Source organism: Micromonospora sp. WMMD1155 (genome assembly GCF_029581275.1).
Taxonomy (GTDB): Bacteria; Actinomycetota; Actinomycetes; order Mycobacteriales; family Micromonosporaceae; genus Micromonospora.
In genome coordinates this window covers 7,074,372-7,132,042 of the sequence record NZ_CP120742.1, presented here as the reverse complement: position 1 = coordinate 7,132,042, position 57,671 = coordinate 7,074,372, and the positions used below count along the sequence as shown (strand labels likewise).

38 protein-coding genes and 1 pseudogene (2 of these 39 cut by a window edge) are annotated in these 57,671 nt (G+C 72.8%); 16 read left to right on the top strand and 23 right to left on the bottom strand.

The window, feature by feature from the left end:
- The 4 genes from O7617_RS32555 to O7617_RS32540 form a co-directional block, all read right to left on the bottom strand.
- Positions 1-3,576 carry the 5' end (the start) of a non-ribosomal peptide synthetase/type I polyketide synthase gene (locus O7617_RS32555; protein ID WP_282260435.1) on the bottom strand. It extends 3,930 nt beyond the left edge of the window, so only the first 3,576 of its 7,506 coding nucleotides appear in the window; the start codon lies at positions 3,574-3,576; its stop codon lies beyond the left edge, outside the window.
- Entirely contained in the window at positions 3,573-9,017 is a 5,445-nt protein-coding gene (locus O7617_RS32550) for a non-ribosomal peptide synthetase (protein ID WP_282260434.1), read from the bottom strand. The genes O7617_RS32555 and O7617_RS32550 overlap by 4 nt, the downstream gene beginning before the upstream one ends.
- Positions 9,018-9,237: 220 nt before the next feature.
- Positions 9,238-10,077 carry an ABC transporter permease gene (locus tag O7617_RS32545; protein WP_282260433.1) on the bottom strand — a complete coding sequence of 280 codons (840 nt, stop codon included), beginning with the start codon at positions 10,075-10,077 and terminating at the stop codon, positions 9,238-9,240.
- Positions 10,074-11,102, bottom strand: coding sequence for an ATP-binding cassette domain-containing protein (locus tag O7617_RS32540; protein ID WP_348774161.1), 1,029 nt, complete (start codon positions 11,100-11,102; stop codon positions 10,074-10,076). The genes O7617_RS32545 and O7617_RS32540 overlap by 4 nt, the downstream gene beginning before the upstream one ends.
- Positions 11,103-11,174: 72 nt before the next feature.
- Here O7617_RS32540 and O7617_RS32535 point away from each other — a divergent pair, with 72 nt between their 5' ends.
- Entirely contained in the window at positions 11,175-11,858 is a 684-nt protein-coding gene (locus O7617_RS32535; protein ID WP_282260432.1) for a TetR/AcrR family transcriptional regulator, read from the top strand.
- Between the two features lie 54 nt (positions 11,859-11,912).
- Here the strand turns inward: O7617_RS32535 and O7617_RS32530 are convergent, their stop codons facing one another.
- From O7617_RS32530 to O7617_RS32480, 11 genes are all read right to left on the bottom strand, one after another.
- Entirely contained in the window at positions 11,913-12,620 is a 708-nt protein-coding gene (locus O7617_RS32530) for a response regulator transcription factor (RefSeq protein ID WP_282260431.1), read from the bottom strand.
- Between the two features lie 177 nt (positions 12,621-12,797).
- Entirely contained in the window at positions 12,798-13,178 is a 381-nt protein-coding gene (locus tag O7617_RS32525; protein WP_282260430.1) for a hypothetical protein, read from the bottom strand.
- Between the two features lie 62 nt (positions 13,179-13,240).
- Entirely contained in the window at positions 13,241-13,471 is a 231-nt protein-coding gene (locus tag O7617_RS32520; RefSeq protein ID WP_282260429.1) for an MbtH family protein, read from the bottom strand.
- A gap of 2 nt (positions 13,472-13,473) precedes the next feature.
- Positions 13,474-23,796: a non-ribosomal peptide synthetase gene (locus tag O7617_RS32515; RefSeq protein WP_282260427.1), complete on the bottom strand. Its 10,323-nt coding sequence runs from the start codon at positions 23,794-23,796 to the stop codon at positions 13,474-13,476.
- A 12-nt stretch (positions 23,797-23,808) separates the two neighbouring features.
- Positions 23,809-24,678, bottom strand: coding sequence for a 3-hydroxyacyl-CoA dehydrogenase family protein (locus O7617_RS32510; RefSeq protein WP_282260425.1), 870 nt, complete (start codon positions 24,676-24,678; stop codon positions 23,809-23,811).
- Positions 24,675-29,630 (bottom strand): condensation domain-containing protein, encoded by a 4,956-nt coding sequence (locus O7617_RS32505; protein ID WP_282260423.1) that lies wholly within the window; start codon positions 29,628-29,630, stop codon positions 24,675-24,677. The genes O7617_RS32510 and O7617_RS32505 overlap by 4 nt, the downstream gene beginning before the upstream one ends.
- A gap of 16 nt (positions 29,631-29,646) precedes the next feature.
- The gene (locus tag O7617_RS32500) at positions 29,647-31,449 is read right to left on the bottom strand and encodes a non-ribosomal peptide synthetase (RefSeq protein ID WP_282260421.1); all 1,803 of its coding nucleotides are present in this window, start codon (positions 31,447-31,449) and stop codon (positions 29,647-29,649) included.
- Positions 31,446-32,489 (bottom strand): HAD-IIIC family phosphatase, encoded by a 1,044-nt coding sequence (locus O7617_RS32495; RefSeq protein ID WP_282260420.1) that lies wholly within the window; start codon positions 32,487-32,489, stop codon positions 31,446-31,448. The genes O7617_RS32500 and O7617_RS32495 overlap by 4 nt, the downstream gene beginning before the upstream one ends.
- Complete coding sequence (locus tag O7617_RS32490; RefSeq protein WP_282260419.1) at positions 32,486-33,496, bottom strand: hypothetical protein; 1,011 nt, start codon at positions 33,494-33,496, stop codon at positions 32,486-32,488. The genes O7617_RS32495 and O7617_RS32490 overlap by 4 nt, the downstream gene beginning before the upstream one ends.
- Complete coding sequence (locus O7617_RS32485; RefSeq protein ID WP_282260418.1) at positions 33,493-34,662, bottom strand: acyl-CoA dehydrogenase family protein; 1,170 nt, start codon at positions 34,660-34,662, stop codon at positions 33,493-33,495. Before O7617_RS32485 ends, O7617_RS32490 begins: the two co-directional genes overlap by 4 nt.
- Before the next feature lie 11 nt (positions 34,663-34,673).
- Positions 34,674-34,955: an acyl carrier protein gene (locus tag O7617_RS32480; protein ID WP_282260417.1), complete on the bottom strand. Its 282-nt coding sequence runs from the start codon at positions 34,953-34,955 to the stop codon at positions 34,674-34,676.
- A gap of 116 nt (positions 34,956-35,071) precedes the next feature.
- Here O7617_RS32480 and O7617_RS32475 point away from each other — a divergent pair, with 116 nt between their 5' ends.
- Positions 35,072-35,845: an alpha/beta fold hydrolase gene (locus O7617_RS32475; protein ID WP_282260416.1), complete on the top strand. Its 774-nt coding sequence runs from the start codon at positions 35,072-35,074 to the stop codon at positions 35,843-35,845.
- Between the two features lie 7 nt (positions 35,846-35,852).
- Here O7617_RS32475 and O7617_RS32470 read toward each other — a convergent pair whose 3' ends face one another.
- Positions 35,853-36,608 (bottom strand): SDR family oxidoreductase, encoded by a 756-nt coding sequence (locus O7617_RS32470; protein ID WP_282260415.1) that lies wholly within the window; start codon positions 36,606-36,608, stop codon positions 35,853-35,855.
- 270 nt (positions 36,609-36,878) lie between these two features.
- On the opposite strand from O7617_RS32470, the gene O7617_RS32465 reads away from it, so the two are divergent.
- Positions 36,879-38,108, top strand: a complete 1,230-nt coding sequence (locus tag O7617_RS32465; protein WP_282260414.1) for a cytochrome P450 — start codon at positions 36,879-36,881, stop codon at positions 38,106-38,108.
- Positions 38,105-38,332, top strand: a complete 228-nt coding sequence (locus O7617_RS32460; RefSeq protein ID WP_282260413.1) for a ferredoxin — start codon at positions 38,105-38,107, stop codon at positions 38,330-38,332. Before O7617_RS32465 ends, O7617_RS32460 begins: the two co-directional genes overlap by 4 nt.
- Before the next feature lie 165 nt (positions 38,333-38,497).
- On the opposite strand, the gene O7617_RS32455 is transcribed toward O7617_RS32460, so the two are convergent.
- A complete protein-coding gene (locus O7617_RS32455) occupies positions 38,498-40,768 on the bottom strand; it encodes a glycoside hydrolase family 44 protein (protein ID WP_282260411.1) in 2,271 nt (756 codons plus the stop codon).
- Positions 40,769-40,921: 153 nt separating this feature from the next.
- On the opposite strand from O7617_RS32455, the gene O7617_RS32450 reads away from it, so the two are divergent.
- A complete protein-coding gene (locus O7617_RS32450) occupies positions 40,922-41,314 on the top strand; it encodes a nuclear transport factor 2 family protein (protein WP_282260409.1) in 393 nt (130 codons plus the stop codon).
- 97 nt (positions 41,315-41,411) lie between these two features.
- Here O7617_RS32450 and O7617_RS32445 read toward each other — a convergent pair whose 3' ends face one another.
- Positions 41,412-42,659 (bottom strand): GAF domain-containing SpoIIE family protein phosphatase, encoded by a 1,248-nt coding sequence (locus tag O7617_RS32445; protein ID WP_282260408.1) that lies wholly within the window; start codon positions 42,657-42,659, stop codon positions 41,412-41,414.
- 164 nt (positions 42,660-42,823) lie between these two features.
- Here O7617_RS32445 and O7617_RS32440 point away from each other — a divergent pair, with 164 nt between their 5' ends.
- Positions 42,824-43,285 (top strand): ATP-binding protein, encoded by a 462-nt coding sequence (locus tag O7617_RS32440; protein ID WP_282260407.1) that lies wholly within the window; start codon positions 42,824-42,826, stop codon positions 43,283-43,285.
- 72 nt (positions 43,286-43,357) lie between these two features.
- Here O7617_RS32440 and O7617_RS32435 read toward each other — a convergent pair whose 3' ends face one another.
- The gene (locus O7617_RS32435; protein ID WP_282260405.1) at positions 43,358-46,156 is read right to left on the bottom strand and encodes a LuxR C-terminal-related transcriptional regulator; all 2,799 of its coding nucleotides are present in this window, start codon (positions 46,154-46,156) and stop codon (positions 43,358-43,360) included.
- 140 nt (positions 46,157-46,296) lie between these two features.
- On the opposite strand from O7617_RS32435, the gene O7617_RS32430 reads away from it, so the two are divergent.
- Both O7617_RS32430 and O7617_RS32425 read left to right on the top strand, forming a co-directional pair.
- A complete protein-coding gene (locus O7617_RS32430) occupies positions 46,297-46,653 on the top strand; it encodes a VOC family protein (RefSeq protein ID WP_282260403.1) in 357 nt (118 codons plus the stop codon).
- A 110-nt stretch (positions 46,654-46,763) separates the two neighbouring features.
- Positions 46,764-47,372 carry a glyoxalase gene (locus O7617_RS32425; protein WP_282260401.1) on the top strand — a complete coding sequence of 203 codons (609 nt, stop codon included), beginning with the start codon at positions 46,764-46,766 and terminating at the stop codon, positions 47,370-47,372.
- 28 nt (positions 47,373-47,400) lie between these two features.
- Here O7617_RS32425 and O7617_RS32420 read toward each other — a convergent pair whose 3' ends face one another.
- Together O7617_RS32420 and O7617_RS32415 are read right to left on the bottom strand one after the other, a co-directional pair.
- Positions 47,401-48,195 carry a TIGR03943 family protein gene (locus O7617_RS32420; RefSeq protein WP_282260399.1) on the bottom strand — a complete coding sequence of 265 codons (795 nt, stop codon included), beginning with the start codon at positions 48,193-48,195 and terminating at the stop codon, positions 47,401-47,403.
- Complete coding sequence (locus tag O7617_RS32415; protein WP_282260397.1) at positions 48,192-49,280, bottom strand: permease; 1,089 nt, start codon at positions 49,278-49,280, stop codon at positions 48,192-48,194. Before O7617_RS32415 ends, O7617_RS32420 begins: the two co-directional genes overlap by 4 nt.
- Before the next feature lie 546 nt (positions 49,281-49,826).
- Between O7617_RS32415 and O7617_RS32410 the strand changes: the two genes are divergently transcribed.
- The gene (locus tag O7617_RS32410; protein WP_282260396.1) at positions 49,827-50,243 is read left to right on the top strand and encodes a transcriptional repressor; all 417 of its coding nucleotides are present in this window, start codon (positions 49,827-49,829) and stop codon (positions 50,241-50,243) included.
- Positions 50,244-50,481: 238 nt separating this feature from the next.
- On the opposite strand, the pseudogene O7617_RS32405 reads toward O7617_RS32410, so the two are convergent.
- Positions 50,482-50,721, bottom strand: a pseudogene (locus O7617_RS32405) (type B 50S ribosomal protein L31); the annotation flags it as partial.
- The gene (locus tag O7617_RS32400; RefSeq protein ID WP_282260395.1) at positions 50,718-52,013 is read right to left on the bottom strand and encodes a GTP-binding protein; all 1,296 of its coding nucleotides are present in this window, start codon (positions 52,011-52,013) and stop codon (positions 50,718-50,720) included. The gene O7617_RS32400 and the pseudogene O7617_RS32405, both read right to left, overlap by 4 nt.
- Positions 52,014-52,214: 201 nt before the next feature.
- Here O7617_RS32400 and rpmB point away from each other — a divergent pair, with 201 nt between their 5' ends.
- The 7 genes from rpmB to O7617_RS32365 form a co-directional block, all read left to right on the top strand.
- Entirely contained in the window at positions 52,215-52,451 is a 237-nt protein-coding gene (gene rpmB, locus O7617_RS32395) for a 50S ribosomal protein L28 (protein ID WP_203118037.1), read from the top strand.
- Entirely contained in the window at positions 52,451-52,618 is a 168-nt protein-coding gene (gene rpmG, locus O7617_RS32390; protein WP_013287204.1) for a 50S ribosomal protein L33, read from the top strand. The genes rpmB and rpmG overlap by 1 nt, the downstream gene beginning before the upstream one ends.
- Positions 52,618-52,923 carry a 30S ribosomal protein S14 gene (gene rpsN / locus O7617_RS32385; RefSeq protein WP_282260394.1) on the top strand — a complete coding sequence of 102 codons (306 nt, stop codon included), beginning with the start codon at positions 52,618-52,620 and terminating at the stop codon, positions 52,921-52,923. The genes rpmG and rpsN overlap by 1 nt, the downstream gene beginning before the upstream one ends.
- A gap of 50 nt (positions 52,924-52,973) precedes the next feature.
- Complete coding sequence (locus O7617_RS32380) at positions 52,974-54,446, top strand: choice-of-anchor M domain-containing protein (RefSeq protein WP_282260393.1); 1,473 nt, start codon at positions 52,974-52,976, stop codon at positions 54,444-54,446.
- A gap of 120 nt (positions 54,447-54,566) precedes the next feature.
- A complete protein-coding gene (locus O7617_RS32375) occupies positions 54,567-55,640 on the top strand; it encodes a DUF916 domain-containing protein (RefSeq protein ID WP_282260390.1) in 1,074 nt (357 codons plus the stop codon).
- An 89-nt stretch (positions 55,641-55,729) separates the two neighbouring features.
- On the top strand, positions 55,730-57,316 hold the full coding sequence (locus O7617_RS32370) for a TIGR03773 family transporter-associated surface protein (protein WP_282264932.1): 1,587 nt from the start codon (positions 55,730-55,732) through the stop codon (positions 57,314-57,316).
- Positions 57,313-57,671: the start of an anchored repeat ABC transporter, substrate-binding protein gene (locus O7617_RS32365; protein ID WP_282260388.1), read on the top strand. It continues 1,225 nt past the right edge of the window; only the first 359 of its 1,584 coding nucleotides appear in the window; it begins with the start codon at positions 57,313-57,315; the stop codon falls past the right edge of the window. The genes O7617_RS32370 and O7617_RS32365 overlap by 4 nt, the downstream gene beginning before the upstream one ends.

The window sequence follows — 57,671 nt, the reverse complement described above, 5'->3', positions numbered from 1 at the left end:
CTCGGGCAGCTCCTCGGCCGGACGCTCGTAGTAGGCGCGCCAGTCCGCGAGCAGGATCCGGACACTGCCCATGTCGGCCATCATCAGCTCGAAGCTGAGGAACAGCCGGGTACGCCCACCGGGCAGGTGCACCACCCGGATCTCGAACAGCGGCCACGCGTCCTCGGGCCGCATCTCGTGCGACATCGCCTCGCGCATCTCGGCGAGCCGCCCCTCGACCACCTCCGGCGTCTCGTCGCGTAGGTCGACGACGGGGAAGTCGTACCGGGTGACCTCGGGCAGCACCCGCTGGTGACCGTCGCGGGTGAACACGGCCCGCAGCATCGCGTGCCGGGCCAGCACCCGGTTCCACGCCTGGTTGAGCCGTTCGACGTCGAGGTCGTCCCGGTCCACCTCCCAGTACATGTGCGCGCCGACGTTGCCCATGCTGAAGTTGCCCATCCGGCCGATCCACTGGGCCTGCTGGATCTCGCTGAGCCCGAACGGCTCGTGCAGGTGCTCCCAGTCCGGCACGGCCACCGGCATCTCGTCGTCGGCCACCGGTACCGGCTCTGCGGTGGTCGGCGCGGCCGTGGGCAGCAACTCCGCGACCACCTCGGCGAGCGCGGCCACCGTGGACGCCGTGACCAGGCGGCGCAGCGGCACCTCGACGCCCAGGTCCTGCTGGATCCGGCTGACCACCTTGGTGGCGAGCAGCGAGTGACCGCCCAGCTCGATGAAGATGTCGTCGACGCCGATCGGTGCCACGCCGAGCAGGTCCTGCCAGATGACCGCGATGCGCCGTTCGACGTCGGTCCGTGGGGCCAGGTAGACGGTGGTCAGCGACGGGCGGGTGTCGGCCTCGCCGAAGTCGATGTCGTCAGCGTCCTCGACCACGACGCCCGGCGCGGTGCCGCCGGTGGTGGTGGGTGCCTCCACGAAGTAGCGCCGGCGCTCGAAGGGGTAGGTCGGCAGAGCCACCCGGCGGCGGTGGGCGCCGTCCTGCACGCCGCCCCAGTCGATCTCCACGCCGCCCAGCCAGAGCCGACCGACGGCCTCCAGGGCCGTCGCCTCGTCGGAGCCGTCGGCGTCCGGGGCGCGCATGGTGGGCACCGCGACCACGCCGCGCGCCTCGGGCGCCAACCGGGCGAGAGTGCACAGGGTGGTGCCGGGGCCGACCTCCACGAGGACACCGGTGCCCTGTTCGCGCAGGCGGACCATCCCGTCGGCGAAGCGGACCGGCTCGCGGAGCTGGGCACTCCAGTACTCCGGGCTGGCGGCGTCCGCCCCGGTCAGCCAGGTGCCGGTGCGTCCGGAGAGGATCGGCGTGGTGGGCGCCGAGGGCGCCGCGGCGGCCACGGCGGCGGCGAACGGGCCGACCACCGCGTCCATCATCCGGGAGTGGAAGGCGTGCGAGGTGTGCAGCATCCGGTGCCCGACACCGTCGGCCTCCAGCATCGCGGCGAACGCCTGTACGTCCTCGGCGGTGCCCGCGACCACGCAGACCTCGGGCGCGTTGTAGGCCGCGATGTCGAGGCCCACCGGCAGCCGACCCGCCAGCTCGTCGGCGGGCAGCGCCACCGACAGCATCGCACCGGTCGGCTGGGCGCCCATGAGCCGTCCCCGCTCGGCGACCAGCCGGACCGCCTCCTCCGGCTCGAACACCCCGGCCAGGGTGGCGGCGGTGAACTCGCCGACGCTGTGCCCGATCGCCGCGTCGCGGCGTACCCCCCACGAGGTGAGCAGGCGGGCCATCGCGTACTCGACGGTGAACAGCGCCGGCTGGGCGACCGCCGTGTCGGCCAACCGGGCCCGAGCGGCCCGGTCGGTCGGGTCCGCGGCCACCAGCAGGTCGCGCAGGTCGAAGCCGAGCGCCGAGGTCAGCACCTCGGCGCAGCGGTCCACCTCGGCGCGGAACACCGGCTCGGTGCGGTACAGCCCGGCGCCCATGCCCGGGTACTGGCTGCCCTGCCCGGGGAAGAGCCAGGCCACCTCGGGTTCCTCGGTGGGCGCCCGACCGGAGAGGGTCCGCGGACCCTCCCCGCCGCCCAGCGCGCCGGCGGCGGTACGGACGTCGTCGACCACGACGGCCCGCCGGTGCGGGAAGTGGGCACGCCCGGTCTGCAACGTCCAGGCCGCGTCGGCGATGTCGAGCAGCTCCGGCGCGTCGTCGGGCGCGTCGGCGTCGGCGAAGGCGGTGGCCAGCCGGTCGGTCGCCGTGTCCAACGCGGCGGCACTGCGGGCGGACACCACGATCAGCTGACGGTCGCGGCGGGTGCCGGACAGCTCCCGGGCCGGCGGTTCCTCCAGGATGGCGTGCACGTTGGTGCCACCGAACCCGAAGGAGCTCACGCCGATGCGCCGCGGATCGCCGTTGGCCTTCCACGGCTGGAGTTCCTCGTTGACCCGGAACGGCGTCGCCGCGAAGTCGATCTCCGGGTTGGGTGCTGTGTAGTTGACGTTCGGCACCAGCTCGCCGTGCTTGAGCTGGAGCACCGCCTTGATCAGCGAGGCGATGCCGGCGGCGCTGTCCAGGTGCCCGATGTTGCTCTTCACCGAGCTGACCGCGCAGTAGCCGCGCCGGTCGGTGTGCCGCTGGAAGACCTTGGTCAGCGCGGCGATCTCGATCGGGTCGCCGAGCGCGGTGCCGGTGCCGTGCGCCTCGATCGCCTTGATGCTCTCCGGGTGCACACCGGCCAGCCCGATCGCCGCCGACACCACCCGTGCCTGGCCCTGGATGCTCGGCGCGGTGTAGCCGACCTTGGCGGCGCCGTCGTTGTTCGCCGCGGTGGCGCGGATGACCGCGTCGATCCGGTCGCCGTCGGCGAGCGCGTCGTCGAGGCGGCGCAGCACCACCACTCCGGCGCCGCTGCCGCTGACCGTGCCCCGGGCCTGCGCGTCGAACGGGCGGCAGTGCCCGTCCGGCGAGAGGATCATGCCCTCCTGGTAGAGGTAGCCGCGGGTCTGCGGGAACCGCACCGTCACGCCGCCGGCCAGCGCCAGGTCGCACTCGTCGGCCAGCAGCGCCTGACAGGCCTGGTGAACGGCGAGCAGCGAGGTGGAGCAGGCGCTCTGCACGCAGACCGCCGGGCCGTCCAGGTCGAGCTTGTAGCTCACCCGGCTGGCCAGGTAGTCCTTGTCGTTGGCCACGAGCAGCTCCAGGCCGTCGGCGGAGGCGTCCAGGCCGCGACCGGGCAGCAGGTGGGCCAGCAGGTACGACGACAGACTGGCGCCCGCGTACACGCCGATCGAGCCGGGGTACGACGCCGGGGTGTGCCCGGCGTCCTCGAGCGCCTCCCACGCGCACTCCAGGAAGATGCGGTGCTGCGGGTCGAGCAGCGCCGCCTCCCGGGCGCCGTAGCCGAAGAACCGGGCGTCGAAGAGTTCGGCGTCCTCCAACGCCCCCCATGCCTTGACGAAGCGGGGGTCGGCCACCAGTTCCGGGGCGACGCCGGCGGCGAGTAGTTCATCGTCGGTGAAGTGGCGGATCGACTCGGTGCCGGCGCGTAGGTTGTGCCAGAACCGGGTGACGTCGGGGGCCCCCGGGAATCGGCCGGCCAGGCCGACCACGGCGATGTCGACGGTGTCGGTGCTCATGCCCTTGTCTCCTCTTCCTGTCCGGACCGGGCGACGCGTCGCCGGGCTCGACGGTTGCGTTGGCCACGGGCGAAGGCCGCGTCCAGGTCCGCGTCGCGGTCGTCGGTGCCGGTGAGGACCCCCGCCAGGCGCCGCACGCTTGTGTGTTCGAAGAGCAACGTGAGCGGGAAGTCGCGCCCGAGGGCGGTCCGCAGCTCACGGTGCAGTCGCAGGATCAGCACGGAGTCGAGGCCGAGCTCGAAGAAGTTGGACCGCACGCACACCTGCGGGACGCCCAGGACCTGACCGAGCTGCGTGGCCACCGCCCGCTCCACCGGGGTCCGCGGTGGCGTGTGGTCGGTCACCACGACCCCGGGTTCGGGCAGGCTGGCGCGATCGACCTTGCCGTTCGGGGTGAGCGGCAGGGCGTCCAGGACGGTGATGGTGCTGGGCAGCATGTACGACGGCAACAGGCTGCTCGCGTGCTCCCGGACGGCGGCCCCGAGGTTCCCGTCGTGGTTTCCGGGGTGTGGCAGGACGTACGCGGCGAGCCGACGGTGGTGCCGGTCTCCCGTGGTGGTCGCGATGGCCGTGCGCACCGCCGGGTGGCTGGCGAGGGCGTGTTCGATGTCGCCGAGTTCGATGCGGTAGCCGCCGATTTTGACTTGGTGGTCGTTGCGGCCGGCGAATTCGATGGTGCCGTCGGGGTGTCGGCGGCCGAGGTCGCCGGTGTGGTAGAGGCGTTGGCCGGTGGTGGGGTGGGTGATGAAGGCGGTGGTGGTTTTGTCGGGGTCGTTGTGGTAGCCGTCGGCGAGGCCGGTGCCGCCGATGTGGAGGTGGCCGGTGACGTGGGTGGGGCATTCCTGGTGGCGGTCGTTGAGGACGTGGATGGTTTGGTTGGTCATGGGTTTGCCGTAGGGGATGGAGTCCCAGGTGGGGTCGATGTGGTCGATGTCGTGCAGGATCGACCAGATGGCGGCTTCGGTGGCTCCGCCGAGTGAGGTGACTTGGGTGTTGGGGGCGGTGGTGTGGATTCGGGTGGGGAGGTCGGTGGGGATCCAGTCGCCGGAGAGGAGGACGCGGCGCAGGGTGGGGGCGGTTTGGTGGGTGGCTTCGAGGTGTTCGACGAGCATGGCCATGAGGGCGGGTACGGAGTTCCAGATGGTGATGTGGTGTTCGGTGATGAGGTGGTGCCAGCGGGCGGGGTCGCGGTTGGCGGCCGGTTCGGGTAGGACGAGGGTGGCGCCGGTGGCGAGGGCGCCGAAGATGTCCCAGACGGAGAGGTCGAAGCTGAGGGCGGAGAGTCCGAGGACGGCGTCGTGGGCGGTGATTGTGTAGCGGTGGTTGACGTCGACGCAGGTGTTGACGGCGGCTTGGTGGCTGATGGCGACGCCTTTGGGTCGGCCGGTGGAGCCGGAGGTGTAGATGATGTACGCCAGTTCGTTCGGTTGGACCTGCGTGGCGACGGCCGGCGGGTCGTCCGCCACCGCGGCCTCGTCGTCGGCGTCCACCACCAGGATCGGCAGACCCGAGCCGCAGCCGTCGGTGTCGGCACCAGCACGGACCAGCACCGCCGAGCAGTCCGCGTGCTCGACCACGTACCTCTGGCGCTGAGTCGGCACCGACGGGTCCACCGGCACGTACGCGGCGCCCGCCAACCCGACGCCCAGCACCGCGATCACCTGTTCGACCGACTTGTCGATGACGACGGCGACCCGATCACCCCGGGTCACACCGGCGGCGACGAGCCGGTGCGCGACGTACGACGCCCGGGTGAACAGCTCTCCGAAGGTCAGCCGTCGGCCGGAGGCCACCACGGCCAGCCCGTCCGGGTCGGCCTTCGCGTGCTCGACCAGACGGGTCCACAACAGCCCGGACGGTATCGGGGCCTGCGTCGCGTTCACCCCGGCCACCAACTCGGCCAACCCGGCGGGCGACACCTCGGCCGGACCGGTCCACCCGCTGCCCGACCCCAGCCGCCGCAACACGTCGACGAACCCGCCGAACATCTGCTCCACCAACCCGTCGGGGAACAGCTCGTCCACGGCGTCCCAGCTCACCAGGGCCGCGCCGTCCTCCTCCCGCACCTGGTGGTCGATCCAGATCTGCGGGGTCTGTGACACCGAGAAGGCGGTGTCGCCGAGCCACCGGGTGTGGATCTCGCCGGTGTCCCGGCCGCTGGTGAACACGACCGGCACCGGCAGGGCGGCCCCCCGCCGGCGGGCCTGCTCGCGCAGCACCTGGACGCCGCTGAAGTGCCGGTGCTCCAGGTCGCGCCACAGCTGGCGCTGGATCCGAATGGCCAGCTCGGCGAGGCTCGGTCCGCCGCCCAGGTCGATCTCCAACAGGGTGATCGACGTGAAGTCACCGACCACCGCGTCAACGTCGGGGTGCAGCGGCAGCCGGTTGAACAGGGTGGTGGCCACGCAGAACCGTGAGGTACCGCTCCACCGGCCGAGGGCCGACGAGTACGCGGCGAGCAGCACGGCCGACGGGGTGACGCCGTGCGCCGACGCGTCCCGCTTGATCCGGGACCAGGTCCCGGCGTCGATCCGGTGCTCGTGACGGTGGAAACGGGACCGGCGCAGCTCCCCGGCGCTCGGCGCGAGTGGTAGGTCGGGCCCGCCGGGGAGGGTGTCCAGCCGGTCCAACCAGTAGGCCCGGGACCGGGCGTACTCCGGGCCGGTCTCCATCGCCCGCACGGCGAGCACGTAGTCGCGGAACGACACCCCGATCTCGGGCAGCGTGGCGCTCGGGTCGAGGTAGAGCCGACGCCACTCGTCGAAGAGGACCTGCACGCTGCGGACGTCGCCCACCAGCAGGTCGAAGCCGATGTGCACCCTGGTGTGCCCGAGCGGGAGCCGGCTGATCCGGACGTCCAGCATCGGTCCGGTGTCCAGGGGCAGCACCTGGTGCGACATCTCCTCGCGTACCGCGGCGAGGGCCTCGTCGGCCTCGTCCAGCGAGGCGTCGCACAGGTCGATCTCCCGCACCGGCACGGCTCCGGGCGCCGTCAGGATCCGCTGCGTGCCGTCGGAGCTGATGACGGCGCGCAGCATCTCGTGCCGCTCGACCAGCGCGCCGAGGGCCCGCACCAGGCGCGGCACGTTCAGCGACGCGGAGTCCAGCTCGGTGTACCAGTAGGTGGAGACGCCGCCGAGGCGCGCGGCGCCGCTGCGACCGACCAGGTAGGCGTGTTGCAGGTCGGTCAGCGGGAACGGCTCGCCCCGGCGGGCCGGGTCGGCGACCAGCGCCGGCAGCGTCGTGACCTCGGCCGGGTCGTCGGCCCGTGGGGCGGCGAGTCGCGCGGTCACCAGGCGGGCCAGTTGGTCCACTGTGGCGTCGGCGAACTCCTCCAGCGGCAACCGCACGGCCAGGTCGCGTTCGAGGGCGCTCTGCACCTGGAGGGCCCGCAGCGAGTCGAGGCCCAACAGGGTGAGCGGGATGTCCGGGGTGATGGCGGCGGCGTCGACGCCTGGGGTGGCGGCGATCCGTCGGCAGATCTCGGCGCAGACCACCGCTTCCCGCATCGCCTCGGGCAGCGCGTCGAGCAGGTCCCGAACCGGGGTCGCGTCGCCGGTGCGGCTGCCCGCACCGGCCGGGACCGCCCCGGTTCCGGCCCGGCACGTCCCGCCGTCGAGCCCGTCGGTCCCGACCGGCGCGGACGCGCCGTCGGTCGTCGTCGGTCGGGTCGTCGTCGGTCGGGTCGTCGTCGGTCGGGTCGGCGTCGAGGTCTGCTCGTCGGAGACCCATCGGGCGAGTTCGGTCAGGTCGCCCTCGGCGTACCCCTGCTTCGCCGCGTGCCGCTGCACCTTGCCGCTGGAGGTCCGCGGCAGCGTGCCGGCGCGGACCAGCACCACGGCGTGCACGGCCACCTCGAACTCGGCGGTCACCGCCTGCCGGATCGCCGCGACGATGCCGTCCACGTCCGGTTCGGTGGCGTCGCGGCGCACCTCGGCGACGACGAGCAACTGCTCTCCGGCCGAGGTGTCCAGACCGGCTGCGGCCGCCAGGCCGGAGCGCAACGCCGGGTGGCTGGCCACCGCGCACCGCTCGACGTCCTGGGGGTAGAGGTTGCGCCCCCGCACGATGATCATGTCCTTGATCCGGCCGGTGACGTAGAGCTCGCCGTCGTGGACGAAACCGAGGTCGCCGGTGCGCAGGAACGGCCCTTCGCCGGTGGTGACCCGCGCCTGGAACGTCTCGCGGGTCTGCTCGGGCCGCCGCCAGTAGCCCTGGGCGACGCTCGGTCCGCGCACCCAGATCTCGCCGACCTCGCCGGCCGTCAGCAGTCGGCGGTCCGCCGCGTCGACCACGACCACGGACTGCTCCGGGTCGATGCCGGGTCCGACGCTCACCAGCCGGCGGCGGTCGGTTTCCTCCGTCGCCGGGGTGATCTCCCCGCGCTCCAGCGCGCTGGCGCTCACGTCGAACTCGGCCGGCGCGGCCCGGGTGATGGTCACGGCGAGCGTCGACTCGGCCAGCCCGTACCCGGAGCGGAACGCCTCGGGACGGAAGCCGCAGTCGGCGAACGTGGCGGCGAAGCGCCGTAGCGTGTCGACCCGGGTCGGCTCGGCGCCGAGCACCGCGCTCGTCCAGGTCGACAGGTCCAACCCGGCCCGCCGTTCCTCGTCGATCCGGTCGGTACAGAGGTTGTAGGCGAAGTCGGGGGCGTACGACGTGGTCCCGCCGTAGCGGGAGATGGCCTGCAACCACTGGAACGGGTCGAGCGCGAACGTCGCGGGTGCCAACAGGACCGCCTCGAACCCGCCGTGGACGGGTTGCAGCACGCCGGCGATCAAACCCATGTCGTGGTACGGCGGCAGCCAGCTGACCATCCGGTCGTCCGGGTGGTAGCCGACGGCGTCGTGCAGGGTGGCGGCGTTGCGCAGCAGGTTGCCGTGGCTCACCATCACGCCGCGCGGGTCCCCGGTGGTGCCGGAGGTGTACTGCAGGAACGCCAGCGAGTCGCCGTCGATGCGCGGCGGGCACCAGTCGGCGTCGTCGTCGGCGACGGTGGCGGTGTCCAGCCAGTCGAAGCCGACCAACTCCTCCGCCTGGGTGAAACGGGCACTGGCGGCGGCGCTGATCCGGTCGGTGGTCAGAGCCAGAGCGGGGGAGGAGTCGCGGACCAGGCCGCGGATGCGCTCCAGGCGACGGGTGAAGTTCGGCGGGTAGGCCGTCACGGCGACCACCCCGGCGTAGAGACAGCCGAAGAAACAGGCGATGTACTCCAGCGACGGCGGGTGCAGGATCAGCACCCGGTCGCCGGGCGCCGCGTGCCGGCGCACCCGGGTGGCGATCGCCTTGGCGCGCCGGTCCAGGGCCGCGAACGTCAGACTCTCCCGTTCCAGGCCGTCGCGGTCGAGGAAGAGGTAGGCACGCCGGTCCGGTTGCTCCCGGGCGCGGGCGCGGAGGAGGTCGACGACGGTGTGCGTGGACTCGGAGGCGTGCGTGCGCATGAAATCCCACCTTCTGTGCGCTGGCGTTTAGCGACCGGGGTCTGTGGAAATGTTGGTCAGACCGCAACAGCTGCGAAATGCCCGGGCGGGGTGTCATCTCGGCTAGGACCGGGGTAGTCAGGTGGCTACGTCCACCGGTCTTTCCCGGCGATGACCCGCACAGACACCGGCCCGTGGCTGGTGGGAAGCCACGGGCCGGTGGGTCGTGCGCGCTGTCGGATCAGCGGCGGGAGCGCGAAACCCTTCCGCGCAGCGCGAGGTACGCGAGCGTGTGCGCCAGGATGCCCACCGCCACGATGGCGATGAACCCGTGCAGCAGCGGGGTCGCCGACCACCCCTCGGTGATCAGGGACCGCAGCGCGCCGTAGACGTAGGTCAGTGGGTTGACCCCGGCCACCGCGTCCATCCACCCGGTCATCTCCTCGCGGGGGACGATGGTCGTGGAGAGGAAGACGAACGGGAAGAACAGCAGGAAGGTCTGGGCGGTCACGGTCGGGTTGGCGGTGCGCAGCGCCACCGCGTACAGGATTCCGACGTACGCCAGGGACCAGGCCAGTGCCACCCCGACGAACGCCAGCATGCCCAGCACGCCGGTGGTGAACTCGACGCCGACGATCGTGCCCATGATCAGCACCGGAACGGTGAGCGCGGCCACGATGGCGAGATCGGCGACCATCATGCCGAGCAGCAGCGCCAGCCGGTTGACGGGGGAGAGCAGCAGCCGGTCGAAGTAGCCGTTCATGATGTCGGTGACGACCGACGGCGCGCGGGTCACCCCGGTCACCGCGATGACGATCGACACCGGGAGCTGGAAGGCCCGGAACTCGTCGATCCCGGCCTGACCGAAGATGCTCTCCAACGAGCCGATGAAGATCGCGAAGAAGAACACCGGCACGAAGATCGGCGGGAACAGCGTCTCCGGTTCGCGGCGGGCCTGCCGCAGCGAACGGCCGGCGATGTGGATCACGTCGCGGACGAAGCCGGCGCGCCGGGCGAGGTTCGGCCTGGGCGTGGGCAGCTCCGCCCGGACTGCGGGCAGGGCGTCGGGCATGGTGGTCATCGGGGTCCCCCTCCGGTGGTCGCGAGCTCGGCGTCGGCCTGGTCGCCGGCCAACCGCTGACCGGTGACCGAGAGGAAGACGTCGTCGAGGGTGGGCCGGCGCAGCGTCAGGGTCTGCACCGGCACGCCGGCGTTGGCGAGCGCGACGGCGACCGGTGTGACGGCGGTCGGCCCGTCGCCCACCCGCGCGGTGATCTCGGGGCCGATGACGTCGACGCCCTCGACCTCCGGCAGTGCGCGCAGCGCCGTGGCGGCCGACTCGGCGTCGCCGTCGACCCGGGCCACCACCATGTCGGCACCGATGCGTCGCTTGAGCGCGTCCGGTGTGTCCTCGGCGACCAGCCGACCGTCGGAGATGATGCCGACCCGTTCGGCCAGCTCGTCGGCCTCCTCCAGGTACTGCGTGGTGAGGAAGACCGTGGTGCCGCTCTCGGAGTTGAGTCGGCGTACCTCGTCCCAGAGGGCGAACCGGCTGACCGGGTCGAGACCGGTGGTCGGCTCGTCGAGGAAGAGCACGCCGGGGTTGTGGATCAGGGCCAGCGCGAGGTCGAGGCGACGCTTCATGCCGCCGGAGTAGGAGCCGGCCGGACGCTTGATCGCGTCGCCCAGCTCGATCAGGTCCTGCAACTCGCTGATCCGGCGGTCGATGGTGGAGCCGCGCAGGCCGTACAGGCGGCCCTGCAGCTCCAGGTGTTCGAGGCCGGTCTGCCGGTCGTCGATGGCGGTCGCCTGTAGGGCGGCGCCGATGGCCAGGTGCACGCCGACCGGGTCGCTCGCGACGTCGTGTCCGGCGACCGTGGCGGAACCGCCGGACGGGGTGAGCAGCGCGCAGAGCATGCGGACGGTGGTGGACTTGCCGGCTCCGTTGGGACCCAGGAATCCGTAGATCTCACCCATTGGCACGCACAGGTCGACGCCGTCGACCGCCCAGTGCGCACCGAATCGCCTGCGTAGGCCGGTCGCGATGATTGCGGGAGCAATTACTCCTCCACCTGGTGGAGGTGAGACAGCCGTTCTTGGGTCCATACTGGTCTCCTCGGGCCGATATACTCAGGAGTCTCCGAGACAGTTCGTCTGGTGTCAATACATTGTGTCTCGGTGGTGCGGCCGAGTCGGGACGGTTTGGAGGAAGCCGTGGCGGAGGACTGGCGTGACACCCTCGAGACCCACAAGGCTCGATACCGCGAACGGATCATCGACGCGGCGATCGAGCTGGTGGCCGAGGAGGGCGTCGCGAAGGCGTCGATGGCCGCGTTGGCCCAACGGGCCGGGATCGGCCGGGCGACGGTCTACAAGTACTTCCCGGACGTGGAGCACGCGTTGCTCGCCCACGTCGAGCGGGAGGTCGACGACTGTAGGGCGGCCCTGCTGGCGGTCCACTCACGCGAGGAGGATCCCGTCGCGCGCCTGCGCGGCTGCATCGAGGCGCTGCTCGGCTACTTCGCGAGCCAGCGGCACCGATTGAGCTGGGTGACGTTGGAGCAGGCGGATCTCTCGTCGGCGGCGGTCTCCCGCCTCCGTACGTTGATGACCAACCTGCCGCAGCCGTTCATAGAGACGATCTCCACCGGCATCGACACCGGCGGTCTGCGCGGCGATCTGCGGCCGGACGTGCACGGGCTGCTCATCTTCAAGATGGTGGTCAGCCTGCACGACTACCTCGTCTCCGGCGCGCTGACCCAGCAGGACGCGGCCAAGACGGTGTGGCAGCTGATCAGCGAGGGCGTGCTGCCCCGGGAGAGCGGCCACCTCACTCCGGTGGTCAGCGCCTCGTCGGTCTGAACGCGAGCGGGGCCGGTCCGGGCAGACCCGGCCGGCCCCGCCGCTTGCGGCGCCTCAGACCTCTTCGAGCAGACCCTGCTTGATGGCGACCGCAGCGGCGAGGGTGCGGTTGGAGCAGTTGAGCTTGGCCAGGATGTTGGCCACCAGTCGTTTGACGCCGTGCTGCGAGATCAGCATGCGACGGGCGATCTGCTTGTTGCTCAGCCCTTCCGCGAGCAGGATCAGCGTCTCGCGCTCCCGCGGCGTCAGCTTGGTGCAGTCGGCGCGGACCTGCGGCGTGGTGCCGCGGGCGCGCTCCAGCAGCCGGTTGGCCAGCATCGCCGGCATCGGGATCTCTCCACTGTCGATCCGCCTCAGCGCCTGGGCCAGTGCGTCCTCGGTGACGTCGTCCTGGATCAGGAAGCCGTTGCTCGGAAAGCGGGTGACCGCGTCGAGGCTCTCGCAGCGGCGCCCCAGCAGCAGCAGGATCTTCGCGCCCTGGCTGAACGCCGCGTCGGCGACCTGGTAGGGACCCGTCGCGGCGAGGTCCTCGCACGCCAGCACCAGGATGTCGTACGGCCGGCCACACGGCACGTGGTCGGGATAGGCGGCGACGAAGGTATTCACCTCGGTCACCGAGTCGAGTGAGATGAGCATGTCGCTCAGGCCGCGGCGGGCCATCTCGTTGTCGGCGAAGACGAGGACGCTGAAGCCGTCTCGATCTTCTGTGAACGGGTCTCCAAATCGTTCCACCTCGATCAGCTCTCCCCCCGGTTCAGCCATGTGACAAACGAAGTGTAGGGCCCGTGACAAAGTGTCGCGAGTGCCACACGAGATCAATATGGCAGCAGCAACTGTCTATGTCCCCTGATCAGAGCATCAGCGCATGTCGGTCGGGGTCGAAGCCAACCGGCCACAATGGTCAACCGAAAGTGGGATGGGCTGAACGGCGATAGACCATTATCGACGGATTCGTGGCCACTGAACGACGGCTAACACCGCCACCAGCAACGGCACCGCGACCCACAATTGCGCCGTCGTGTAGTGCCGAAGCTCGCCCGGGACGTCCACGCCCCGGATCTCCGCCTCCAGCGCGCCGGGACGGATCAGCGTGAGCGCGTGCACCGACAGCGGTACGTAGTTGACGGCCAGACCGATCAGCCACCACCCCACCACCGTGCGCAGGCCGCCGCCGGAGGACACCGCGAGGAGGCCGAGCGCGCCACCACCGCCGACGCCCAGCAGGAACTCGGCGAGGATGACCCATCGTCGCCACCGGACACCGGCGGAACCCCACATGTCGATGGCCGCCAGACGGCGTACGTCGAGTCCGAGAGCCATGCTCGGCATGCTGTCACGGGCCGGTCCCGATCCGCCATCACTTCCCGAGGACTCGACTGCGTCTAGTCTTCCAGTCGGACGTCCGGAGCGGTGAGGGCCCGTACCAGGCTGCGGGGACGCATGTCCGTCCAGTGGGTCTCGATGTGCCGCAGACACTCCGCCCTTCCCGCCGGCCCGAGCGTCACGCTCCACCCGGCCGGCACGTCCACGAACGCCGGCCACAGCGAGTACTGGCCCTCCTCGTTGACCAGGGCCAGGAAGGTGCCCTCGTCGTCCTCGAACGGGTTCGTCATCGTCAGCTCCTCAGCAGGGGTTCGGCCCGTACGGCGGCGACCCGCCACTCGGGATGGTCGACGAGCATCTGCAGGGCCCGCACCATGGCTTCCACCAGACGCTCCACGTCCGCCCGGGGCAGCAGGTCGGGCCGGTGGGTGACCCGGAACGCGATCCGCTCGTACGGCAGCACGGCCAACCCGAACGTGAAGTGCGGGGTGTCGTGGCCGGTGGCGCCGCTCATGCGCAGGCCGCCGGTGGCCTCGGTGAGCGCCTCCGGGTCCAGCGGGAAGTTCTCGAACACGACAGCGCTGTCGAACAGCTCGCCCACCCCGGCGGCGCGCTGGATCTCACCGAGACTGAGGTACTGGAAACCGCTCAGCTGGGATTGCTCGTCCTGGATCCGAGCCAACAGACCGGCGAGGTCCTCCTCGGTGCGCAGCCGGACCCGGACCGGGAGCGTGTTGATGAACAACCCCACCATCTTCTCCACGCCCGGCAGCTCGGGTGGCCGCCCGGCCACGGTCATGCCGAACACCACGTCGTCGCGGCCGGTCGTGTCGGCGAGGGTGAGTGCCCAGGCCGCCTGGACGAAGGTGTTGACGGTGAGCCCGTCGGCGCGGGCGCGCGAGCGCAGGGCCGTGCTGAGCGGTTCCGACAGCTCCGAGGTCACGTGCTCCGGAAGCACCGCCTCCCGGTCCGGCGCCGGTTCGGCCAGCAGGGTCGGCCCCGGCAGGCCGTCGAGGACGTCCCGCCAGGCGGCGCGGGCCGCTCTCCGGTCCTGGCGGGCGACCCAGGCCAGATAGTCGCGGTACGGGGGAGCCGGTGGCAACGCCGTCTCGCGCAGCTCCGCGTGGTACAGCGCCAACAGGTCGGTGATGAGCAGCGGCGTCGACCAGCCGTCCAGGAGGATGTGGTGCGCACCGACCACCAGCGCGTGCCGCTCGGCGGCCAGCCGGACCAGCAGCAGCCGCGCCATCGGCGGCTGGGTGGGCTGGAAGCGGGCCGCCCGGTACGCGTCGACCAGATCCGCCAGCCGGCCCTCCTGCTCCGGCGGGGCGAGCCGGCTCAGGTCGATCTCGCGCCACGGCATCCGGGTCGTCTCGCCGATCACCTGCACCGGCACCGGCAGCCCCTCGTGCAGGAACGCCGCACCGAGGTGCGGATGCCGGCGCAGCAACCCGTCACCGGCCCGACGCAGCGCCGCCGCGTCCAGAGGGCCGTCCAGGTACAGGGTGAGCTGCACGACGTAGACCCCGCGGGCCTCGTCGGCGGAGACCGCGTGGAAGAGCAGACCCTCCTGCAACGGGGCCAGCGGCAGCACCTCACCGGCACCGGGGACCTCGGCGGTGATCGCGTCCACCTGGTGCTGGGTGAGGCGCACCAGGGGGAAGTCGCTGGGCGTGCGTCCGCCGGCGCTGACCCCGGCCAGCGCCGCCAGGCCACCCAACGCCTGCCGCCACGCCCGGGCCAACTCCTCGACCTCGGCCGCGTCGACGACCTGGCTTCCGTACAGCAGGCTCGCCGACAGCACCGGGCCCCCGGGGCCGTCCACCGACCAGGCGGTGACCTCCAGGACGTGGTCGAGCGGAGTACGCGGGTCGGCGCCGCCGTCCAACGCGCCCGCCTCGGGAGCCGGACTCCACCCGTCCGGGCCGGCGCTCGGGTCGTCGGCGCCGCCGGGGAAGCGGCCCAGATAGTTGAAGCCGACCTCCGGGTGCCCGGCAGCCGCCAGCAGCGGCCGGGTGTGCGGGTTGAGGTAGCGCAGCAGGCCGTACCCGATGCCGTGGTCCGGCACCGACCGCAGTTGCTCCTTGACCCGCTTGAGCGCCGACTCCAGGGCCGGCCCGCCGACCACCACCTGCTGCCAGTCGACCGCGCCCGGGTCGAGGCGTACCGGGAACATGCTGGTGAACCAGCCGGCGGTGCGGGTCAGGTCGAGCCCGTCGACGAGCGGTTCGCGGCCGTGCAACTCGCTGTCGATCACCAGAGCCGAGCCGCCGTCGGCGCTGCCCCGGACCCGACGCCGGTGAGCCGTCGCGATCACCAGCGCGGTGGCCAACACCACGTCCGGCGTGCAGTGGAACAGCGCGGGCAGCCGCACCAGCAACGCCGCGCTCTCCTCCGGCGGCAGTTCGACCGGCACGGCGGCGGCGGTCGCGGCGACGTCCACCGCCGGGTCGAGCGGCCGGCTGCCCACCAGCGGCTGGTGACCGCTCAGCTGTTCCAGCCAGAGGTCCACCTCGTTCTCCCGCTCCGGGCGTTGCGCCTCCTCGGCGAGCAGCCCCGCCCACCGGCGCAGGGACGTGCCGACCGGCGCGAGCGCCGCACCGGCCGGTGTCCCGTCGCGGGCGGCCCGCCAGGCGGCCTCCAGGTCGGCGCCGAGCACCCGCCAGGAGACGCCGTCCACGACGAAGTGGTGGGCGAGCAGGAACAGCCGACCGGCCCGTTCGCCGCCGGCATCCGCGTGTACCACCCGGAACATCCGTCCGTCGGCGGGCACCAACGCCCGGCGGGCGTCCTCCCGGGCCGCGTCGAGGACCGCGTACGCCTCGGTGGCGTCGAGGTCGGCGACCCGGACCTGGCCGACGACGGTGCCGGCGTCCACCGACCCGACCGGCAGGATCTCGCATCCGCCGGACGCGTCGACCCGCATCCGCAGCGCGTCGTGGTGGTCGAGCACCGCCTGCACGGCCGCCACGAGATCGGCGCGGGTGACACCGGCGGGCACGGCCAGGGTGATCGACTGGCTGAAGCCGTCGACCGGGCCGGGCCGCTCGTGGCACCACCGCATGATCGGTGTGAGCGGCATCGGGCCGATCGCGTCGTCGCGGGTCTCGACGGCCGGTGCGGCCACCGCCTGGGCGACCGCCGCGATGGCCGCGACCGACTTGTGTGCGAAGACCTGCCGCGGCGTCAGCGCCAGTCCCGCCCGGCGGGCCCGGCTGGCCAGTTGCAGCGCGGAGATGCTGTCTCCGCCGAGGTCGAAGAAGCGGTCCTCGACGCCCACCTCGTCCAGCCGCAGCACCTCGGCGAAGAGCCCGGCGACGACGCGTTCGGCGTCGGTGCGCGGCGCGCCGCCCCGCCCGCCGACCGCCGGCCCCGGCGCGGGCAGCAACGCCCGGTCCAGCTTGCCGTTGGCGGTCAGCGGGAACCGCCGCACCACGACGACGGCCGCCGGCAGCAGGTGGTCGGGCAGACGGGTCGCCGCCCACTCGCGGATCGCCGTGCCGTCGGCGTCGTCGCCGGTGACGTAGGCGACCAGCCGGCGTACCCCGGGGTGGTCCTCGCGGGCGACGACGACGGCCTGCGCCACCGCCGGATGCTCGCGCAGCGCGGCCTCCACGTCCCCCGGCTCGATCCGGAAGCCACGCACCTTCACCTGGTCGTCGGCGCGGCCCAGGAAGTGCAGCACCCCGTCGACGTCCCAGCGGGCCAGGTCGCCGGTGCGGTAGAGCCGACCGCCGGGCGGGCCGAACGGGTCGGCGGGGAACCGGGACGCGGTCAGCGCGGCGTCGTCGAGGTAGCCGTGCGCCAGCCCGGCGCCGGCCAGGTACAGCTCACCCGGCACGTCCGGGCCCGTCGGCCGCAACGCCGGATCCAGGACGTACGCCCGGGTGTTGTCCATCGGCCGCCCGATGGGCAGTGGACCGTCGACCGGCTCACCGGGGCGCACCGGCCAGGCGGTGGCGAAGGTGGTGTTCTCGGTCGGGCCGTACCCGTCGACCACCGTGATGCCGGGCACGGCCGCCCGCACCCGGGCCACCGCGTCGGTCGGCACCACCTCACCGCCGGTCCACACCTCCGCCACCCCGGTCAGCACCTCCGGTGCCTCCCCGGCGACGAGCCGGAACAGGCCCGCGGTCAGCCACAGCGCGGTCACCCGGTGCCGCACGACGAGCCGGCCGATGGCCGCGACGTCCAGGTCGCCGGGTGGCGCGACCACCACCGTGCCGCCGCGGAGCAGCGGCACCCACAGCTCGTAGGTGGCGGCGTCGAAGGTCACCGGCGAGTGCAGCAGGACGCGCCGGTGGGCGGCGGCGTCGAAGCGCCGGTCCAGCGCCAGGGCGACGATGGCGCCGCCTGGCACCACCACCCCCCGGGGCACTCCGGTGGTGCCGGAGGTGTACATGACGTACGCCGGCCGGTCGGCCGCCGCCGGCACGCGGGGCGCGGCGACGCCGCCCGGCGCGTCGGGACGCAGCCGGGGGCCGGGGAAGTCGGGCAGCGCCGTGTCGTCGGCCGCGACGAGGCAGGTGGGGCGGGCGTCGGCCAGGATGGCCGCCAGCCGGGCGGGTGGGTAGCCGACGTCGACCGGCAGGTACGCGGCACCGGCCCGGAGGGTGGCGAGCAGGCTCACCACCAGCGCGGCGCCCCGGGGCAGGGCGACCGCCACCCGGTCGCCGGGTACGACGCCCGCCGCGACCAGCGCACCGGCCAGCCGGTCGGCGCGCGAATCCAGCTCGCGGTAGGTCAGCGTGGTGTCCCCGTCGAGCACCGCCACCGCGTCCGGGGTGCCCGCCGCGACCGCCGCCACCAGCTCGTCCGGGCCGGTCGGGGGGAGCGGCGTCGCGGTGTCGTTCCATCCGGCCAGCGCGTCGTCAGCGGCCGGCGCGACCAGCCGGAGCCGCCCGACCGGTGTGTCCACGTCCGACACCAGCGCCTCGAACACCCGGCGCAGCGCGGCCAGCAGGTGCCCGGCGCGTTCGTCGTCGACCACGTCCGGCCGGTGGTCCAGCCGGAGCTGGACCCGCCCACCCCGGGCGTACACCCGCAGGGTCACCGGGTAGTGGCTGCCGTCGTGACTGGCCAGGCCGACCACCCGCAGGTCGCTGCCGTCGGGCTGGAAGCCGCCGGTGTCCATCGGATAGTTCTCGAACGCGAACACGGTGTCGAAGAGGGCGTTGTGCCCGGCCGCCCGGTGGATCGCGCGCAGTCCCAGGTGCTGGTGCGGCATGAGGGCCGTCTGGTCGGCGCGCAGCCGCGTCACCACCTCGCGCAACGACCATCCGGCGGGGCAGCGGACCCGTACCGGCACCACGTTCATCGACAGGCCCACCATCGCCTCGATGTCGTCCAGCTCCGGCGGGCGTACCGACACGGTGGCGCCGAACGCCACGTCCGCGCTGCCGGTGGTCGCGGCCAGCGCCAACCCCCAGGCCGCCTGCACGACGGTGTTGAGGGTGACCCCGCAGTGACGGGCGGCGTGCGCCAGGCCGTCGGAGAGCGCGTCCGGCAGGTCGACGGCGACCTCCCGGGCCGGCACCGGTTCCCGCCCGTCGCTGCCGGGCGCGAGCAGGCTCGGCGTCTCGAAGCCGGTGTACGCCTCGCGCCAGGCCGTCGCCGCGGCGTCGGTGTCCCGGCTCACCAGCCACGTCACGTACTCCCGGTACGGCGTCAGCGGCGGCAGGTCCCGAGCCGCGTCACCGCCCGCGTAGAAGCCGAGCAGGTCCCGGATCAGCAGGGGTGTCGACCAGCCGTCGGCGACGATGTGGTGGCAGAGCAGGGAGATCCGGTGCCGCCCGTCGGTGAGCCGGTGCACCGAGATCCGGACCAGCGGTGGTCGGGCCAGGTCGAAGCGCCGGGCGCGGTCGGCGGCGAGCAGCCGCTGCGACTCGTCCTCCCGGGCGGCCGGGTCGAGGTCGCGCAGGTCCGTCTCGTCGACCGGTGGGTGGCCGCCGCGCGGGATCACCTGCACCGGCCGGCTCAGCCCGTCGTGCAGGAAACCGGCCCGCAGATTGGGATGCCGGCGCAGCAGGTCGTCCGCGGCGCGACCGAGCCGGGCCACGTCGAGCGGGCCCTCGACGTCGAGGATCAGCTGCACCGAGTAGACGTCCAGGGCGTCCTCGTCGAAGCGGGCGTGGAAGAGCATCCCCTCCTGCAGGGGCGCGACGGGAAGCAGGTCGACCGGGTCCGGCACCGCCGCGACGACCAGGTCCAACTCCTCCGGGGTGAGCGGCGTCAGGCTCAGGTCCAGGTCCCGGGGAGTGGTGTCGCCGGAACCGGGCAGGGCGGTGTGCGCGGCGAGCCCCACCAACGCCTCCGCCCACCGGGTGGCCAGGTCGGCGATCTCGTCCTCGTCGAACAACTCGCCCGCGAACATCAGCGAGGCGGTGAGCTGGGTACCGGTCGGGCCCTCCTGCGCGACCATGCCGATCTCCAGCTCGTGCGGCAGCGGCGCGTCCGGGTCGGACGCGCCACCCAGACCGTCGAACTCCTTCGCCGCGCCCCACCCGGTGTCCGCACCCTCACCGCCGACCGCCGCGAACCGGCCGAGGTAGTTGAAGCCGATCTGCGGGCGACCGGCCTCCGCCAGCACGCTCGAGGTGTGCGGGTTGAGGTAGCGCAGCAGACCGAAGCCGACGCCCTTGTCCGGCAGCGACCGGGTGAGCTGCCGGACCCGCCGGATGGCGGCGCCCACGGCCGGTCCACCGCAGCGGACCTCGTCCCAGTCCGGGGCGCCCGGGTCGAGGCGTACCGGGTAGATGCTGGTGAACCAGCCGACCGTGCGGGACAGGTCGACACCGGGCACGACGGGCTCCCGACCGTGCCCCTCGATGTCCAGCAGCACGTCCGAGGCGTCGCCCCGGCCGCGTCCACGCCGCCACGCCGCCACGGCCAGCGCCAGGCCGGTCATCAGCACCTCGTCCGGTCCGCAGTGGAACAGCGCCGGCGCCCGGGTGAGCAGCAACTCGGTCTGCTCCGCGGGCAGCCGCATGGCGAACATCCGGCTGGTCCCTGTCACGTGGCGGATCGGGTCGAGCCGGTCGGCGCCCAACGTGGGGTCCGCTCCGGCGAGTTGGTCGAGCCAGACGTCGACCTCGTCCTCCCGCTCGGGGCGGCGGGCCTCCTCGGTGAGCAACTGCGCCCAGCGCCGGTACGAGGTGCCCACCGGCGGCAACGCCACCGGCGTCCCGTCCCGCGCCGCACTCCAGGCGGACACCAGGTCGGGCACCAGCACCCGCCAGGCGACCCCGTCCACGACCAGGTGATGCGCGACGACCAACAGCCGTCCGGGGTGGCGTGGGCCGGCGTCCAGCCACACCAGCCGCAGCATCACCCCGTCGGTGGGAGCGAGTTCCCGGCGGGCCGCCTCGGCCTCGCGTCCCACCGCCTCCGCCAGCCCTCGCTCGTCCAGGCCCGCCACGTCCACCCGGCGTACGCAGGACGCGGCGTCGACCGCCCCGCGGGGCCGTACGTCCAGCGTCCAGCGGGCGGCCCGGAAGCCGCTGCCACCGCGGCGGGTCAGGGTCAGCCGCAGCACGTCGTGGTGGTCCAGCACGGTGCGCACCGCGGACACCAGCCGGTCGTGGCCCAGGTCGGCCGGCACCTGGAGCCCGACCGACTGGCTGAACCCGTCGCCGGGACCGCCCCGCTGGCGGAACCACTCCATGATCGGCGTCAGCGGCACCCGGCCCACGCCGTCGTCGGCGACCTCCGCCGGCCCGTCGTCGACCCGCCCGCAGATCGTCGCGAGACCCTCCACCGTGGGGTGCTCGAAGACGTCCTGGGGCGTGAACGAGAGCCCGGCGCGGCGGGCGCGGCTGACCAACTGGATGGCGATGATGCTGTCGCCGCCGATGTCGAAGAGGCTGGCCCGGTGGTCGACCGACGGCAGGCCGAGCACGTCGGCGAAGACGCCGGCCAGCACGGTCGCCGCGCCGGCCGTCGGGTTGGCGGCGGCGAAGTCGGGCGCGGGCAGGGCGGTCCGGTCCAGCTTGCCGTTCGGCGTCGTGGGCAGCCGGTCGAGGACGACGACGGCGCTGGGCACCATGTGGTCGGGCATCCGCGCGGCGGCCCACGCCCGAACCGCCGCGCCGTCGACCGCCCCGGTGACGTAGGCGACGAGCTTGCGGTCGCCGGGGCGGTCCTCCCGGGCGACCACGGCGGCGGCGGTCACCGACGGGTGGCCGGTCAGCGTGGCCTCCACGTCGCCGGGCTCGATCCGGAAGCCGCGCACCTTCACCTGGTGGTCGGTGCGCCCCAGGTAGTGCAGGACGCCGTCGGAGTCCCAGCGGGCCAGGTCACCGGTGCGGTAGAGCCGGCTGCCGGGCGGGCCGAACGGGTCGGCCGGGAAGCGTTCGGCGGTCAGCGCGGGGTTGCCCAGGTAGCCGTCGGCGATCCCGTGACCGGCCAGGTACAGCTCACCGGCGGTGCCGGGCGGCACCGGCTGCAACACACTGTCCAGGACGTACGCGCGGGTGTTCGGCAGGGGCCGCCCGATCGGCGGCGGACCGTCGACCGGGCCACTGCCGTACCAGGCGGTCGCGTAGACGGTCGCCTCGGTCGGGCCGTAGACGTTGCCGAGGCGGGCGTCCGGGAATCGTTCCCGGACCGCGCGGGCCACCTGCACGGGCAGCGCCTCCCCGGCGAGCAGCAGCGTGTCCGGGGACAGGTCCAGCCCACCGTGGGCGACCAGGTGGCCCAGCACCGACGGCACGGTGCTGACGAGGCTGACCTGCCACCCTGCGGACGGCTCGGCGATCAGGGCCAGCGGATCGGCGACGAGTTCCACCGTGTGCCCGGCCAGCAGCGGCACCACCACCTCGAAGACGGACACGTCGAAGCTGAGCGAGGTGGACGCGAGCACCCGGCGCAGCGCCCGGTCGCCGATGTCCCGGCGGGCCCAGCCGAGCAGGTTGGCGACCGACCGGTGGGCGACCACCACGCCCTTCGGCCGTCCGGTCGAGCCGGAGGTGTAGATGACGTACGCGGGGTGCGCCGGCAGCAGCGGACCGGACCGGTCGGCGTCGACGGGCCGTCGGGTCGGACGTCCGTCCACGTCGGCGCGTACCGCCGGGTCGTCGAGCCGGACGGCCCGGTGGTCGGGGTGCCGGTCGGCCAGGTCGCCGTCGGTCAGCAGCAGCGCCGGTCGGGCGTCGGCGAGCATGCCGGCGATCCGGGCGGCCGGGTACGCCGGGTCGACCGGCAGGTACGCCGCGCCGGTCTTGGTGATCGCGAGCAGCGCGACAACGGTGTCCGCCGTGCGGGGCAGCGCCAGCGCGACCAGGAGTCCCGGCCCCGCGCCCTCGGCGAGCAGGTGGTGTGCCAGCCGGTTGGCCCGCTCGTCGAGATCCCGGTAGGTCAACCGGGTCGGACCGGCGACGACGGCGAGGGCCTCGGGGGCGCGGTCCGCGGTGGTCTCGAAGAGCCCGGGGATGGTCGCCGGAGTGACGGTGGTCGCGGTGTCGTTCCACTCGGCGACGGCGCGGCGGACCGGGTCGCCGACCAGGTCGACGGCGGCCACCGGCTGCCCGGGGGCGGCGGTCAGCGCCCGGCGCAGGCCGGCCAGGTGGGCGGTCAGGTCGGTCGCGTCGAAGTGTGCGGCGTCGCCGTCGAGCACCAGGCACAGGCCGTGGTCGACCGGGTCCTCCACGACGCGGACGACCAGTTGCGCCGGTTGCCCCGTGCCGAGGTGCCGCACGGTCGCGGGGACCGGACCGAACCGGGCCGGCGCCGCCGCGGGCACGGCCTCGACCAGCACACCGTACGGCCCGACGTCGGTGACCGGGTGCCGCTGGTGGCGGCGGGCCCGACGGGTCGCGTCGGCCACCCGGCGTACCACGGCGGCCACGGTGTGCTCGGGGCGGACCGGCACCCGCAACGGCAGCACCCGGGCGAGCGGGCCGGGGTCGCGCAGGTCGCCCCGTTCGGTGCGGCCCGCCACCCGTACCCCGGTCAGCACGTCGGTTCCGGCGCCACGCCGGTGCAGGTAGCAGGTGACGGCCGCGGCCAGCCAGACGGGCCAGGCGACGCCGGCGGCGCGGGACGCGGCGCGTACCGCCGCCGTCTCGCCCGCGTCCAGCGGGGCCTCGGCCGTCACCCGGCCGACGCGGCGGCCGTCATGGGTCGTCGACAGGCCGGCCGGCTGGGGCGCGTCCCGCAGCTCGTCCGCCCAGTGCCGCCGTGCCGCATCGGCTCCCGGCGCCTCCGGGCCCGGTGGAGGCGTCGCGCGCAGCGGTTCCCCGACGGTGCCGCCGCCCAGCAGTCCGGAGTAGATCTCGGCGGCCCTGGTGGTGACCAGCTCCACGCCGTGCCGGTCCAGGTCGCCGCCGGGGTAGCGCTGGTACCAGCCGCAACGGCCCGCGCCCAGGTGCAGCAGCGCCTGAGCGGACCGGCGGTCGGTGGTCCGAGCGCCGGTGCCGTCGCCGCCCCAGCCCTCGGCGGCACGCTCCGGGTCGGGCTCGCCGCCCAGGTCGACCAGCTCCACGTCGTCCGGCGCGGGCAGCCCGGTGGCGGTGTGCAGTTCGTCCAGGGCGCGGCGCACCGCCGTGCCGAACAGCGCCGGGTCGAGCACACCCTCCGGTGTGACGAGTGCGGCGACGGCGCCGGTGTGGTCGGCCACGGTCATCTCCCTCTAGAGGACGCGGGTGTGGGCGTAGTGGTGGAAGCCGCGGCCGGCCTTACGCCCGAGGTGCCCGGCGTCGACCAGCTCGGTCAGCAGCGCGCTCGGCGTGAACCGGTCGTCGCCGGTGTGCTCGCGCAGCACCACCAGCGAGTCGAGGACGGTGTCCAGGCCGATCAGGTCGGCGGTGGCGAGCGGGCCCAGCGGATGGCCGAAGCAGCTGGTGAACACGTCGTCGACGGTCGCGGCGTCGGCCGTGCCCTGCCCGACGACGGTCGCGGCCTCGTTGACGGTCAGCATCAGCACCCGGTTGGTGACGAAGCCCGGCCCGTCGTTGACCACGATCGCGCGCTTGCCCATGCCGTCGAGGAGCGCCCGGGCGCGGTCGAGCGTCTCCGGGCTGGTGTCCGCACCGCGGACCACCTCCACGGCGTCCTTCAGGGGTGCCGGATTCATGAAGTGCATGGCGAGCACCCGGTCGGCGCGGCGGGTGAACGCCGCCAGCCGGGCGACCGGTATCGCGGACGTGCAGGACGCCAGCACCGTCCGGGCCGGGCAGATCGCGTCCAGGGTGGACAGCACCACCCGCTTCACGTCGACCCGCTCGACGACGCACTCCACCACGAAGTCGGCGGCGGCGAGGGCGTCGATCGAGGCGGCCCACCACACCGTCCCGGTCGGCCCGACCGGCGCCGTCGGCCGGGTCAACCGCAGCAGGCGTACGCCCTCACGCAGCCGTTGCGGCCCCCGCTCCCGGGCTGCCGGGTCGGGCTCGACCACCACCACGTCGTGCCCCGCCTGGGCGGCGCACTGGGCCACGCCGACACCCATGGTGCCGGCCCCGACCACACCGATCGTCATCTCCGCTTCCTTCCCGGTCATCCGGTCACCGCCGGCAACCACAGGTCGAGCGCCGCCCGGTCCGGCTCGGCCGCCGCCGCCCGCAACACGCCGACCAGTTCGTCGGCCAGCGCCGCCACGGTGTCCGGGTCGAAGAGCGCGGTGCGGTAGGTCAGGCTCGCGGCCACGCCGTCGCCGTCCGGCCGCACGGTCAGCGCCAGGTCGTACGGGTGCGCCACGGTCGGGGCGTCCACCGGCCCGAACCACAGGTCGAACAGCGGGTGGCGGCCCGGCAGCGGCGGCAGGTCCAGTGCCCGCGCCAGCGCGTCGACCGGTACGCCGAGGTGCCGGCGCGCCCCGGCGAGCGTCGCGTCGACCCGGGCCAGCAGGTCGCCCCAGGCGGGTTCGTCGGAGAGGTCCACGCGGATCGCGGCGGGCTGTGACCCCTGCCCCGCGTCCAGCGCCGCGCCCACCACCACGTCGTCGGTGCCGGCCCGCGCCGCGACCACGGCGAGGTACGCGCCCAGCAGCGCGGTCACCGGGTCGCCCCCGGCCGCCGCCACCACGTCGGCGGGCACGCCGAACCGGTGCGCGGCGGTGGCGGTGTCCCCGCCGGTCGGGCGCGGCCGGTCGGTCGGCAGCTCCACGACCGGCGCGTGGGCGAGCACCTGCCGCCAGTACGCGACGTCGGCACCGGAGCCGGGCTCCTCGACGACCGGCGCAGGTGATCCGGGCCGGGCTGCCGTGACGGCGGCGGCCACCTCCCGCACCGGCCGGTCCGGGTCGGCCGCGAGCGTCCGCAGCAGTGCCAGGAACAGCTCGGCCATCCCCACCACCGTGGAGTGTTCGAAGAGTTGGGTGCTGTACTCCAGGATGCCCACCAGGTCCCGCATCTCGGCGTGCTCGCCGAGCACCAGGCTGAGGTCGAACTTGGCGGTGCCGGGCGGCAGGCCGGGGAACGGGTCCTCCCGGTCGCCGCCGCCGAGCACGTTGCCCCGCCCGATGTCCCGCGAGACCGTCGGCGGCAGGGTCTGGTGGACGTACATCACGTCGAACAGTGGGCTGCGCGACGGGTCGCGCGGCCCGGCGACCGCCTTGACCACCCGGTCGAAGGGCATCTCCTGGTGCTCCAGACCGGTCAGCACCGTCCCGCGCACCTGGCGGACCAGGTCGCGGAAGGTCGGCTCACCGGACAGGTCGGCCCGTAGCGCGATGGTGTTGTTGAAGAAGCCGATCAACTGCCACAGCTCCGGGCGGGTACGACCGATCGTCGGGGTGCCCACCACCACGTCGTCCTGGCCGCTGTAGTGGCCGAGCAGCACGTACAGGCCGGAGAGCACGACGGTGAACAGCGTCGCGGTCTCCGCCCGGCCCAGTTCCCGCAGCGCCTCGGTGACCTGCTCCGGCACGATGAAGCTGTGGTGGTCGCCCGAGTGGTCGCGGCGGGCCGGCCGGGGGTGATCGGTGGGCAGGTCGAGCACCGGCGGGTCGTGCAGCTTCCGCCGCCAGTAGTCCAGCTCCGCGTCCAGTGCCGGGCCGGTCAGCAGCTCACGCTGCCACCGGGCGTAGTCGCGGAACTGGATGGGCAGCGCCGGCAGCTCCTGCCGCTCGCCCCGGGTACGGGCGGCCAGGTGGCCGGCCAGTTCGGCGGAGAGCACGGCCGGGGCCCAGCCGTCGTTCACCGCGTGGTGCATGAGCGTGATGCTCAGGTGGTCGTCGGGGGCGAGCCGGACCAGTACGACCCGGACCAGCGGGTCGGCGGCGATGTCGAAGACGTGTCGCTGCTCGGTGTGCAGGATCTCCCGGGCCGCCGCCTCCGGGTCGGGTGCGTCGGAGACGTCGACCACGGTGAAGAAGTCGCCCAGGGCGGGACGGACCACCAGGCGCGGTCGGCCGTCGTCGGTGACGAAGTTGGAGCGCAGCACCTCGTGGCGTGCCGCGAGATCCTCCCAGGCCAGGCGCAGCGCCTCGGCGTCGAGTGGGCCGCGTACGCGGGCCGGTGCCGGCAGGTTGTAGAGGGTAGTGCCCGGGTCCAGCTGGTGGTGGAACCACATCCGTTCCTGACCGAACGAGACCACCAGGTCGTCGCCGGGCACGATCGGTGGCAACCCGCGTGCCGTCGACCGGGCGACGGGGGCGGCGGCCCCGGGCACTGCGGCCTCGGGCACCTCGGCCCCGGGTCCGGCGACCTCGGGCACTGCGGCCCTGGGCACCACGGCCTCGGGCTCGGCGGGGTCGGGCCCTTGCCGGCCGGGTGTGTCCGGTCCGGGGTCGGCGGGTTCGGGGTCGACCGCGCCGGCGCGTTCGGCGATCACGCTGGCGAGGTCCTGTACCCGGGGGTGGTCGTAGATGTCGATGAGGCCGAGGCCGACGTCGTAGGTCTCGGCGACCCGGTCGATCAGTTGCAGGGCGATCACCGAGTTGCCGCCGAGCGCGAAGTAGTCGGCGTCCGCCGGTACGTCGTCGGCGTGCAGCAGCGCTCGCAGTGCCTCCCGCAGCCACGGCCCGACCGGTGGCCCGGCGGGTTCGCCGATGGTGGCGGGCTCGGCAGGGGAGGCCGGCTCGGCTGCGGTGCTGGTGGTGCCGGTGTGGTGCGCCGCGACGGTGGTGCCGTGCTCGGCGGTCGCCGGCCGCCCGGCGTCCGGCTCGGCGGTGTCCGCCGGGACCGGAGTGACCGGATCCGGGATCGGTGGCGGCTCGGCAGCCGCCGGGACGACCGCCGCCTCGGCCAGGGCTGCGACTGTCGGCGGAGGACCGGCGGCATCGGTCGGCTCGTCGGTCTCGGAACGCGCGTGGTCGAGGTCCGGCTCGGACGCCGCGGTCGGGCCGAGGCGGATGATCTCGCCCAGTGGCAGCGGCCAGCAGCGTTCCCCGCGCAGCGGGGTGCCGGGCAGGTGGATCCGGCGTGCCGGTGGACCGGCCGGCACGTCGGCCAGCGCGGCCCAGTCGAGGTCGACCCCGGCGGAGTAGAGCGCGCCGAGCAGGCGCAGCAGCCCGTCCGAGCCGGGCGGCAACCGCAGCACGTCGCGCGGTCCGCCGGGGGCCGCCGGGTCGGTGAGCGCGTCGCCGAGTTCGCCTCGGAGACCCAGCTCCACGACGACGACCGGGCCGTCGTGGAGCACCTCGGCGACGGCGTGCCGCAGCCGCTGCGGGTCGGCGACGGGGAAGGACTCGCGGTCGGTCAGCTCGACGGTGTCCTCGGGCGTCAGCTCGTCACGCAGCCAACGCACGGCGTAACGGGCCGCGCCGGAGCTGAGCATGCCGTGCACCGGCACCCCGGCGGCCACCATCCTGCGGTGGGCGTCGAGCTGCCAGGCCACCGTGTCGGCGCGGGGTCCGCGCAGCGGCAGGGACGTCGGCAGCGGGGCGACCGTGGCGTCGGCCGGCACCTCGGCGTCCCCGGAGAACAGCAGCACCACCCGTGGTGTGCTGCCCGCGTCCGTCGCGCTCTGCGCTCCCGCGTCCTCCGGGTCGGCGCTGCGGCGCCAGGTCGCCTCGGCGGCCAGGGCGGTCGCGGCCGTCCGGGTGTCGGTGGCCACCACCGCGAGTCGTACCGGGTGGTGGTCACGGCCCGCGCCCAGGGTGGCGGCCACGTCGGCGAGGCGGGCCGACCCGGGCCGCAGGGCGACCGCGACCCGGGTGCAGGTCCGCACCAGGTCGTCGGGGGTACGGGCGGAGATCGGCAGCAGCCGCGCCGCGCCGTCATCGTCGGTGGGTGGCTCGGGTGCCTGCTCGACCACGCAGTGCGCGACGATGCCACCCAGGCTGAAGGAGCTGACCCCGGCCCGGCGCGGCTGCTCACCGCTGCCCGGCCACTGTTCCAGCGCGGTCACCACCCGCACCCCCGCCGCCTCCGGGTCGACGCCGTCGGCGGGGGAGCGGTAGTGCAGGGACGGGTACAGCTCGCCGTGGCGCACGCTCAGGATCGCCCGCACCAGGCCGGCGACACCGGCCGCGTGGTCGAGGTGACCGATGGCGGTCTTCACCGAACCGATGGGCAGCGCCGCTGCGCGCCGGGTACCGGCCCGGCGACCGGCCAGGCCGAGCCCTTCGATCTCCACGGCGTCGCCGAGCCGGGTGCCGGAACCGTGCGCCTCCAGGTAACCCGCCGCGGAGAGGTCCAGACCGGCCGCCCGCCAGGCCCGGCCGATGACGTCGGCGTGGGCGAGGGCGCTCGGCGTACTGATCGTGGCGGACCGGTGTCCGTTGTGGCCGATCGCCGTGCCCCGGATGACGGCGTGCACCGGCAGGCCCTCGGCTCGTGCCCGGGACAGCGTGCTGAGCAGCAGGACAGCGCCGCCCTCGCCGGCCGCGGTGCCGTCGGCGGCGGCGTCGAAGGCCCGGCATCGGGCCTGCGGGGAGATGATGGCCTGGAACGCGCCGCTGTCGTCGGCGGGTGGGTGCAGGGAGCGCACCGCGACCCCACCGGCCAGCGCGAGGTCCGCGTCGCCGGCCCGCAGCTCGCGGCAGGCGTGGTGCACGGCGACGAGCGAGCCGTTGCACCCGGTGTCCACGCCGTAGGTGGGGCCGACCAGGCCGAACAGGTGGGCGACCCGGGACGGCAGCGCGCAGGGCACGGTGCCGAGCATGGCCAGCGTGCCGGTCTCGCCGACCAGCGCGCCGTAGTCGGCGCTCGGCGAGCTGAACACCACGGCCGTCCTGCTGTCCCGCAGGCTCGACGGGGCCAGGCCGGCGTCCTCCACCGCGCCCTGCGTCAGGTGCAGGGCGATCCGGTGCTGCGGGTCGATCAGCTCCGCCTCCCGGCGGGACAGGCCGAAGAATCTATGGTCGAAGAGGTCGATCCGGTCCAGGTAGCCCAGCTCGGCGTGCCGGACGTCGGGTTCGACGTTGGTGGTCCGCATCCGCAGCGCGGGCATCGGCCGTACGCTGTCCCGACCGGCGCGCAGGTTGGCGCGGAACGCGTCGAGGTCGTCGGCCTGCGGAAACCGCACGGCGACGCCGATGACGGCGATGTCCTCTCCCGGCTGACCCATCGTTCTCCCTTCCGGGTCACACTTCGAAGCTGAGCGCGGTGGCGGGTGCCGGTCCGCTGCGGTCGGCGGTGGCTGGGTCCGCCCGTTCGGCGATCACCGCGGCCTGCGCCGCGATCGTCTTGACGTCGAACAGCTCACCCACCCGGATCGCCCGGGACCACCGGCGGTCCAGGCGCTTGTGCAGGTCGACCACCTTGAGTGAGGTGCCGCCGGCGTCGAAGAAGTCGTCGTCCAGGCCGCAGCCCCGGTGCCCCAGCACTTCGGCCCAGATGTCGGCCACCGCGCGTTGCAGCCCGGTCCAGTCGTGGTCGGTCGGCGCGTCCACCCGGTCCTCCTCGCGTGCGGCGCCGAGCCGCGCCAGGGCGTCCCGGTCGAGCTTGCCGTTGACGGTCAGCGGCATCGCGGGCACCACCACGAACCGCGCCGGCACGGCGGCGGACGGCAGCGACTCACGGCACAGCGCCCGCAGCACCACCGGCGACGGGGGCGGGCCGTCGCAGACCAGGTACGCGACGAGCACCGGCTCCGACACCAGCGGGTCGAGCAGCACGGCGGCCCGGCGTACCGCGGGGTGGGCAGTCACCACCTCGGCCACCTCGGCCGGCTCGACCCGGTGCCCGCGTACCTTGACCTGCTCGTCGGCTCGTCCCCGGAACTCCAGGGCGCCGTCGGCGCGGCACGCGGCCAAGTCCCCGGTGCGGTAGAGCCGGGCGCCCGGCGCGGCGGCGAACGGGTCGGCGACGAACCGCTCGGCGGTGCGCGACGGCTGCCCGGCGTAGCCCTGCGCCAGGAACGGGCCGCCGACGTACAGCTCGCCGACCCGACCGGGCGGCTGCTCGCGCAGCGCGGCGTCGAGGACGTGCACCGTCGCCCCGGGCAGCGGGCCGCCGATCGGCACCTCGCCGTGGCGGTGCGTCGGTGCCACCCGTTGGAAGGTGCACGAGATGATCGCCTCGGTCGGCCCGTACTCGTTGACCAGTTCGGTCTCCGGCAGCAGCCGGCGGTGCCGACGCACGAGGGCGGCGTCGCACCGTTCCCCGCCGACGCTCACGTGCCGCAGTGTGGGCGGCAGCAGCGCGGCGTGGTCGAGGAGCAGCCGGTAGTAGGACGGCACACAGATGAGGTGGGTCGTGGCGTGGGTGGCGGCGAGCGCGGCGACGGCACCGGGGTCGGCCATCCGCTCCTCGTCGGGCAGCACCACAGTGCCGCCCCGGCGCAGCGTCCACAGGGTGGCGCCCAGGCTTCCGTCGAAGGACAGGCGCAGGGCGGACAGGAACGTCGGCGGGTCGGCGCCGTAGAGCACACCGCGGCAGCGGATCGCCGCGTCCAGGTGGGCGTGCCCGACGACCACACCCTTCGGCCGGCCGGTCGAGCCGGACGTGTGGATGACGTACGCGGGCAGGTCCAGCGGCAACGTCGGCGGCAGCGGCACCGCCGGCGCGGCCACCAGGTCACGGACGTCGAGGTGGGCCAGGGTGTCCGCGCAGGCCGGGCGGCTGCCGGCGTGCACCAGCACCCGGCAGTCGGTGTCGCGCACCACCGCCGCCAACCGCCCCGCCGGCTGCCCCGGCTCCACCACCGACCACGCGGCGCCCACCCGTGCGGCGGCCAGCATGGCGACCACGGTGGCGGTCGACTGTTCGAGGTGGACGGCCGCCACGGTGCCGGGCAGCACCCCCGCGGCGACCAGGCGCATCGACAGGTGATCGACGGCGTCGGCGAGCGCACCGTAGCTCAGCACCTCGTTCCCCACGACCACCGCCGGCGTCTCCGGGGTCTCGCTCGCGTGGGCGAGGATCTCCACCACCAACGGCGTCATCGGGGCACGCCCGTCCGGTCGTCGACGTGCACGTGGCCGGGCCGGGCCGGGGGCAGCCGGGCCGGGTCGGCGGCGAGCAGCATCCGGTCCGCGTCCCGCCGGACGATCTCGAAGCCGCCGAAGCGCAGCGTCACCAGCATGATCCGGTTGACCGGCGTGGGCACCAGCTCGGCGACCGGGCGGCGGCCGGCGGCGAGCGCGGTACGCACCAGGTGGTCGAGCAGCACCGCCCCGACGCCCCGGGAGACCACCCGACACGACATCAGCAGCAGCTCCAGCACCGACTCGGTGTCGGTGAGCCGGGTGACCGCCAACCCGATCGTGCCGTAGGAGCCGAAGCGGTCGGACAGTTCGGCGACGGTCACCTGGTAGCCGTCGTCGTGGCACAGCGCCCGCAACTCGGCCATGCCGTACGTGATGCCGGTGCTGTTGAGCTGGTGGGTGCGGACGGTCAGCTCGTGGGCGCGGGCCAGGTCGTCCTCGCCGGCGCTGCGGAGGGTCAGCACCAGGTCGAGGCTCGCCAGGAAGTCGGTGTCCGGCTGGTCCCAGTCCTTCTCGGCGGCGGCGCGTCGGTGCTCGGCCTGGTACATCCCCCGGCGCCGCCGCGACTCGTCGGTGACGAACGGCGGCTGGAACTCGGCGCGGGTGGGCAACTCGCCGACCTGCACGGCGTCGTAGCAGCGCACCTGCGGCAGGGTGTGGGCCACCTCGGCCCGCTCCACCGGGTCGTTGTCGACGAACGCGAGGGTGTCCGGGCCGATGCCGAGGGTTCCGGCGATCCGCCGTACCGCCGCCGACTTGTCGCCCCAGCCGACCTCGACGGCGCAGAACATGTCGGCCAGTCCCACCGCGTCGAGGTGGGCGGCGGCGGTGTCGTGGTGGCCGCGGCTGGCGACGGCGTGCAGGATGCCCCGCTCGTCGAGGGTGTGCAGGGTGCGTACCGCCGCCGGGAACGGCGCCGGCGCGTCGCCCTCCAGGACGACGCCGCCCCACAGCGTGTCGTCGAGGTCCCACACCAGGCACTTCACCGTCTGGTTCATCGCCCGCCCGTCCCGCGCACCAGCAGGGCGCTGCTCCAGGCCGCGACCGGGCTGCTGTTCATCACCAGGACGTGGCCTCCCGGTGGTACGTCGGCGGCGGTGTCGTCCAGGTTGGCGAGCACGTCGATCGGGCCGAGGTGGCCGTAGCGGGCCAGGTTGGCCGGGCAGGCGTCGCCGATCTTGACGTCCAGGGCGCCCTGCCAGAACGCGAACGCCCCGCGGGAGAGGTTCTGCATGAGTACCGCGTCCAGGCGGTCCGGGGTGAGGTCCCGGGTCGCGAGGACCTCCCGGTTGAGGTCGCGCAGCCGGTTGCGGCTCTCCATCGCCAGCCGGAACGAGTAGGTCAGCTCGTCGGAGCAGGTCTCCCGCCACCGGTTGGACGGGACGTCCCGGTAGTCGATGTGGAACAGGTCGGCGTAGGTGCCGTCGCTGCGCAGCCGGTGGTCGATCCAGCCCCACCGACCCGTCTCCCGACCGAGCAGCACGGCCGCGCCGGCGTCACCGAGGACGGTCATCGGCGGCCGGTAGCGTTCCGCGGTGGCGGCGACGGCGCCCATGGCCACCAGCACATGCCGCCAGGCCGGCCGCCCCCGCAGCAGCGCCACGCCCACGTCGATCGCGGCGGACACCGACACGCAGCCCAGGTCGCCGACGCTGAGCGTGGCCGCCCGGGTCGCCCCGATGCGGGCCTGCAACCGGGTCGCCTCGGACGCCAGCAGGTACTGCGGCGCGCGGCCCTGTACGAGGATCAGCGCGTCCAGGTCGTCGGCCGCCAGGTCGGCGCGGGCCAGCGCCTGGTGTGCCGCGGCGGCGGCCAGGTCGACCTCGGCCCCCGGTCCCGCCCGGCCGCGGTGGTCGCGCAGGCAGCGGACCTCGTCGATGCCGAGGGACAGTACGTGGTCCCGGCGCGCGGCGGGCAGCGCCGCCACCTCCGGCAGCTCCGCCACCGCCACCGCCTCCGGCGGGTGGTGGACGCTGACCGGGCCGAGCCAGACCGGGGCCGTCACGACAGCACCGCCACGGGTGCCGGTGGGGTCGGCGCCGCGGTGCTGCGGCGCCGGTGGGCGCGGATGGCGTGGTCGGCGAGGTGCAGCTCGCTGACCTCGTCGGAGCCCTCGATGATCCGCATGACGGTGGCGTCGCGGAGGAACCGGCCCACCAGGCTGTCCGGGTCGCAACCGGCTGCGCCGTGCACCTGTACGGCGTCCCGGCTGACCTGTGCGGCGGCGCGGGAGGCGGCGTACTTCGCCAGGACGGTGGCGGCCACGGCGTCCGGGTCGCGGGCGGCGCGCAGCTGCGCCGCGTGCTTGCAGAGCTGTTCGGCGGCGGTGACCGCGACGTGTCCCCGGCCGAGTACGGCGCGGACCAGTTGGTGGTCGGCGAGGCGCACCTCTCCCTGGGTGCGGTCCACGGCGTGCCCGGTGGCGGCCCGTTGGCAGGCCCGCGCCATCCCGACGCAGCCCCACGCCACGGTGTAGCGGCCGTGGTCGAGCGCGGTGCCGGCGACATGGGACAACCCGAACCCGGCGGGTGCGACGAGGTGCGAGCGGGGGACCCGGACACCGTCCAGGTCGAGGTGGGCCACCTGGGCCGCCCGGAGGCCGAGCTGGCCGCGCACGGGCTCCCGGCGCAGGCCCGGCCGGTCGCCCTCGACCAGCACCGCGGCCGGTGCCCCACCGAGGCGTCCGATCACGAGCAGCAGGTCGGCGGTGGCACCGAAGGTCACCCACCGTTTGTGCCCGGTGACCCGCACCGCGTCGCCGACCGGCTCGATGCTGGTGGTCAAGGCGGACAGCTCGGTGCCGGCGCCCTCCTCGGTGGCGGCGAAGCCGGCTACCCGCGCACCGGCGGCCAGTGCCGGCAACCACCGCTCCCGCTGGTCGACCGAGCCCCAGCGGGCGAGTGCGGCGGAGACCATGCCCTGCACGGTGAGCAGCGCCCGCAGCGAGGAGCACACCGCACCGATCCGGGCGGTGGCCTCGCCCAGCGCGGCCGGCGACGCACTCGCGCCGCCGTAACGGTGGGGCAGGTCCCGGGCGAGCAGTCCGGCCGTGCCCGCCGCCGCCACCACGGAGGCGGGCAGCGCGCCCTCCCGGTCCCAGCGGGCGGCATCGGAGCGTACCGTGTCGGCGAAGTCGGTGGCCTCGGCCACGACGGCGGCGTCGGTGTCCATGGCGTCCCCGCTCAGCCGCGACTCGTGGCGGCACGCTTGCCGTCGACGAAGGCGGTGACCGCGTCGACGGTCCGGAAGTTCGCGAAGTCCAGGTCCTCGGGCTCGACCTCGATGCCGAAGGTGTTCTCCACGAAGGCGATGAGCTGGAGCGCGAACAGGGACGTGACGGTGCCGCGGGCGAAGATGTCCTCGTCCGGCTCCGGGGCATCGCCGACCACCTCGGCCAGGAACGCCCGTATCGTGGCGGCCACGTCGGCCGGCGGGGCCGTGGTGGTCGGGATGCTGTCGGTCATGCCCAGAAGTATCGACACGGACATTTGCCGTGGTCCATGGGATCCTTCGGCGACTGCGTTCGGTGTAGCCAGTTGGGCAGCTACCGCCCGTGATCGGCTGTGTGCACCATGGAGGCATGGGTTATGCGCCGGCCGGGGGCCTCGACGTCTACTACGAGGAGCACGGCGAGGGTGACCCGCTCCTGCTGCTGCACGGCGCGCTGGCCACCATCGAGACGTCCTTCGCCACCGTGCTGCCCGAGCTGGCGAAGAGCCGCCGGGTGCTCGCCGTGGAACAGCAGGGGCACGGCCGCACCCGCGCCGCGGACCGCCCGCTGACGCTGGAGTCGATGGCCGACGACACCGCTGCCGTCCTCGACCACCTGGGGACGGGGCCGCTCGACGTGCTCGGCTACGACCTCGGCGCCGGCGTCGCGCTGCACCTCGCGGCGCGCCGACCCGACCTGGTCCGCAGGCTGGTCTTCGTGGGTCATGCCTTCGACCGCGACGGCTTCCACCCGGGCGTGCTCGACGGCGTCGCCCGGCTCACGCCGGCCATGCTGGCGGGGTCACCGTTCGAGCGGGCGTACGCCGCCGTCGCCCCCGACCCGTCGGGGTTCGCGGCGCTGGTCGAGCGGACCACCGCACTGGAGACCGGCATGACCGACCTGACCTCCGACGAGGTCCGCGCCCTGGCCGCGCCCACGCTCGTGGTGGTCGGCGACGCCGACCTGGTGACACCCGAACACGCGGTACGGATGTTCCGGCTGCGCGGCGGCGGCGTACCCGGTGATCTGGTGGGCCTGCCGCCGTCGCAGCTCGCGGTGCTGCCCGGCACCTCGCACGCCGGGCTGCTGGCGCGGCCCGACCTGCTGCTGGGGTTGGTGCTGCCGTTCCTGCAGGCACCTTGAGGGCCGTTCAGCCCAACCCACCGGCGGCGTGGATGTTCTGCCCGGTGACCCAGCGGGCGTCCGGGCCGCAGAGGAACGAGACCACGTCGGCCACGTCGGCCGGCTGACCGAGCCGACCCAGCGGGGTGACCCGCGCGGCGATCTCCACGCTCTGCGCGCTGTTCGTCGCGTGCAGCAGGTCGGTGTCGGTGGCACCCGGCGACACGGTGTTGACGGTGATGCCCCGCGCCGCCAGCTCCCGGGAGGCCACGGCGGACAGTTGCTCCACCGCGCCCTTGCTGGCCGCGTAGGCGGCGATGCCCGGCCCCGGCATGACCGTGTTGATCGTGGACAGGTTGACGACGCGACCGCCGTCGCGCATGTGCCGGGCGGCGTGCCGCAGCGCCAGGAACACCGCGCGGGCGTTGACCGCCATCAGCCTGTCGTACTCCTCCTCGGGCAGGTCGACCAGGAGCGCCGGCGTGTGCTGGGCCGCGGCGTTGTTGACCAGCAGGTCCAGGCCGGCCAGGTGGGTCTCGGCCCGCGCGAGGAGAGCGGTCACCCCGCCCGGCTCGGCGAGGTCGGCGCGTACCCCGTGGGCGACGCCACCGGCGGCCGCGACCGATGTCTCCACCTCGGCGGCGGCCTCGGCGTTGCTGCGCCAGCCGAAGACGACGGTCGCGCCGTCGCGGGCCAGCCGCTGCACCACCGCCCGGCCGATGCCCCGCGAGCCGCCGGTGACCACGGCTGCCTTGCCCTCCAGAACCCGCGTGCCCTCGGCCATGGACCGACGATAGGGCCGTCGGCGGCTGAGGGGCAGGCCCCGTCCGGCCATGCCTGATCGGTCAGGTCCGGCGGACGAAGCGGATGCGGCATCGACGGGCGACGACCGACCTCCATGGCGATCATCGACATCTCTGGCTACGATCCGATGTCGACACATCACTGAGCGTCGATGTGTGTTGTCTGCGAGCGCTCGGACGCTGGCAATCCGGCGCCGCCACGACCGTGCTGCCGGCCTGAGGATCACGCCGTCTCGACGAAGGGAATCCGGATGACGGAGATCGCGCAGACCACCGAGAGCCGAGCCGTTCCGCCCGCGCGGGCGTACCCGTTCAGTGTGCCCGACCGCCTCGTCGTCGATCCGACCTACGGCGAACTGCGCGAGCACGAGCCGATGACCCGGGTGAAGCTCCCCTACGGCGAGGAGGCGTGGCTCGCCACCCGCTACGAGGACGTCCGTGCCGTCCTCGGCGACGTGCGGTTCGGCCGCGCCCCGGCCGTCCAGCGCGACGAGCCCAGGCTCACCGCACGCCAGCAGGACAGCGGCATGCTGACCATGGACCCGCCCGATCACACCCGGCTGCGTCGGTTGGTGGCGAAGGCGTTCACGGCACGGCGGGTGGAGGCGCTGCGCCCCCGAACCCAGGAGATCGCCGACGCGCTGGTCGACGACATGGTCCGGCTCGGTCCACCGGCCGACCTGGTGGAGCACGTCGCCACGCCGCTGCCGATCCAGGTGATCTGCGAGCTGCTCGGGGTCCCGTACGCCGACCGCGACCGCTTCCACATCTGGTCCGAGGCGATCGTCTCGACCACCTCCCTGCCCACGGAGACGATCCAGGAGTACCTGACCAACCTCTGGAGCTACATGGGCGGCCTGGTCGCCGAGCGCCGCCGCGAGCCGGAGATCGACGACCTGCTCGGCGCGCTGGTGCGGGCCCGCGACGAGAATCAGGATCGGCTCAGCGAGACCGAGCTGGTGGAGCTGGCCGGGGGGCTGCTCGCGGCGGGCCACGAGACCACCGTCACCCAGATCCCCAACTTCGTCTACGTCCTGCTGCACAACCCGGACCAGCTCGCCCGGCTGCGGGCCGACCCGTCGCTGGTGCCCGCCGCGGTCGAGGAACTGCTGCGGTACGTTCCGCTCGGTGTCGGCTCCTCCTTCGCCCGGTACGCCAAGGAGGACGTCGAGGTCGGCGGGGTGCTGGTCCGCGCCGGTGAGCCGGTTCTCGGCTCACTGTCGTCGGCGAATCGGGACGGCACGGTCTTCGCTGACCCGGATCGGCTGGATTTCGACCGCGAGCAGAACCCGCACCTGGGCTTCGGGCACGGCGTACACCACTGCGTCGGCGCGCAGCTGGCCCGCATGGAGTTGCAGGTCGCCGTCGCCACCATCGTGACCCGCCTACCCGGATTGCGGCTCGCCGTGCCGGAAGCCGAGCTGCGGTGGAAGCGGGGCATGCTGGTGCGGGGCCTGCTCGGCATGCCGGTTGCCTGGTGAGTGCCGCCTGGCGGATCGGGGTGGACGCGCGCCGCTGCATCGGCACGAGCATCTGCGCCGGCACCGCGCCTGAGCACTTCCGTCTTGTCGACGGCCTGTCCGCGCCGCGGGCCGAGGTGGTCGCGCCGGACGAGGTCGTCATCGACGCCGCCGACTCGTGCCCGGTGGAGGCGATCACCGTCCGCGACGCCGACGACGACCGGCTGATCGCGCCGCAGGAGTAACCCGGATCGATCCCTGGCCCGCGCCCACGGCGCACGTTCGGCAGATCAGCGACGAGGCGGGTCGCACTGCCGCAACCGGACCGCCGATCGAGAGCGAGAGGGGGCCGAGGCGCCACTGCGCCCCGGCCCCTCCGCCAGTGTGGGACGGATCAGGCGTCTCTCAGGTCACCCGCAGCGTTGGCCGTCGAGGGTGAAGACGGTCGGCGCCGGGTTGGTGCCGCTCCACGTGCCGTTGAAGCCGATGCCGGTGGACGCGCCGGGGGCGAGTCTGCCGTTCCAACTCATGCTGTCGGCGGTGACGGTCGTTTCGTTCTGTCTCCAGGTGGCCGACCAGCCCTGGCCGACCGTCTGGCCGGTGGTGGGGAAGTCGAAGGCGAGTTTCCAGCCGTCGATCGCTGTGGTGCCGGTGTTCTTGATCGTCACGGTTGCGGTGAAGCCGCCCGGCCAACTGTTCGCCGTGTAGCCGACAGTGCAGCCGCCGGTCGGCGCGGTGGGCGCGGTCCGCACGCTCAGGCCGGGCGAGGCCGCCGAGACGTTGCCCGCCGCGTCCCGGGCGGTCACCGCGAAGGTGTACGGGGTGTCCGGCGTCAACCCCGTCACGGTGTACGTGGTGCCGGTGGCGGTGCCCACCTTCACGGTGCCGGTGGCGTCGACCCGGTGCACGTCGTACCCGGTGACGGCGGTGTCGTCGGTGGACGGTGCCCAGGTCAGCGCGATGCTGTCGCCGGTGATCGTGCCGGCGGTCGGCCTACCCGGGACTGTCGGTGCCTGGGTGTCGCCAGGCGTGGTGCCGCGCGGCAGCACCAGGTGGGTGATCGAGTTGGCCGGGAAGGTGGTCGTGAGGCCGCCGGCGGTCACCGGCTGGTCGGCCTCCCGGACGACCCCGGCGAGGTTGGCCCCGCTGTAGCGGTAGACCTGGGCGGTGCTGGCGGACGCACCGGTGAGCGCGACCGAACTGGTCAGGTCGTCGCCGGTCTTGTTCACCACGACCACTGTGAGCGCCTTGTCGGCGCTGCGCTCGGCGGCGTACACGGCCAGCCTGCCCTGGTCGGCGCTGGTCGCCTGGACGGAGGTATCGCCGAACGCGCCGCCGGAGCCGTCGTAGTTGCGGTAGACGCGGAAGGCGTTGGCCACCGGCTGGTCGGCCGTCGGCGCGGTCCAGAGGGCGGCCAGGTCGAGCCCCTCACGGCCGAAGATGCCGAGGACGTCCGCCTGGGCGAGCGCGCCGTTGAGCGACCCGAAGCCGCCCCAGTTGTACTCGGTCATCGCGATCTTCGTGCCCGGGTAGTGCTGGTCGACCAGCTCGCGCAGGCGCGGGATGTAGCGGACCGGCTGGTTGATCCAGCTCTCGTCCACGTAGGTCGGGTCCCAGAGCTGGCGGGTCGAGCGCAGCCGCAGCGCCTGGGTGTCGGCGTCGCCGGCCGCCTCGCCGAGCACGCCGGACTGCTGCGGGTAGAGGTGGACGTCGAAGTAGTCGAGGATGCGGGTACCGTGCTGCTGCTCGTACTCGCGCATCCGGTCCAGGTACCACGGGCCGAGGTCCTGGCCGCCGTGCGCGGCCTTGTCCGGCGGGTTCGACCAGCAGCCGGTACGCGAGCAGGTGTCCTGGTCGAGGCCCGAGAAGATGATGGAGTTCAGGCCCCAGCCGACGGGACCGAGAGTCTTCGCGCCCGGGTCGGCGGCCTTGATCGCGGCGGCGTACTCGTAGGTGCGGTCGCGTAGCTCGTCGTAGCCCAGCCCGGTCGGGCGGACGTCGCGGTGGGTGGCGTGCCACAGGTCCGGCTCGTTGTCCAGGTTGTAGAACTGGACCCCGCCGTCGGCGGCGGCGCCGAACCGCCCCTTGAGGTGGTTGACGAAGTCGGTGGCGTACTCCGGGCCGACGGCGACGCTGGTGTCCGTCGGGTCGTTGCCGGTGACCAGCGACCCGTCCGGCTTCTTGCCGTTGCCGCAGTCCGGGGCCCACTGGTCGGTGGACTCCTGCGGGCCGTACTTGGCGACACTGAAACCACACGCCCGCGACCGGTCCTTGGCGATCCAACCGAGCATCGGCATCGTCATGACCGTTGCCGCGCCGGTGGCCTTGTTTTCTTGCACGAACCGGTCGCTCTCCGAGCCGTCCGGGAGATCGTCCGGGTTCGGGTTGTCGTTGGGGATGTTCTCGAAGTACCAGTCCGACGCGCGGTTGGTGGTGTCGGCACGGAAGTTGTAACGGGTGGTGGCGTTGCCCCCGTAGCGGTGCACCGGCAGCCGCAGGTCGCGGGCCAGAGCCTCGTCGGCGAAGTTCATGCCGTAGATGTACGGGCTGATCTGGTGCCGGGCGGCGGTGGTGTCCACGGCCAGCGCCGGGCCGACCGCGGCCAGGGCGGGCTCCGGCAGGACCAGACCGCCGAGGGTCGTGGCGAGCACGACCGGGAGCAGAGCGGTGATGGGACGCACGAGCTTTCCTCTCGATAGATAGAAGCTCGACGATGGGAGCGCTTCCGCAGCGTTGCGCTTTCCCGGCGCGGAGTCAACGCCGTAGCGTTGCCGCTGATACATGCCGGCTGCCTGACCACAGGCCGACGGCGAAAGAGCCCGTACGCTTAGGCGATGATCGACTTTCGCGCGGCGGTTGAGGCACGCGACCTCGATGCCATCGAGGCGACCCTGGCCGACGACGTGGTGTTTCGCAGCCCGGTGGCGTTCAAGCCCTACCCGGGCAAGGCGATCACCGCGGCGATCCTGCGGGGTGTGCTGCGGGTGTTCGAGGACTTCCGGTACGTCCGTGAGCTGAGCGGCGAGGACGGTCGCGATCACGCGCTGGTTTTCCAGGCGCGGATCGGTGACGTCGACGTCGAGGGTTGCGACTTCCTGCACCTGGATGAGAGCGGCCTGATCGACGACTTCACGGTCATGGTTCGGCCGCTGTCCGCCGCGCAGGCCCTGGCCGCCGCGATGGCCGCCCAGTTCGAGCAGATCCAGCGTGAGGCGACCGCCGGCTAGCGAGAGTGAGGCCGGGCGGCTTTGGTGCTACCGCGCCGCCGTACGACTCGGACCCATCGGGGGTGATTCGGCGTACCCAGGTTCGTGCTGCCCGTACTCACTGGCTCGCCCCTGCCGGAAGGGCTTCGTCGGTTGGTGGTCGGCGGCCGATGACCAGCACGGCGATGTCGTCGTTGGGGTGCTCCTCCGCGGTGGAGGCCATGATGCGATCGCACAACGCCTCGGCCGGCTCGGGCCGTACGGCGCTGGCGAGGCGTTCGATGCCGGTGTCGATCAGCTCGCTGCGGCGTTCGATGAGTCCGTCGGTGTAGAAGACGAGCACCGCGCCGGGCGGCAGGTCGAGAACCGTGGTGTGGCGATCGGTCACCGGGCGGCCCACACCGAGTGGCCGGTCCACCGTCAGGTCGACGGCTCGGGCGGGCTGGTCGGGGGCAGCCAGCAGCGGGGGCAGATGCCCCGCGCAGGAGAGGTGGACCGTCGTGCGGTCGGGTGCGATGAGGGCGTAGACGGCGGTGGTCAGGGTGCCGGCCTCGAAATGGTGGATCTTGCGGTCGAGGGAGGTCAGCGCCTCGGCGGGGTCGTCGGCGTCGAGTGCGTAGGCGCGGAGCGCGCTGCGGATGCGCCCCATGATGACGGCGGATGGCAACCCGTGGCCGGAGACGTCGCCGATGACGGCGCCCAGCCAGCCCGAGGGCAGTGTGAACACGTCGTACCAGTCGCCGCCGATGCCCAGGTCGTGGCCGGGTACGTACCGGGCGGCCAGGTCCAGACCAGGAATGTCGGGCAGCCGGGCGGGCAGGAGGCTCCGTTGCAGGGCCAGCGCTGCCTGCCGGTCGAGGACCCGTGCTCGGGCCTGACCCGCCGAGCTGGCGCGGTCGGCGACGAGTTGCAACAGCCGTACGTCGTCGGGGCCGAATCGCCGCAGGGTCAACGAGCCGACGTGCAACACGCCGACGAGGTTTCCGTTGGAGAGCATGGGCACGCCCAGCAGGGCGCGTACACCCTTGGCGAGCAGGATGGGATTGACCACGTCGTCGGGGGTGACGTCGTAGATCGTGACCGGCGCACGTGTCGCCGCCACCCGGCCGGCGAAACCGCGCCCGACCCGGACGCGGAAGCCCCGGCGCACCTCCTCCTCCAAACCCTTCGCCGCCGTCGCGACGAGCTCGCCGGTGTGGCCTTCCAGCAGCAGGATGGTGGCGGTATCGACGGTGAGCAGGTCCCGGACCCGTTCGAGAAGCTCGTCGAGCAACTCGGCGATGTCCAGCCCCGACAACGCCGCGTCGGTGATCGCCTCGATACGACGAAGCCGCTCCTCAGTCGTCACCATCTCGGCACCGGTCACTCAGGCAGCCTAGACGCGGACACCCCGCCGACGCCGCGCCCGCATCCAGATGGCGGTGTCGCGCGCGACGTGGGGTACCTTCCCATGTCACATTGATGCCTCCGTCGTGCGGTGAACCTTCTCGGAGAGCAGACTCCGACCCGCCACCGGCACGGTCATCAACCTTGACGGCCGCACAGAGAGGGGAAGCAGTGGCGATCCCGCCTCGCGACCAGCATGCGCCGACCGCCGGGAGGCCCCTCTTCTCGACGTCGTTCGACCTCACCGACCTCGCTCGGGTCCGCATCGAGATCGAAGCCGTCAGTCGTCGGTGCGGCCTCGACCAGGACGAGATTCAGGACTGGGTGACGGCGGTCAACGAATTGTTGATCAACGTGATTCGGCACGGGGGCGGTAGCGGCTCGATGCGTCTGCTGCTGAACGGACGGCTCACCTGTGAAGTGACCGACCAGGGTCGGGGCTTCAACGCTGCTCATTATGTTCCGCGCGTCGAGCGACCGCCCCTGTCCGGCGCCGGCGGGATGGGGCTGTGGGTGGTGGGTCAGATGGCCGACTACCTTCTCGTCGACAGCGGACCCGCCGGCACCACCATCCGCATCGCGGCCCGCACCCGCGACGCAGGCTAGTCGTCGGCCTGCCGACGGGTGCGGTCCTCGCCCCGGGTCGCACCAGCTGAGGCCCCACCCGCCGGCGCGCGCTCAGGTCGCGGTGTTCTGAAGTCGGCAGGAGACCATCGGGGCGAGTCCAAGGTCGCCGAGTGCGGCCGCGCCCCGCTCGGCATGGACGCCACCGGCGAGCACCAGGGTTCGTGCGGACTGGTATCGGCAACCCGCGGCGTCGAACGCGTCCGCCGCAGCGAGCAACGCCTGCTGATCGCCGTCGAGCAGCGCACCAGCTCGTCGCACGATGGCTTCGGCGACGACGTTGCCGGCCACGATGGTCCTGGCCTCGGCCAGGTGGTCACGAGCGCCCGGCCCCCCGGCGAGCACCGCGGCCTCGGCGCGCAGCGCGACATACCAGTGCAGCCAGACCCAGGTGACCGACTTCCACACGTCGCCCGGCTCGGGAGCCATCCGCTCCAGCGCCTCTGGCGCCTGCCCCCGGTGCAGCAGGACCATCGCGTCGAAGACCGCTCCGTAGCCATAGGTCTGTTCGTGTGAGCTACCGAGCCTATTCAGGACCGCGGCCCAGACGCTCTGGGCCTCCCGATCGTCACGTAGACCATGGATCATCGCGACCCCCGCTGCTGCGGGACCGAGGACCGATCTGGCCGGGCTGCCGGCCCGCTGCCACGCGTCGAGGAACCGCACACTGCCGGCGAGTACCTCGTCGGTGTCACCCGCGAGCGCGTCGGCCACCAACAACCAACTCGTGGCACGATGACCGACCTCCGCGAGCAGCGGATGGTCGGCGATCTGCCGTCCCCACCGGCGGGCGGCCGGCAGGTCACCCGCGCCGAGGCTCGCCTCGGTGGCGTTGCCGAGAGCGTCGAGCAGTTCATGGGTGTTGGCCGGAGCGGCCGGTAGGGACGAGAGCAGCGTGACCCGACGCCGCGCCGTCGCCGCGCTGGCGAACGTCTCGCCGGCCCAGCACTGGGCACCGGTGAGCGCGTCGAGCGCGGCGGACTCGGCAAGCGGGTCGCGTGTACGGTGCGCGAGTTGGACGGCCCACTCGGCGCGCGCGATCGTCTCGGCTACCGCGTTGTCGGGTGGGCCCTGTGCGGCGCCGAAGGCGTCGCTGAGCACGCCGGCCTCGGCCAGAGCCACCGCGGCCCGGGCGGCCGGGTCGTCGCCGGCCAGCTCCCGCGCCTCGGCGATCAGCGCGATCGACTCCTCCGGCGGCGGAAGTAGTTCGAACTTGCTCCAGAACCGGAAGGCGTTGGTGGCAGCGGTCGCCAGGTCGGCGGCGGCACCTGCGGCGTCTCCCGCTCGGCGGGCCGCCTGCGCGGCCGCCCGCTGAAGACGGTACATGTCATCACCGCGCATGCGGCATCCAGCCACCGCAGCGGCCTGTCGGAGCATCGATGCCTCGGCGGCGGGCTCGACAGCCAGCGCGGCCGCCTGCTCGTAGCGCAGCTGAGACTCGCCGATCAGGTTACGAATGAAGGTCATCTCCGCCAGATGGCGGGCAAGGCGATGGGCGTCCAAGCGCTGCTCCGGCCGGCCGGTCGCCCAGGACAGCGCGGCGCGAAGCTCGTCCGCGACCGCGTCGAACCGGGCACGCCAATCCGCCCGCACCACGGCCAGGTCAGCGGCGGTGGCCAGACACCAGCGAAGGTGCCGTTGCCGGGACTCCACCAGCTCGCCGGCCTCGGTGAGCCGCTCCGTCCCGTACTGGCGGATGGGTTCCAGCGCCCGGTACTCGGTGCCACCCGGGAAGCCCCTCACCACCAGCAGGCTCTGTTCCGCGAGCCGGGCAAGCCCATCGGCGACGATGCCCTCCTCCGTCCCGGCTACCTCCGCCGCCGCCGAAGCGGTGAACGGCGCCACGAAGACCGACACCCTGCGCAGCAGCGCCCGGTCGGCAGGCTCCAGCAGGGCGTGACTCCAGTCCAGCGTCGCGCGAACCGACCGGTGCCGGTCATCGGTGCGGGCACCCCCGGTGAGCATTCGGAGCGGATGGGACAGGGCGGCGGTGATGCCATCCAGTCCCAGCATCGGATACCGTGCGGCAGCCAACTCGATCGCCAACGCCATCCCGTCGAGCCGCGCGCATATCGAGGCGACCTGGTCGCGAAGTGGAGGATCCAACGGCCAGCCCACCGCCGCCGCCCTCTGCATGAACAACGCGACCGCGTCCGACTCGCCGTCGACACCCAGCGACAGCGGCGGCACCGGATACACCCGCTCGAACGGCACCATCAGCCGTGCCCGGCTGGTCGCCATCACCGTCACCGCGGGACACGCCACCAGAAGCCGCTCGAGGAAGACCGCCACCCCGTCCAGCACGTGTTCGCAGTTGTCGAGAACCAGCAACGCGTGACGGTCGGCCAACGCGGCGAGAACGGACTCGGTCATGTCCCGACCGGGCTGCTCGCCCAGGCCGAGCGACACGGCGACCGCAGCTGCGATCATCTCAGGGTCGGCGACCGGAACCAGGTCGACGAACCACACACCGTCCGGGAAGTCACCAGCGGCTTGCGCGGCCACCGCGAGCGCGAGCCGGGTCTTGCCCACGCCCCCCGGGCCGACCGCGCTCACCTGACGGTGAGCCCGGATCAGCTCGGCCAACTCGGTCCGCTCGCTCACCCGGCCGACGAACGAGGTCAGCGGAGCCGGCAGGACCGACGCCTGGGACGCGGAGCCGCTGCCAGCCGCGTCACGCACGCGCTGGGCGAGCGCCCGGCGATCCGGGACCTCCAGCTTGCGCAGCAGCGAGGAGACGTGTGTCTCGACGGTACGCACCGAGATGAAGAGCCGCGCTGCGATCTCCGCGTTGCTGAGATGGTCTCCGACCAGCCTGAGCACCTCGGCTTCGCGAGGGGAGACGTCAACCACCACCCCATTCTGTCGCACGGCTCTACGTGAGCCGGTTCCGTGGTCGACTCCGTGGTCACCACGGATCCGGTCGGGACGTGCCGAGGACATGCTGTGAGCACGCACCGACCGGGCCGAGGCCCACGACCCAAGGAGTGACCATGGCGAGCTCTTCCACGCAGGGGATCAGGACCGTGCTGCACCCGGTGTCGGATCTGACCAAGTCCACGGCGGTGTACGAGGCACTGCTCGGCGTGCCGCCGACGGACGAGTCGGTCTACTACGTCGGCTTCAATGCCGCGGGCCAGCACATCGGCCTGGTGCCGGACGGCGGACCGCAGGGCCTGACCGCGCCGGTGGCCTACTGGCATGTCACGGACATCGACGCGAAGCTGGCCGAGCTGAGCGCCGCCGGCGCCACAGTGACCGAGGCCGCACACGATGTCGGCGGCGGTCGCCTCGTGGCCACGGTCGCCGACCCCGACGGGAACGTGCTGGGGCTGATCCAGGACAGCTGAGCGACGGTGCTCGTCCGAGCCCGTCACCGCCAGCAGCATCGCCAGATCCGACCACCTCTCCTTCTTCGCGGTCTGCCGATCGCGGACCGCGCAGCCCGAAAGGACCACTCATGCTCGCCATCGACTCTGTCACGCTCGAAGTCCCGGATCCGGCGCCCGCCCAGGACTTCTACACCGCGGCCTTCGATCTCGGCCCCCGTCTGCGTGTCAGCGCCTCACAGGAACCCACGACCGGTTTTCGTGGCTTCGCCATGTCGCTCGTGGTGTCCCAGCCGGGCACCGTCAACAGCCTCTTCGGCACCGCCCTCGATGGTGGAGCGACGACACTGAAGCCGGCCGCGAAGAGTTTCTGGGGTTACGGCGGGGTGCTGCGCGACCCGTACGGCACGATCTGGAAGATCGCGACATCGGCGAAGAAGGACACCGGACCGGCCACCCGGCACATCGACGAGATCGTGATCCTGTTGGGAGTGGACGACGTCGCCGCGACCAAGCGGTTCTACGTCGATCGCGGCCTCACCGTGGCCAAGAGCTTCGGCCGCAAGTACGTCGAGTTCGCCACCTCGAACATCAAGCTGGCGCTGTACGGCCGTCGTGCGGCCGCCAAGGACGCGGGCGTCGCGCCCGACGGCACCGGGTCACACCGGCTGGTCATCGGCAGCAGCAGCGCCGGGACCTTCACCGACCTCGACGGCTTCGAGTGGAGGGCCGGCGGATGAATACAGCCTGGCCAGGCGCTGCGGAAGGCTACTCGTACGGATCCTTGGGCGCGGTCACCTGTCGCCAGGTTTCCACCTCGATATAGGGGATCTCTTCGTCGTTGATGGGGTCACGGGTCACTCGGTCGGAGTATCGGCCGGTGACCTGGATCCAGGTGTCGCCGGCCAGACCGCTGGGCGCGTTGCCGGCAATTCCGAGCTTGACCGGGCGACCGTCGGCGGCGCAGCAGGACAGGATCATGCGGGCGAGGATGGGTTGTCCGTCAGGCCCCGGAGTGATGAAGCCGGTGAGTTGGACGCGCCGGTTGCCGATCGACCGGCCCTTGTCGAACAGGGCTCGGGCGGCGTAGTCGAAAACGGTGATCGTCGCCGGATCGCCGGCGGGCAGGGGAGGGTAGTCGTAGTCGTCGTCCTGCCGGGCGGTGAGTGCGGTGCCCGCCTGGCCGGCGGCGTACGAGCCGAGGGCGGGTGGAGTGACGAGCAGCAGTCCGAGAGCGGGGAGGAGGAGCAGCCAGGCGACTCGTGGTTCGTGGTGGGCGTGCTCGTCGTGAACGGCGTCTGCCGTCGACCCGCTCGGGTGCTGCTCGGCGCCCTCCCGCCGAGTCTCGCCGGTGGGGTCGCTCTGGTCCTCGGACACGTCAGCCGCGGGGCGCAGCTCGTACCAGAGGGTCATCACCGCGGCGGCGATCAGCAGCAGGCTGGCGGCGATGAGGAACGGTCGTAGCCCTTCCTTGACGTAGCGCAGGTAGAGGTCCGTGACGCTGGCGTGCAGGACCGCCGCGCCAAAGAAGATCATGATGCAGGCCTGGGTCATCCGGTTCACAGCAGCACCATCCCGGTGATGACGGCGACCGCGACGGCGACCGTGAAGGTGGCCGGCGCGAATCGGGCGGCGAAGCGCCGGCCGAAGATGCCGGCCTGCATGGAGATGAGTTTCAGATCGACCATCGGGCCGACCACCAGGAAGGCCAGCCGGGCGGTGAGGGAGAACTGCGACAGGGAGGCGGCGACGAACGCGTCCGCCTCGGAGCAGATGGACAGCAGGACCGCGAGCGCCGCCAGGGCGAGCACGGAGAGCACCGGCTGGTCGGCGAGGGTCTGCAGCCACTGTTCGGGGACGACGATGTTGATGGTGGCCGCGGCCATCGCGCCGATGACGAGGAACCCGCCGGCGTGGGCCACGTCGTGTCGCGCGGCGGACCAGAACGCCTCCCCGCGTCGCAGCCCGTCCAGATCAGGTCGGCGCGGCAGCCGGATCCAGTCGGTGCGGCCCAGGCGCAGCCAGAGCCAGCCCATGACCATGGCGACGATGAGGCTGGCGACCGCGCGGGCGAGGACCATCTCGGGATTGTTGGGGAATGCCACAGCGGTGGCGGCGAGGACGATCGGGTTGATCGCTGGCGCCGCGAGCAGGAACGCCAGTGCCGCCGCCGGGGTGACACCGCGGCGGATCAGGGAGCCGGCGATCGGTACGGCCCCGCACTCGCAGCCGGGGAGGATCACCCCGGCGGCGCTGGCGACCGGGACGGCGAGGGCGGGGTGCTTGGGCAGGGCCCGGGCCCAGAAGGACCGGGGTACGAACACCGCGATGGCGGCGGAGAGCAGCACACCGAAGACGAGGAACGGCACGGCCTGCACCATCACCGAGACGAACACCGTCGTCCAGGTCGCCAGCGACGGCGCGGACAGCAGCCTCGCCAGGGGGTCGCGCAGGAAGACGAGCAGGACGAGCACGGCGGCGAGGATCTCGACCGAACCGATCCGACCGGCGAAGGGGAACGGGGACCGCTGACCGTGCTGGTGCTTAACGGCGTCGGGGTGTGGCGTTGTGTCGGAGTCGCCGGACATCGCCGGGGGATCGGCCGATGTGCTTGTGCTCGACGAGGTGGTCGGCTCGGATGCGGCCACGCCGCCCCCTTCTGTGCTGGGCATGTGGATATGGCGTGACAGCGATGTGAGTGTATCGAGCGCGGCGGGTCTTCGTCGCGGAACCGCAGGGGTCAGCCGTCTGTGTCAGAAGCTCGTGACCAGCGCGGTTGCAGGTTGCGCGGAGTGTCGGGGGTGGACGACGCGGTGCGCGCGGTGGCGGCGTCACCGGAGACCGTCGCGGCGCCGACCGCGAAGACCGAGGCGAAGGTCCGGCTGCTCCGGATGCGAGCCTGCTCATGTTCTCTCCTCCGGAGAACCGGTCCTGAGACGACAGGAGACGTCTGGCCGAATCCTTCTTGGTGTTGGTAGTCGATGTCGATAGGTGATCGAGCGTTGTGACCTCTCCGTGACATGGTCGGCGTGCTCCGTCCTTCTGCAACGGGCCGATCTGGGCCGCTCGGCACCAGGGAAGGGCCGGGGAGGCGGCGCGGCGTGCGGTAATGCCCGACGACGCATAATGGGTCTGACGCGCAGCGAGGCGAGGTGTCGGAAGAGGTAGGCCGACGGCGCCCAGATCACGGGAGGATGGCGGCCACGGTGAACCAGGCGATGCCGAATGTGACCCGGAACACCCGACAGCGGGCAGAGGTGCTGACGCTGTTACGCGAGGTCGAGGGCTTCCACTCGGCACAGCAACTGCACCAGATGCTGCTGGCGCGCAAGGCGGGCGTGGGTCTGACCACCGTCTATCGGACACTGCAGTTGCTGGTGGACGCCGGTGAGATCGACTCGACTCGGTTGCCGGGTGGCGAACAGCTCTTCCGCCGGTGCAGCCAGAGCAAGCACCACCACCACCTGGTCTGCCGGGATTGCGGGCGCACGGTCGAGGTGGCCGGACCGGCCGTGGAGCGGTGGGCGGATCAGGTTTCCGCACAGCACGGGTTCGTCGACGTCGGCCACACCTTGGAGATCTTCGGCACCTGCGCCGAGTGCGTGCGCTGAAAGGCGAGCACGCACTGCTGAGCAAGGAGCAAGCCGCCGTCTGGATCTCGCGGCGTCTCCGGTGGTGGCGCTGGTCGACCACCCACCACTGCTGATCGCCCGTGAGCAGGCTGCCGGAGCAACCAGCTCACGGGCGGTGTCAGGCGCCGGGCCCGGTCGTGCCGGGCGGCGTCGCCCAGTCGCGACGCCTGTCGCCCCGACGACGAGCGCCCCGATGGTCAGGTGCCTTGGGCCGGTGGCGGGCGTACTTCCGGCGGAACTTCTCGACCCGGCCCGCGGTGTCGAGCAGGCGCTTCCTCCCCGTCCAGAAGGGGTGACTGGCAGAGGAGATCTGCACGTCGATGACGGGGTAGGTGTTGCCGTCGGTCCACTCGATCCGCTCGTCGCTGGAGGCGGTGGAGCGGGTGAGGAAGGCGAAGTCGGCGCCCTTGTCGCGGTAGACGACAGGTCGGTATTCGGGATGGATTCCGGGCTTCATGCGGGTCGCGCTCCTTCGGTGTCGGTGTCTGCCGGTTCCTCCACCCCGAGGGGGAAACAGCCGGCGAACGGGTCGGGGTAGGTGCGCCAGGTCGCCTCGCCGTCGGCGAGTTCGCCGTCGGTGAGCAGGCAGCGGGCGAGGGTGCGGTGCAGTTCGACGGGGTCGACGTCGAGGCCGATGAAGACCAGGTGTTGGTGACGGTCGCCGTAGTAGGGGTCCCACTCCATGGCGGCGGCGAGCCGACGTTGGTCCTCGACGTGCTCCCAGTGGCTCTCGGGCAGGCTCACCAACCAGTGTCCGAGCGAGCCCATGGCCAGACCGCCGCCGGCGAACTCCCAGGCCACCACCGTGTCGGGCTGGCTGGCCAGCCAGAGGTGACCCCGAGACCGGATCGCCTCGGCGTTGACCTGTTCGAGGACGTCGTGCAGGCGTTGCGGGTGGAAGGGGCGGCGAGCGCGGAAGACGGCGGAGACCACGCCGCAGTCGGACTCCGGCTCGTGTGAACCCAGCGTGTAGCCCTGCAGACCGCGGGCGAGCAGCCCGGGTGTCTCGGGTCGGTGTCGATGGGTGTGGCGCAGTCGGCGGGTCAGCGTGCTGGCGTCGACGAGGTCACCGTCGACGCGGATGTGCACCGCCCACGGCGCCATTCGCCGCAGCAGGACCGACAGTCGGCTGGTGTCGAAGGCGCCCTCCCGGGACTGCCCCCACAGCACCAGGGTGTCGGCGTACTCGATCTGGCGGACCACGACGTCGGCGAGCGCACGGTCGTCGTTCTCTGCGGCCTGGATGCCGAGTGCGGTGAGGTCGTCGGTGCTGGCGAGGCCGTCGAGCAGGTGTTCGGCGTCGAGCACGGTGACGTAGGAGTCGACGCGGATGACCTCGGTGATCGGGTCGCCGTCGACGAGGCAGCGGGCGCAGGCGGCGGCGACCGCCTCCGGTTCGACCACTTCGGGCAGCATCAGCACCAGGTCCCGACCGGGATGGTCGCGGGCGAGTCGGACGAGGGTGGGCAGCACGTCCTCGCGCAGGGTGCAGGAGGCGCACCCGTGCCTCAGCTCGACCTGCTCGTCCTCGACGATGCCGGTGCCGGTGCGAACCACTCGACGCACGACGCCGTCGCGGATCCCGCCGAGGTCGTGCCGCACCAGCAGCAGCGACTCGTCGGTGGCGAGCAACGCGCGAGCGACGGCGAAGGTCGCCGCCGGCCAGAACCCGGACAGCACGGTCAACGACGGGCGGGTGTCGGCGTCCGTTGCCACGACGTGGGTCGGGGCGTGTGGTGACGAGGACATTGCACTCCTCTCGACGGTTAATGAAAACGATTGTCATTCTAGGCATATCTGGGTCGGCGAGTCGAAGCGGCCCCGGGGGGCGCGGGCAGTTCACCCCGGCTGCGGCCCTGCCGCCCCGACCCGATGCGGCTCTGACCGAACGGATGATGTAGAACTGAAAACCGTTGTCGTTATCGTCTACCTCAGCAAGGAGCGTTCACTGTGTCCCGACGTTGTGACGTCACCGGCGCGAAGCCGAGCTTCGGCAACGCCGTGTCCCACTCCCACCGGCGCACCCGCCGCAGGTGGAACCCGAACCTGCAGAACCACCGCTACTGGCTGCCGTCGCAACGGCGATGGGTCAGCCTCACCCTGACGACGAAGGCGCTGAAGACCGTGGACCGCAAGGGCATCGAGAAGGTCGTCGCCGAGCTGCGCGCCCGGGGGGTGAAGCTCTGATGGCCCGCCAGACCGACGTACGACCGATCGTGCGGCTGCGCAGCACCGCCGGCACCGGCTACACGTACGTCACCCGCAAGAACCGTCGCAACGACCCGGACCGGCTGGTCCTGCGTAAGTACGACCCGGTCGTCCGCCGGCACGTCGAGTTCCGCGAAGCCCGCTGATGGCCAAGAAGAGCCTGGTCAACCGGCAGACGCGTCGCGAGGAACTGGTAACCCGGTACGCCGAGAGGCGCGCGGAGCTGAAGCGGCTGGTCGCCCACCCGGACACCGACCCGGAGGTACGCGCCGACGCGGTCCGTCGGCTCAGTCGGCTCCCACGGGATTCCAGCCCGGCGCGGTTGCGCTCGCGCGACCAGATCGACGGCCGCCCACGCGGCGTGCTGACCCGGTTCGGGTTGTCCCGGGTGCGGTTCCGCGAGCTGGCTCTGCGCGGCGAGCTGCCCGGGGTGCGCAAGGCGTCCTGGTGATGCCACCACATGCACCGCCGCGCAGGTCCGCGCGGCGTGAAGGGGGAGGTATGAATCCGAAAGTGAGGGCTCGCGGTTTCGCGGCCCTGGTTGCCGCGGCGGTGGTGGTCGCCGGCACGGTGCTGGCGCCGACCGCCGCGTCGGCGGCCGAGAAGGTGGTGTTGTCCAAGGGACACACCGACGCGCTCGACGTGCACTACGAGGGTGGGGCGCTGTCGTTGAAGGTCAACGACGACACGGTCAGCCCTTCGGTGACGCGGGACCCGGCGGACGTGACGTTCCAGGTTCTGCCGGAGGCGGCGATGGCCGTACCGGACGATCCGCGGTTCGCCTTCCTCGGGCCAGCGGGCAGTCAGGTCTGGCTCCTCCCGTTGACCCAGGATCCGGATCTGCTCTGGCCGGGTTGGAACACCACGACGCTCGACTCGGGGGTGTTCGAGGGGAACAAGGTGCGGCTGAGCCTGGTCGATGTGCAGGGACCGGGCAGCGTCACGCTGTTCACGCAGGACTCGTTCGGCGGTCCGATCATCAAGTTCCGCTCCGACGACGGCCTGCCGGACGCGATCGACGTGCCGGTGCACACGCACGCGCACTCGAACTGGACGTTCGGCGCGCTGGGTAGCTACACCCTGAAGTTCCAGGCCGACGCGACGTTGACCAACGGCACGACGGTCAGCACCGGGCCGGTCGACTACTCGTTCGTCGTCGGCGAGCTGTCCGGCGGTGGGCCGGAGGTCAGCCTGTCGGTCAGCGGTATGGCCGACGAGTACCAGCCCAACGACACGGTGACCCTCAACGCGGTGCAGACGCCGCAGACCGAGCTGGACCACTACCACTGGTTCAGCAGGTGCCCCGGCACTGACGACTGGAGCATCATCGCGGGTGAGGCGGGAGCGAGCTACTCGTTCACGGCCACCCGGGAGCTGAACGCCTGCGAGTACGTGGCCAAGCTGTACGGCGACGGTCACGAGGTGGTAGCGACCAGCGAGCCGGTGTCCCTCTGGGTGGCGTTCCCGCCGGAGGAGCCGGGCACCTCGCAGACGATCACCGCGTCGATCGACGAGACGCAGGGTTCCCTGGTGATCAGCGTCAACCCGGACGACCGTGCCGTGGTGCTGCCACCGGCACAGCTCACCGCCGGTGGTGACCGGTGGGAGAGCAACGGCGAACTCCGCCCGGTCACGGTGACCGACACCCGCGCCGGGCAACCGGGGTGGAGCGCGTCCGGTCAGATCCCGGCGGACTTCGCCGGGCCGGACGGTGCGACGTTCAGCTCCGGCTACCTCGGCTGGGACCCTCGGGTGATCACCCAGGGCGCCGGGCAGGGTGTCGTCGCTGGTCCGGAGGTCACACCGTACGTCGTCGGGTCCGGCGGCGGTCTCGGCAACAGCGCGGTGCTGGGAGCAGCGCCGAACGGTGCCGGGCGGGGTACCGCGCAACTGGGCGCGGGTCTGCGGCTGAGCCTGCCCACCGAGACGGCCGCTGGGACGTACTCCGCGACCCTCACCCTCACCGCGATCTGATCGCCCGAACCCGTCCGGTGGCCCGGCGCTGAACCGTGCCACCGGACGGCCGCGGGGTGGGTGGGCCGCTGCCGCCACCCGCCCACCCCGCCTGACCTCTCGCATCCAGGAACGAAATCCATGCGCCTGTTCGCCGCCATCGCCACCGGCATCGTCCTGCTCGCCGCGGCACCGCCCACGCCTCCCGCGCCGTCGGCGCAGCCTGCCGTGACCTGGGGAGTGACGCCGTCGACGGCGAAGGGCCCGAACGGCCGCCCGGCCTTCACCTACAAGCTCGACCCCGGTGCCACAGTGACCGACTACGTCGCGGTCACCAATCACTCGGCGCGCCCACTGGCCCTCAACCTGTACGCCAGTGACGCGTTCACCACCGCGCAGGGCGGGTTCGACCTGCTGGCCGGTGGTCAGAAGCCCACCGACGTCGGCGCCTGGGTCCGCTTCACCGGCGGCACCGTGACCATCCCGTCCACGTCCCGCCTGGACATCCCGTTCACGCTCACCGTGCCGAACAATGCCACGCCCGGGGACCACGTTGGTGGGATAGTCGCCTCGCTCGCCTCCACGGCGGCAGACGCACAGGGCAACCAGGTCGCCGTCGACCACCGGGTCGGCGCGCGGATCTACCTGCGGGTGAGCGGCGAGCTGCAACCAGCGATGACCGTCGAAAACCTTCAGGTACGGCACACCGGCTCGCTGAACCCCCTCGCCGGTGGCACGCTCACCGCGACCTTCACCGTCCGCAACACCGGCAACGTCCGGCTCACCGGGCAGCCCACGCTCACCGCGGCCGGGCCGTTCGGCCTCGGCCGGCGCTCGACCGACGGGGCGGCCCTGCCGGAGATCCTGCCCGGCGGCGAACTGACCACCACCGTCCGCATGACGGGCGTGCCGCCACTGTTCCGGTTGACCGTGAACGCCGCCGTCACACCCGCCGCCGTGGGCGACCAGGTCCTCGACCCGCAGCCGACCGCCGACGCAGCCCGGTTCTCCGTCTGGGCGGTGCCCTGGCCGCAACTGGTCCTCCTGGCCGTGCTCGCACTCGTCGGCTGGGCGCTGATCACCGCCCACCGGCGACGGACCCGACAGATCGCTCGAGCGGTGGCCATCGCCCGGGCGGAGGGTCGTGCCGAGGCCAGCCGAAAAACGGACAGCCGGCAGCCGGACGTCGACCGCACGGTGCGGAACGACGGATGACACGCCAACCGAACCGAGCGGCGTCAGAGCCGCGTCACGTCGAACTGGAACGCAGCCGTCTGGGGAGCCAAAAAATGAGGATGAGAACCATGCGCGCCGGTGCCGCCGGCCTTGCGTTAGCCGTACTGGCGGTGGCCCTCGAGGGTGCGCCGGCAGCCGCGGAACCGGCCGCGGTCACCGCGGCCGGCGCGGACCTGGTGTCCGTCGCCCTGAACGGTGACTCGATGTCGCTGCGGCTGCGCGACGCCGCGCAGGTGTCCCACGACGCGGCCGGACACGACCCGGCCGAGGTGGTGCTCGGCCCGGCTGGCGGGCTGGCCGGCCGAGTGCCGGCAGGGAAGAGCTTCGCGTTCCTCGGTTCGCCGGGGCACGCCGTGTGGTCACTGTCCGCCGGCGACAGCGGGTTCCCAGCGCTGGACACCACCGGGGTACGCCCCGGCGTCGTCACCGATGACACGGTGGCCCTCACCGTACGTTCGGTCGAGGGCCCGGGAACGTTCACGGCGTACACCCTGTCCGGTCTCGGCACGGCGACTCCGCTCTTCGGCAGCGGCCCGGGTCTGGCGCGGACGGCGCAGCTACCGGTGGCGACGCGTACCGGCGGGGTGGTCTGGGCCTTCGACGCGGCCGGTGACTACCGGCTGGCCCTGACCTGCTCGGCCACCCTGCGCTCCGGCCGGAAGGTCAGCGCGGAGACCACGTACCGGGTGCGCGTGCCGGCGATCAGCCCGGTCGAGCAGGCGCCGCTCGCGCCTCCCGCCAAGCAGGTGCCGGGGCCCGACGAGCAGTCGGCAGCGCGCGCACTCGCCGCACCCCCGGCTGCGCCGAAGCCCGCAGCCGCGCCGAAACCCGCCGCAGCCCCACCGGCTGCGGCCGCGAAGGCGGCGGCCACCACCGCCACGGGTGCCCGACAGGTGATTGCCGACGGGCACGTCGACATGGGCCCTCAACTGTCCGGAGAGACGTGGACGATCCGGATCAAGGACGACCGGACCAGCCCTCCCGTCTGGCGGGAGACCGCCGACGTGGTCCTGCAGGTCAAGGACAACGCGAAGATCACGGTACCGGCCGGCGCCGACTTCCTCGGCAAGCAGGGCGACGCCGTGTGGCTGCTACCGCAGTCGCAGCAGGCGGGCATCGTCTGGCCCGGCTGGAACACCCAGCACGAGTCCGTCGTCTCGGGGATCAAGGGCAACGTCACCTGGACGCTGAAGGGCGTCGACGGGCCCGGCCGGTTCGCCCTCTTCCTGACCGGCTCGTTCGGCAAGGCCGACGTGCTCTTCGACTCGGCCAAGGCGTTCCCGCAGCAACTGAGCGTTCCGCTGAACACCCACGCGCACGGCAACTGGGCGTTCAGCAAGCCCGGCCTGTACCGCCTCGCCGTGCAGATGAACGGCACCACCAGCGCCGGCAAGGCGGTCACCGACACGAAGACGCTCACCCTCGCCGTCGGCGACAGCACCGACCCGAACAGCGGCTTCGGCTCCGGCGGTGGCACCGGGAGTGGCGGAGACGACGACGGGGGAGACCAGGGCGGCGCCGGCCGTCTCCCGCGCACCGGTGCCGGTTGGGTGCTGACGGCCGGCGCGGCCGGCGTGGTTCTCGTCGCCGTCGGGGTGCTGCTGGTGCTGTTGACCCGTCGCCGCCGCGCCGGCCTCGCGACGGCAGACGCATGAGCCCACTGGTCGCGCCACGGCTGCGGAAGGCGGTCCTGCCGCTGCTGATCGTGGGGCTGATCGCGGGCTGCCGGTCGGAGGTGGCGTTGACCGCCGACGACGACCGGCTCCAGGTCGTCACGACCACCGGCATCCTGCGGGATCTGGTGAGCAACGTCGGTGGTGAGCGGGTGGCGGTCACGTCCCTGGTGCCCGACAGCGCCGACCCGCACAGCTACGAGCCGTCGTTGCGGGACGTCCGGGATGTGGTCTACGCCGACGTGGCGTTCAGCAACTACCTGCTGCTGGAGGAGCAGGCCGTCATCAAGGCGCTGGACGCGAACCTGCGCGACGGCGTACCGAACATCTCGCTGGC

Excerpts from the sequence above, each read along its gene's own strand:
- O7617_RS32550 (WP_282260434.1), bottom strand. The coding sequence starts at position 9,017 with ATGCGCACGCACGCCTCCGAGTCCACGCACACCGTCGTCGACCTCCTC.
- O7617_RS32545 (WP_282260433.1), bottom strand. The coding sequence starts at position 10,077 with ATGACCACCATGCCCGACGCCCTGCCCGCAGTCCGGGCGGAGCTGCCC.
- O7617_RS32540 (WP_348774161.1), bottom strand. The coding sequence starts at position 11,102 with ATGGACCCAAGAACGGCTGTCTCACCTCCACCAGGTGGAGGAGTAATT.
- O7617_RS32530 (WP_282260431.1), bottom strand. The coding sequence starts at position 12,620 with ATGGCTGAACCGGGGGGAGAGCTGATCGAGGTGGAACGATTTGGAGAC.
- O7617_RS32525 (WP_282260430.1), bottom strand. The coding sequence starts at position 13,178 with ATGGCTCTCGGACTCGACGTACGCCGTCTGGCGGCCATCGACATGTGG.
- O7617_RS32520 (WP_282260429.1), bottom strand. The coding sequence starts at position 13,471 with ATGACGAACCCGTTCGAGGACGACGAGGGCACCTTCCTGGCCCTGGTC.
- O7617_RS32510 (WP_282260425.1), bottom strand. The coding sequence starts at position 24,678 with ATGACCGGGAAGGAAGCGGAGATGACGATCGGTGTGGTCGGGGCCGGC.
- O7617_RS32505 (WP_282260423.1), bottom strand. The coding sequence starts at position 29,630 with ATGGGTCAGCCGGGAGAGGACATCGCCGTCATCGGCGTCGCCGTGCGG.
- O7617_RS32500 (WP_282260421.1), bottom strand. The coding sequence starts at position 31,449 with ATGACGCCGTTGGTGGTGGAGATCCTCGCCCACGCGAGCGAGACCCCG.
- O7617_RS32495 (WP_282260420.1), bottom strand. The coding sequence starts at position 32,489 with ATGAACCAGACGGTGAAGTGCCTGGTGTGGGACCTCGACGACACGCTG.
- O7617_RS32485 (WP_282260418.1), bottom strand. The coding sequence starts at position 34,662 with ATGGACACCGACGCCGCCGTCGTGGCCGAGGCCACCGACTTCGCCGAC.
- O7617_RS32480 (WP_282260417.1), bottom strand. The coding sequence starts at position 34,955 with ATGACCGACAGCATCCCGACCACCACGGCCCCGCCGGCCGACGTGGCC.
- O7617_RS32475 (WP_282260416.1), top strand. The coding sequence starts at position 35,072 with ATGGGTTATGCGCCGGCCGGGGGCCTCGACGTCTACTACGAGGAGCAC.
- O7617_RS32470 (WP_282260415.1), bottom strand. The coding sequence starts at position 36,608 with ATGGCCGAGGGCACGCGGGTTCTGGAGGGCAAGGCAGCCGTGGTCACC.
- O7617_RS32465 (WP_282260414.1), top strand. The coding sequence starts at position 36,879 with ATGACGGAGATCGCGCAGACCACCGAGAGCCGAGCCGTTCCGCCCGCG.
- O7617_RS32450 (WP_282260409.1), top strand. The coding sequence starts at position 40,922 with ATGATCGACTTTCGCGCGGCGGTTGAGGCACGCGACCTCGATGCCATC.
- O7617_RS32430 (WP_282260403.1), top strand. The coding sequence starts at position 46,297 with ATGGCGAGCTCTTCCACGCAGGGGATCAGGACCGTGCTGCACCCGGTG.
- O7617_RS32425 (WP_282260401.1), top strand. The coding sequence starts at position 46,764 with ATGCTCGCCATCGACTCTGTCACGCTCGAAGTCCCGGATCCGGCGCCC.
- O7617_RS32410 (WP_282260396.1), top strand. The coding sequence starts at position 49,827 with ATGGCGGCCACGGTGAACCAGGCGATGCCGAATGTGACCCGGAACACC.
- O7617_RS32400 (WP_282260395.1), bottom strand. The coding sequence starts at position 52,013 with ATGTCCTCGTCACCACACGCCCCGACCCACGTCGTGGCAACGGACGCC.
- rpmG (WP_013287204.1), top strand. The coding sequence starts at position 52,451 with ATGGCCCGCCAGACCGACGTACGACCGATCGTGCGGCTGCGCAGCACC.
- rpsN (WP_282260394.1), top strand. The coding sequence starts at position 52,618 with ATGGCCAAGAAGAGCCTGGTCAACCGGCAGACGCGTCGCGAGGAACTG.
- O7617_RS32380 (WP_282260393.1), top strand. The coding sequence starts at position 52,974 with ATGAATCCGAAAGTGAGGGCTCGCGGTTTCGCGGCCCTGGTTGCCGCG.
- O7617_RS32375 (WP_282260390.1), top strand. The coding sequence starts at position 54,567 with ATGCGCCTGTTCGCCGCCATCGCCACCGGCATCGTCCTGCTCGCCGCG.
- O7617_RS32370 (WP_282264932.1), top strand. The coding sequence starts at position 55,730 with ATGCGCGCCGGTGCCGCCGGCCTTGCGTTAGCCGTACTGGCGGTGGCC.